We start from the raw sequence: 56,504 nt of genomic DNA on the forward strand, positions 1-56,504 counted from the left end.
GTGTCAGTGGAACTTTGGCAGCAGTGCGTGGAGCTTCTGCGCGATGAACTGCCTGCCCAGCAATTCAACACCTGGATCCGTCCGCTACAGGTCGAAGCCGAAGGCGACGAGTTGCGCGTCTACGCGCCTAACCGTTTCGTGCTTGATTGGGTTAATGAAAAGTACCTGAGCCGACTGCTCGAACTGTTGGGTGAGCACGGCAACGGCATTGCGCCTGCCCTTTCCTTATTAATAGGTAGCCGCCGTAGTTCGGCACCCCGTGCTGCGCCCAATGCGCCGTTGGCTGCTGCGGTGGCAGCGTCGCAAGCACAGGCTGCACAAGCGGCGGTGGTCAATGAGCCCGTTGCTGCACCGACTGCCGCGGTGGCTCCGGTCGCAGCGGAACCAGAGCAAGCGCCTTCGCGTGACAGCTTTGACGCCATGGGGGAGTCCAATACTGCTCCAGCACCGAGTGGCCGTACCGAACAGCGTACTGTTCAGGTTGAAGGTGCGCTCAAGCACACCAGCTACCTGAACCGCACCTTCACGTTCGAAAACTTTGTCGAAGGTAAGTCCAACCAGCTGGCGCGAGCTGCTGCCTGGCAGGTTGCCGACAACCCTAAGCATGGTTACAACCCGCTGTTCCTTTATGGCGGTGTAGGCCTTGGTAAAACGCACTTGATGCATGCTGTGGGTAACCACCTGCTCAAGAAGAACCCGAATGCCAAAGTGGTCTACCTGCATTCGGAGCGTTTCGTTGCCGACATGGTCAAGGCGTTGCAGCTCAATGCCATCAACGAGTTCAAGCGCTTCTACCGTTCGGTGGATGCGCTGCTGATCGATGACATTCAATTCTTCGCCCGCAAAGAGCGTTCCCAGGAAGAGTTTTTCCACACCTTCAACGCCCTGCTCGAAGGCGGCCAGCAAGTCATTCTGACCAGCGACCGCTATCCGAAAGAGATCGAAGGCCTGGAAGAACGGCTGAAGTCGCGCTTTGGCTGGGGCCTGACCGTTGCGGTCGAGCCACCGGAACTGGAAACCCGCGTCGCGATTCTGATGAAGAAGGCCGACCAGGCTAAAGTAGAGCTGCCCCATGATGCCGCCTTCTTTATTGCCCAACGTATTCGCTCCAACGTCCGTGAACTTGAAGGCGCATTGAAGCGTGTAATCGCCCATTCGCACTTCATGGGCCGTGACATCACCATCGAGCTGATTCGCGAATCGCTCAAGGATCTTCTGGCACTGCAGGACAAGCTGGTGAGTGTGGATAACATTCAGCGCACCGTTGCCGAGTACTACAAGATCAAGATCTCTGATCTGTTGTCCAAGCGCCGCTCACGTTCGGTCGCTCGGCCACGTCAGGTAGCCATGGCACTGTCCAAGGAACTGACCAACCACAGCCTGCCGGAAATCGGCGATGTGTTTGGCGGCCGCGATCACACCACGGTGTTGCATGCGTGCCGCAAGATCAACGAGCTCAAGGAATCCGACGCGGATATCCGCGAGGACTACAAGAACCTGCTGCGGACTCTGACGACGTGATTGGCGTCAGCGCAGCTTATTAAGGCAAGGGACTAGACCATGCATTTCACCATTCAACGCGAAGCCCTGTTGAAACCCCTGCAACTGGTCGCAGGCGTCGTCGAGCGCCGCCAGACCTTGCCGGTATTGTCCAACGTAATGCTGGTTGTTCAGGGTCAGCAGCTTTCACTGACCGGTACTGACCTGGAAGTGGAACTGGTTGGCCGTGTTCAACTGGAAGAGCCTGCCGAGCCGGGCGAGATCACCGTACCTGCACGCAAGCTGATGGATATCTGCAAAAGCTTGCCAAACGACGCGCTGATCGACATCAAGCTCGATGAGCAAAAGATCGTCGTCAAGGCTGGGCGTAGCCGTTTCACCCTGTCGACCCTGCCGGCCAACGACTTCCCGACCGTTGAAGAAGGCCCGGGCTCGCTGACCTGCAACCTTGAGCAAAGCCGTCTGCGCCGCCTGATCGAGCGCACCAGCTTCGCCATGGCCCAGCAAGATGTGCGTTACTACCTCAACGGTATGCTGCTGGAAGTCTCCAGCAACACCCTGCGTGCCGTGGCTACCGACGGTCACCGTCTGGCCATGTGCTCGATGAGTGCCGACATTGGTCAGGCCGACCGTCACCAGGTCATCGTGCCGCGCAAGGGCATCCTTGAGCTGGCGCGTCTGTTGACCGAGCCTGATGGCATGGTCAGCATCGTGCTGGGACAACACCACATCCGCGCCACTACCGGTGAATTCACCTTCACCTCGAAGCTGGTCGATGGCAAGTTCCCGGACTACGAGCGCGTGCTGCCTAAAGGTGGTGACAAGCTGGTAGTCGGTGATCGTCAGGCACTGCGCGAAGCGTTCAGCCGTACGGCGATTCTGTCCAACGAGAAGTACCGCGGTATTCGTCTGCAGCTGGCCAATGCTCAGCTGAAAATCCAGGCAAACAACCCGGAGCAGGAAGAAGCGGAAGAAGAAATCAGCGTCGACTACAACGGTAGCTCGCTGGAAATCGGCTTCAACGTCAGCTATTTGCTCGACGTGCTGGGCGTTATGACCACTGAGCAAGTTCGTCTGATTCTGTCGGATTCCAACAGCAGTGCGCTGCTGCAGGAAGCTGACAACGACGACTCCGCTTATGTTGTCATGCCGATGCGCCTGTAACGTGTTCAGCAGACGCTAGATGTCCCTCAGTCGCGTTTCAGTCACCGCGGTGCGTAACCTGCACCCGGTGACCTTCTCTCCCTCTCCCCGCATCAATATCCTGTACGGCGCCAACGGCAGCGGCAAAACCAGTGTGCTGGAAGCCGTGCACCTGTTGGGGCTGGCTCGCTCCTTCCGCAGTACCCGCCTGACACCGGTCATTCAGTATGAGCAACTGGCGTGTACCGTATTCGGTCAGGTCGAACTGAGTGAAGGTGGCAGCAGTAACCTGGGGATATCGCGGGATCGGCAAGGTGAGTTCACCATCCGCATCGACGGGCAGAATGCTCGCAGTGCTGCGCAACTGGCAGAGATTCTGCCGCTGCAGTTGATCAACCCGGACAGCTTTCGCCTGCTTGAAGGCGCCCCGAAAATTCGCCGTCAGTTCCTCGATTGGGGCGTGTTCCACGTGGAACCGCGCTTCATGGCTACCTGGCAACGCCTGCAGAAGGCTTTGCGGCAGCGGAACTCATGGTTGCGGCATGGTACACTTGACGCTGTTTCGCAAGCGGCCTGGGACCGGGAACTGTGCCTGGCCAGCGCTGAAATAGATGAATACCGCCGAAATTACATCAAGGCCTTGAAGCCAGTCTTTGAGCGAACCCTGAGCGATTTGGTCGAGCTTGAAGGGCTAACCCTGAGCTATTACCGAGGCTGGGATAAGGATAGAGAACTCAGTGAAGTACTCGCCTCTTCCTTGCAACGAGATCAGCACATGGGCCATACCCAGGCCGGACCTCAACGTGCTGATTTACGCCTGAGACTCGGTGCACATAACGCGGCCGATATCTTGTCTCGAGGCCAGCAGAAGCTTGTGGTCTGCGCATTGCGTATCGCTCAGGGGCACCTGGTTAGCCAGGCTCGACGCGGCCAATGTATTTATCTGGTGGATGACTTGCCGTCCGAGTTGGACGAGCAGCATCGCCGCGCACTGTGTCGCTTGCTGGAAGACTTACGCTGCCAGGTGTTTATCACCTGTGTAGATCACGAATTATTGAGGGAAGGCTGGCAGACGGAAACGCCAGTTGCTTTGTTCCACGTGGAACAGGGCCGTATCACCCAGACCCACGACCATCGGGAGTGAAGGCATGAGCGAAAATCAAACGTACGACTCCTCCAGCATTAAGGTGCTGAAAGGGCTAGATGCCGTGCGCAAGCGTCCCGGTATGTACATTGGCGACACCGATGATGGTAGCGGCCTGCACCACATGGTGTTCGAGGTGCTCGATAACTCGATCGACGAAGCACTCGCCGGCCACTGTGATGACATTACCGTAATCATTCACCCGGACGAATCCATCAGCGTTCGCGACAACGGTCGCGGCATTCCTGTCGACGTGCACAAAGAGGAAGGCGTATCTGCCGCCGAGGTCATCATGACCGTTCTGCACGCTGGCGGTAAGTTTGACGACAACTCCTACAAAGTATCCGGTGGTCTCCACGGTGTAGGTGTGTCTGTGGTTAACGCCCTGTCCGAAGAACTGATCCTGACCGTTCGCCGCAGCGGCAAGATCTGGGAACAGACTTACGTTCATGGCGTTCCCAAAGCGCCGATGGCCATCGTGGGTGACAGTGAAACCACGGGTACCCAAATCCATTTCAAACCGTCGGCCGAAACCTTCAAGAACATCCACTTCAGCTGGGACATTCTGGCCAAGCGGATTCGTGAACTGTCTTTCCTTAACTCGGGCGTCGGCATCCTGCTGAAGGACGAGCGCTCGGGCAAAGAAGAGTACTTCAAGTACGAGGGCGGTCTGCGTGCGTTCGTTGAGTTCCTGAACACCAACAAGACCCCGGTCAACCAGGTGTTCCACTTCAGCGTTCAGCGTGAAGACGGCGTGGGCGTGGAAATCGCCCTGCAGTGGAACGACAGCTTCAACGAGAACCTGTTGTGCTTCACCAACAACATCCCGCAGCGCGACGGTGGTACCCACCTGGTCGGTTTCCGTTCGGCATTGACCCGGAACCTGAACAACTACATTGAGCAGGAAGGTCTGGCCAAGAAGAACAAGGTTGCGACCACCGGTGACGATGCCCGTGAAGGTCTGACCGCGATTATTTCGGTCAAGGTACCGGATCCTAAGTTCAGCTCGCAGACCAAAGACAAACTGGTTTCCTCGGAAGTGAAAACCGCCGTGGAACAGGAGATGGGCAAGTACTTCTCCGACTTCCTGCTGGAAAACCCGAACGAAGCCAAAGCCGTTGTCGGCAAAATGATCGACGCTGCGCGCGCCCGTGAAGCTGCACGTAAAGCGCGGGAAATGACCCGTCGTAAAGGTGCGCTGGATATCGCCGGCCTGCCAGGCAAACTGGCCGACTGCCAAGAGAAAGACCCTGCCCTCTCTGAACTGTACCTGGTGGAGGGTGACTCCGCAGGTGGTTCGGCCAAGCAAGGTCGTAACCGTAAGACCCAGGCCATCCTGCCGCTCAAGGGTAAGATCCTCAACGTCGAGAAAGCACGTTTCGACAAGATGATCTCGTCCCAGGAAGTGGGCACCCTGATCACCGCGCTGGGCTGTGGTATCGGTCGCGAAGAGTACAACATCGACAAGCTGCGTTATCACAACATCATCATCATGACCGATGCTGACGTTGACGGTTCGCACATCCGTACCCTGCTGCTGACCTTCTTCTTCCGTCAGTTGCCAGAGCTGGTCGAGCGTGGCTACATCTACATCGCTCAGCCGCCGCTGTACAAGGTCAAGAAAGGTAAGCAAGAGCAGTACATCAAAGACGACGAGGCCATGGAAGAGTACATGACCCAGTCGGCGTTGGAAGATGCCAGCCTGCACCTGGACGAATCGGCACCGCCTGTTTCCGGCGTTGAGCTGGAGCGCTTGGTTAACGAATTCCGTACAGTGATGAAGACCCTCAAGCGTCTGTCGCGTCTGTACCCTCAAGAGCTGACCGAGCACTTCGTCTACCTGCCACCGGTTTCTCTGGAGCAGTTGGGCGACCATGCTGCCATGCAGCAGTGGTTGGGCAAGTTCGAAGAGCGTCTGCGCATCAGCGAGAAGTCGGGCCTGCTGTACAAGGCCAGCCTGCGTGAAGACAAAGAGCGTAATGTCTGGCTGCCGGAAGTGGAAATCACCTCCCATGGCCTGGCCAGCTACGTCACCTTCAACCGTGACTTCTTCGGCAGTAACGACTACCGCACCGTCACCGCCCTGGGCGCACAACTGAGCACTCTGCTCGGCGAAGGTGCCTACGTGCAACGTGGTGAGCGCAAGAAGGCTGTCACTGAGTTCAAGGAAGCCCTCGACTGGTTGATGACCGAAAGCACCAAGCGTCACACCATCCAGCGCTATAAAGGTCTGGGTGAAATGAACCCTGATCAGCTGTGGGAAACCACCATGGACCCAACCGTGCGCCGTATGCTTAAGGTCACCATTGAAGACGCGATCGCTGCCGATCAGATCTTCAATACCTTGATGGGCGATGCGGTTGAGCCACGTCGTGAGTTCATTGAGAGCAACGCGCTGGCGGTGTCTAACCTGGACTTCTGATCCGCTTGTAGGGGTGCAGAAAAGGTGACCGGATTGTCATAAAGATGACCGGCCGCCTCTGACTCCCACCGTGACCCAGTTACCACGAAGCCCGCGAAAGCGGGCTTTTTGCGTCAAAGCAGGTGAGCGAAGGTGCAACCAAACTCAATGCAGGATTGCCATGGGAAGCCTTCAGCTATGAGTAGTTTTCCCCGGACATTAGTGACGCGGAGCGTGGGAACGCGTCCCCACAAACCTCTGCGTCGGCACAGTACCACGGCGCAATTGCCATCACCTTGGCCATCCGAATACAATCGCGATTAATTCTTATCCGCATCGTTTTTTTGTAAAAGGAAGATCCGGGTGTCCCGCGCCTCGCTGCACGATGAAATGCACTGCCTCTATCGCGATCACGCCGGCTGGCTGCAAGGCTGGCTGCGCAAACGCTTGGGTGATCGGCAGCGTGCGGAGGACATTTCTCATGACACCTTCGTCCGCCTGATCGCCTCCACCGTGGCTTGTCCATTGCGCGAGCCGCGCAGCTTTCTGGCGACCGTGGCCAAGCGGGTGATGGTCGATCATCTGCGTCGGCGTAGCCTGGAGCAGGCCTATCTGGAGGCCCTGGCGCAGGAGCCGGAACTGCAGGTGTGCTCGCCGGAAAAGCGCCTGCTGATGCTGGAAACCCTGCTGCAACTCGACGCCATGCTCGATGGCCTCGGCCTCAAGGTGCGCCAGGCGTTTCTGTTCGCGCAACTGGAAGGCCTGAGCTATGCCGAGATCGCCCGGCGTCTGGATGTTTCCGTCAGTTCGGTGACCAAGTACATGGCCAAGGCCACCGAACAGTGCCTGCTGTTCGCCCTGGATGCCGAAGGATGAACAATCCCGCCGAACAGCGCCTGGCGCTGCGTGATGCGGCCCAATGGCACGCGCGCCTCGGCGCCGCGCCGGATTGCCGGAGCACCCAGCAGCAATGGCAGCTCTGGCACCAACAGAACGCTTTGCACCAATGGGCCTGGCAGCGCCTGGAAAACCTACAGGCTGAACTCCACGGTTTGCCGGGGCCGTTGGCGCGTCGCGCCATGGGCGGGAGCGTGCAGGCGACTCGGCGCACGCTACTCAAGGGGCTAGTACTCGGCCTGGGCGTTTCCGGCCTGGCCTGGACGGGCTATCGGCAGACGCCGATCTGGCTTGCCGATCAACGCACCGCCACCGGCGAGCGACGCAGCCTGACCCTGCCGGACGGCACCCGGCTGACCCTCAATACCGCCAGCGCGGTGGATATCCGTTTCGACGCCGAACAGCGGCTGATCATCCTGCGTGCCGGTGAAATCCTCATCGAGACGGCCAAGGACTCGCGCCCGTTCAAGGTGCGCAGCGCCCATGGCGAGATGCGCTCGTTGGGCACGCGTTTTAACGTGCGTCAGTATGAAGATCGCACCTCACTCAGTGTGCTGGAGCATGCCGTTGCCGTGCGTAACGCCCCGGGCCGTGAAGAAGTCCGTGTCGAGAGCGGCATGGGGCTCGACTTCGCCGCTGGCGCATTGGCCGCCCCGCACCCTATCGATACCAATCTGAGCGCCTGGAGCCAAGGGCGCCTGGTGATCGATGACTGGCGCCTGGATCGCACCCTGGCCGAATTGCAGCGCTACCGTCCTGGTGTTATCACGTGTGCCGATGAGATCGCCGGCCTGCGTCTGGCCGGCGCCTACCCGCTGGACGATACCGACCGCGCCTTGACCGTCATCGCCCAGGCGCTGCCGGTGCGCATCGAAACCCGTACCCGCTACTGGGTGAGCATCAAAGCGCGCAAGTGAAAATATTTTTCATTATCGATTGTCGGTTTTCCAATCTCGCTCGACCTCTCCTGCAAACCGCCTTACCGGCATTTGAAGGAGCCCTCATGTCGCATATCCACCAGCACACAAGAAAGCCTCTGGCCATCGCCATCCTCGGCACCACCCTGGCCCTGCACGCTGGCTTTATCCAGCCGCTGTTGAGCGACGCCAGCAAGGTCCATGCTGAAGAGGCGGTAAAGGCCTACGCCATCGCTGCTGGCACCCTGGGCTCGGTGCTCAGCCGTTTCGCCAACGAGGCGGGTGTCGTGCTGTCGTTCGATGCCGCGTTGACTAATGGCATGAGCAGTCAGGGTCTGCAGGGCAACTACAGCGTGGAGCAGGGGTTCGCGCATTTGCTCATGGGCAGTGGCTTGCAAGTGGTGCCAAGTGCAGGCGGCAACTACAGTCTTCAACCCGTTGGTGATGCGCTCACTCTCGCCCCCAGCACCGTTTCCGCTCCGGCGAACTTTGAAAGCGCCTGGGGTCCGGTAGACGGCTACATTGCCCGCCGAACCGCCACGGGAACCAAGACAGACACTTCAATGCTGGAAGCCCCCCAGGCCATCTCGGTGGTGACCCGCGAGCAAATGGAGGATATGGGTGTACAGCGCCTTGACCAGGCGCTGCGCTACACCTCGGGTGTTCGCTCCGACGGCGGCGGCGCCAGCAACGCCGCCGACAACATCTTCCTGCGTGGCTATGCCATCTCGCTCACATACCGCGATGGTCTGCGTCTGCGACCACTGGGCTTCTTCGGCATGTTCAGCGAAGAGCCGTACGGCATCGAGCGCATCGAAGTGCTCAAGGGCCCGAGCTCTGTCCTCTACGGCCAGGCGGAGCCGGGCGGCATGATCAACTCGATTTCCAAGCGCCCCACCGACTATGACCGTGGCGAGATCGGTGTTTCCGTGGGTAATGGCCACCGTCGCCAGGCCAAGTTCGACGTGAGCGGCGCGCTGAACGACGAAAAGACCCTGATGTACCGCCTGGTCGGCTTAGGCCGTGAGGCCGATGGCCTGTACGACCACACCGATGACGATCGCGGTTACATCGCACCCAGCTTCACCTGGCGCCCCGGCGACCAGACCCACCTGACCGTATTGGCGTCGTACCAGAAGAACAAGGGTCTGGCCCCAACCACCATTCCCTGGGCCGCCGTCAACGGCTCCAGCCCCTACGGCAAGGTACCCATGGGCCGCTTCGTCGGCGAGCCGGACTTCGACTTCGAGGAAGTTGAAAGCACCTCGCTTGGCTACGAGTTCAGCCATGAGTTCAACGATACCTGGGCCGTGCGCCAGAATGTGCGCTGGGCCGATTTCGACAATCAGGAGAATTATCTGGCACGTTCCTTCGGTGCCAGTGCGACCGGTCTGATCACCGGCCCCGACGGGGTTCCCGGCGCCTCAATCAACCGCGAGTGGCAGATCCGCCACGCCTACGGCAGCCACTTGGCACTGGACAACCAGTTGCAGGCCAGCTTCGATACAGGCCCGATTGCTCACACCGCGCTGTTTGGTATCGATTACAGCTGGAGCAAGTCGGTGCGAAACGAGCGCTGGGGCCGTGCCACACCGATCAACGTGTTCGATCCGTCCTACGGGAGCCCGGTTGACACCTCGGTTAACACCAGTTGGGTCAACAACCTGCAGCGCACCACCCAGATTGGCTACTACTTTCAGGATCAGCTCAAATGGGATCGCTGGGTGCTGACCGTGGGCGGCCGCGAGGATCGCGCACGCATCCGCACCGAAAATCGCTTCACCGACAGCGAAACGGCCGATCAGGACTGGCATGACTTCACTGGCCGTGCAGGCCTGGTTTACCTGTTCGACAGTGGCTTTGCGCCGTACGTCAGCTACAGCGAGTCGTTCAACCCGGTCGTCGGCTCCACCGGCCCAGCCCGTGGCAGCAAGCCTTTCGAGCCAGAAACCGCCAAGCAGTATGAAGTGGGCGTGCGCTACCAACCGCCAGGCACGGATACCCAGATCACCTTGTCGGCGTACGACCTGACCAAACAAAACACGGTCACTACCGATCCGAACGACCTGTTCAACAGCATCCAGACCGGCGAGATTCGCTCGAAAGGGATAGAGCTGGAAGCCATCACCACCGTGATGGACGACCTGAAACTGATCGGATCGCTGTCCTACAGCGACGTAAAAGTGACCAAGAGCAACGACGGCAACGAAGACAAGCGCCCATACAAGGTTCCTGCCAAACTGGCCTCGCTGTGGGCTGACTACGCCATCCCGTTCGACCCGCTGCAGGGCCTGAGCGTCGGTCTTGGCGTGCGCTACACCGGCTGGACCTTTGGCGACAGCATGAACACCTTCAAGGTACCGTCCTACACCCTGTATGACGCCGCCGTGCGTTACGAGCTTGGCAATCTCGACCCGAGCCTGCGTGGGGCCCAAGCCTCCATCAACGTCAATAACCTGACCAACAAGTACTACGTCGCCACATGCTTCTTCTACCAAGCGTGCAACCTGGGCGAAGAACGCAGCGTAGTCGCCGAACTTTCCTATAAGTGGTAAATCCCCTCTGTCACCAATCCCCTGCCTGACGCAGGGGGCTTCTTGCCCGTTGATCGTTCCCAAAATCGAAACTGGTCAGCAGCGAAAGATCGTTTTCGATCCTCACAATGGCTCCATCTGTTTGTTCCACGTGGAACCCAATATTGTGAGAACTCCCAGTTAAGGACTCGCAGAAAAGATGACTTCCCCCCCGTTTTGTTAGGGCCTTCGAATCATCTATCTGGTGACCCCACATCAGCGACTCTAGGCGTCACCCATAAAAAAGCCCGCTAACGCGGGCTTTTTCATTGTAGGAGCGGGCTTGCCCCGCGATACGGTGTGGCTGACACACCGCAATCGCGGGGCAAGCCCGCTCCTACTCTTCTTTCACTTCGTTCCAACTGCTGTCGGGGTCGAAACGCTTAATGGCAGCTGCTTGTTTGGTGCTATCTGGGCCGAGGTCTTTCTCGAACAGTTCGCCGTCGTGGCTGATCATGAAACTCATCACGCCAGTGTCCCCATACTTCGTCGGCCAGGCGATTACGGCAAAGCCGCGAGTCATGTGGCCGCCGATTTTGTAGTCATAGGCGCCGCCGGGTGCCGAGGGGCCTTGGGCGGTGAGGATGCGGTAGTGATAGCCGTGCCAGTCATCACCCACTGCGGCATCGCCAAACAGTGGCCCGAGTGGGCTTTCCTCGATGCCCTCCTTCTCAGGCCAGTACAGACCGTCGAACTGCCCGTCGCTACTGATGAATTTTTGCGCGTATTCGAGGACACCATCGCCATTACGATCAACCTCGGCGTAATCCATCTGCGCGTCGTGGTAGGCACGCACTGATTGAATGGTCGCCAGTTCGTTGCGTCCGATCCGGCGCAGGCGGATTTCCGCAGCGCCGGCTTTGGTGTCGAATGTCCAACCGCCAGCAACCTGCTTGATGGGCATCGGGAATACCCAGGGCGTGTTGCCGACGACCAGATGTGCCAGCTTCGGGTTATCGGACTGAATCTGATGTTTTTCCTTGTAGAGGGAAAGGAAGGCTTTGACGTCTGCACGGTCAACGCTTTTGCTGGGGATGTAACTTCTCCAGTCTTTGCCGAGCAGGTTGGCCAATTGTTGCTCATCGGCTTTCTCGTTACTGAGCGCCTGCACCAGCGCTTCGCTGGCAGCCTCCGGGGTTGGAAAGTGTTTTTGCGCGTAGCTGCCGGACGTCCAGAGCAGGAGCAGAACCAGCACAAATCGACTTGCAGTATTCATGACTGACTCTCCTCTCAACGACGACGGGCGCCACCGCCGGATTGCGCCCGCACGGGTCGTTGCACCTGGTGGCCCGTTCGCGCCGCAGAAGGTCGGTTGATGCTCTGGTGACTGACCTGGCCACGGTTGCTCGCGATGCGGGACTGCGAAGGATTGCGTACACCGGCCAACGCATTGTTGCGCGGTGCCTGAATGCTGGCATGTTGCTGGCGGACTTGTTGGCGTGCTTGCTGGTTGCGCACCGACGGCTGATGCTGGCGACTTTGCTGGGATACCTGAGCACGCTGGCGCACCTGACCGTCATTTTTCAATTGGCGCTCGGCAACCTGGGCACGCTCACGTGCGCCGCCGCCGGACTGCTCAATGCCGTGCTTCTGCAGGGTTTGCTGGGCGCGCTCACGGTCGGCACTTTGCACACGTTGGCGCGCTTCGAGGTTGCTGCTTGCCGGTGATTCGATGCCCCGCTGCGTCAGGCTTTCACGGGCGCGCGCGCGTTCTGCGACACGGTCCGGGGTGTCGCCGCGGTATGCAGTGCGCTGTTCGCTACCGGGCAGGCGTCGATCGAATTGGGCGCGGCTGGCCTGGTCGCGGTACGGTACGCCGTCGCGATACACCGGGTTGTGGCGCCAGGTGTTCTGGTTGGCATTGATCCTGCGATTGTCGTTGATATTGTTGTAGCGATTTACATTGATATCGACGTCATGATCATCCCAGTCGCAATCCCCCCACAGCGAGTTGACGATCGCCACGCCAGCACCGAAAGCCAGGCCGGTGGCCAACGCCGTGCCGATGGCATAGCCCGGTGACGGCGGGTAATACGCAGGTGGCGAGGACGGATAGGGCCAACTGCCGTACGCCACTTGCGGGTTGTAGCTCGGCACGTAGACGACCTGCGGGTTGGTCGGCTGGATCACGATGGTTTGTGCTGGCGCAGGCGCTTGTACCACCGTGGTGGTATTGGCTGCGGGGGCGCTTGCCGGCTGCACGATGACGGTCTGCTTATCATTGGATTCCAGGTTACCCGCAGCTTTGGCTTTTGCGCGCAAGCGCTGCACTGAATTCATCACCGCGTCGGGTTGGGCGAGAAACGCATCACCCACGCGCTGCACCCAGGCCGGATCCTGGCCAAGCGTATCGAGCACCTGCGGAAAGGCCACCAACGACTGCACGCTTGGGTCCCAAGGTTGGTCGGCGACCTGTTTGACGGCGGCATCACCGCTGACCTTCGGGTGTGCCTTGGACCAGGCCACCGCGTCGGCAACATTGCCCGGATAGGTGGTGGCCATCAGCACCTGCGCCAGCAAAGCGTCCGGATACAACGCCAAGGGCGCCATCATCTGATCAAGCTGCTCGGCGCTGAACACCGCCTCACTTGGCGCTGCAGGCGCAGCTGGAGCCGGCGCTGGAGCGGGTGCAGCCGGTGCGGCTGGGGCTTCGGTTGTGGCGGCTGGGGGCGGCGGGGCCGCTTTCTTGGATTGCGCATCTTCATCGGAACAACCCGAGAGCGCGAGCAGGGCGACGGTGAGCAGAATCGCCCGGTAAAAGCAGGCAAACATGACGATGCTCCTCTGGGAGAAATGTCAGGATCGAACGTCGGCACCCTGACACCCAATGGGCCACCGACTCAGCAAGCAACGCTCGGAAGACCCTGCGCCGCGAGTGAGCAGTATCAGCGTAGAAGAAAAAATGCCTTGCCGGCTGACTGCGATCAGTTCCCGCCTATGTTTCACGTGGAACCTATTGACGGAGCTCCCGGGTCATCTGTGGGATCAAAGCCCCAGTTCGCGTAGGCGGCGATAAAGCGTTCGCTCACTCATGCCAAGGTGCTGTGCCAGTGCACTGCGCGGACCGTCGAAGTTCTGCAGAGCCTGGGCCAACTGTCCGAGGTTATCCCTGTTGCGCCGCCGCCCGGAAGCCGATGACTCCCCTGCCCCATTTCTCAGTTCTGCAGGCAGATGCTCGGCACGGATGACGCCGTCGTCGGCGAACAATCGGGCTCGCTCAAGGATGTTGCGCAGCTCGCGGATGTTGCCGGGAAAGCTGTGCAGCCCGAGCAGTGTCAGTACTTCACGATCGACCTTGGGGGCTGACTTTCCGGCCAACCGTTGCAACAAGCTGTCGATCAGCAGCGGCAAATCATCGACCCGCTCGCGCAGAGACGGTAAGCGAATCGGGAAGCCGCTGATGCGGTAATAGAGGTCTTCACGAAAGGTGCCTGCCGCGACCATTTCCTTGAGGGGTTTATGCGTGGCTGAGACCAAGCGGAAATCTGAGTGGACAGTACGCAGGCTGCCGACGGGGCGAAAGCTGCCCGACTCGATCAGGCGTAGCAGTTTCACCTGCATCGCCAGTGGGACTTCGCCGATCTCATCGAGAAACAAGGTACCGCCGTGGGCGGCTTCGGCGAGGCCGATCTTGCGTTGCAGTGCCCCGGTGAAGGCGCCTTTCTCGTAACCGAACAGCTCACTCTCGAACAGCGACTCCGTTAGCCCTGTGCAGTCGACGACTACAAGCGGGCCATTGGCGCGAGGGCTACCCAGGTGTAAGGCACGGGCGAAGAGTTCTTTCCCAGTGCCCGACTCACCCTGTAGTAGCACCGGGATCTGTGCTGGCGCTGCTCGTTGCAGTCCGGACAACGACTCTTTGAACGCTGCAGAGCGTCCTACCAAGCCTTGCTGTTGTGGTTGGGCTGACGCCACTGCGATGCTGGTAAGGCGCTCGACAAAGGCCACCACTTCACCCTGCTGATCCAGAATCGGGCGCAGCTCAACATCAACGTGTTCAGGTCCGCGTGGTGTGTGATGAACATGCAGCACCCGCTCGGGGGTGCGGCTGTCCCAGGCCTTGCGCATCGGACACAATTCACCGGCCTGATCGCAGGGCACCGCGTAGTGGTGGGAAACCCGATGACATTTACCACCGAGCGGTGGCTGTCCTTCTACCCCGAACTGGCGTTGGTAGGCCGCGTTCGCAGCGAGGATGTTGTAGTCGGTGTCGAGCACGATGGTGGGTTGCGCGTCGTGTTCGAGGTAGGACACCAGCGCCTGGATGGCGGGTTCGGGAATATTTGGCGAAGAATAAGACATAAGGCACCAGGGGAAGCACCTGAGCAGCTTAACTGAAGGCGAGAGGACTGCCAAAAACTGCCAGGGACTGCCATGGTCTGACAGACAGTGCGGCAGTTTTAGGCAGGGGCAGCGTTTCGCAGTCAGTAAACACGGCATTTCAGGGCAGGAATTCGCTGCAGGGTCGATGGCACGCATCTTGATAAAAGCCTGACCAATGCGCACAAGGCTCGATGCCTGGGCACAAGGAACCATCTGGAGAGCGGTAATGATCATCGGCGGCAATTTGTATGTGGAAGCGCTGTTCGACAGTGTGACTTCAACCATCAGCTATCTGGTGATGGACCGTGGCAGCGGCCACTGTGCACTGATCGACAGCGTGCTCGACTACGATCCCAAATCAGGACGCACCAACAGCGCATCGGCAGATCAGTTGGTCACTAGGGTCAACGAGCTGGGTGGCAAGGTGCAGTGGATTCTGGAAACCCATGTGCATGCTGATCACTTGTCGGCGGCGGCCTACCTCAAGCAGGCCCTTGGTGGCCAAATCGCAATCGGCAGCCAGATCACCCAGGTGCAGAAAGTCTTCGGCGCCCTATTCAATGCCGACAGTGGCTTTGCCCGCGATGGCAGCCAGTTCGATGTGCTGTTCGAGGATGAACAGCCCTTCACCATCGGCAACTTGCAGGCCCGTGCCCTGCACACGCCGGGGCACACTCCAGCGTGCATGACCTACGTGGTGGAAGTCGGTGAGCACAGCATCGCCTTTGTCGGCGACACCTTGTTCATGCCGGACTACGGCACGGCCCGTTGCGATTTCCCAGGCGCCAGCGCCCGCACCTTGTATCGCTCGATCCAGCGCATCCTTGCCCTCCCCGCTGATACCCGGTTGTTCATGTGCCATGACTACCTGCCCGGTGGCCGCGAGCTGCGCTACATGACCAGCGTGGCGGAGCAGCGCGCCAACAATATTCATGTGCGCGAAGGCATCAGCGAGGACAGCTTTGTTGCCATGCGCGAAGCCCGCGATGCCACCCTCGACATGCCGGTGCTGATTTTGCCGTCAGTGCAGATCAACATGCGCAGCGGCCAGCTCCCCGAGCCTGAAGACAACGGCGTGCGTTACCTGAAAATTCCACTCAACGCACTCTGAGCTCCACCCAGAATTATTATTAAAGGAATACCTTGCCATGCCTGCTCACGCCACATCGCCGCAAGGCGATCATCACAAGATCCTGATTGTCGGCGCGGGGGCTGCCGGTATCGCTGTGGCTTCAAGCCTGATGCGTCGCGACCCGTCACTGGACATTGCCCTGATCGATCCGGCCGACACCCATTACTATCAACCCGGCTGGACCATGGTCGGCGCGGGCGTCTTCAATGCGCCGAGCACAGCCAGAAGCATGGCCTCGACCATTCCGCGCGGCGTTCACTGGATCAAGGCTCGGGTCGAACGCTTTGATCCTCATGCACAAGCGCTGACGCTGGATGACGGACGTGTGCTCAGCTATGAGCAGTTGGTGGTGTGCCCGGGGCTCAAGCTCGACTGGACTGCCATTGAAGGTCTGAGCGAAACCCTCGGGCGCAATGGCGTGACCTCCAACTATCGCTATGACCTGGCCCCTTACACCTGGCAGCTGGTGCAGAACCTGCGTAAAGGCCGTGCAGTGTTTTGCCAGCCGCCGATGCCGATCAAATGTGCCGGTGCGCCGCAGAAGGCGCTGTACCTGTCATGTGATCACTGGTTGCGTCAGGGGCGTCTGGGCAAGATCCAGGCGCAGTTCTTCAATGCGGGTGCCGTGCTGTTCGGGGTGGCGGACTATGTCCCGGCGCTGATGGAATACATTGATAAATATGCGGTGGACCTGCGCTATGCCCATCGCCTGGTTGCCGTCGATGGCCCTGGCAAGCAAGCCACCTTCGTGCGAACCCTGGCAGACGGCAGCACTGAAACGCTGACTCAATCTTTCGATATGCTGCATGTCGTCCCACCGCAAGTGCCTGCCGATTTCATCCGTAATAGCCCGCTGGCAGACACCGCTGGCTGGATTGATGTTGATCCGGCGACGCTTCGACATCGTCAGTTCGCCAACATCCATGCCCTGGGTGACGGTATCAATACCACCAATGCCAAAACTGCCGCGGCGGCGCGCAAGCAGGCACCGGTGGTGGCCAACAACGTGTTGGTTGCGCTGGGCCGATTGCCGAAGCCGGTGCACTACGATGGTTATGGCTCCTGCCCGTTGACCGTCGAGCGCGGCAAGATCGTGCTTGCCGAGTTCAGCTACGGCGGTAAGCTGGCACCGAGCTTTCCGCGCTGGTTGCTCGATGGCCGTCGCCCTACGCGTCTGGCCTGGTTGCTCAAAGCGCAGATCCTGCCGCCGTTGTACTGGCGCTGCATGCTCAAAGGACGTGAATGGTTGGCTAAACCTCAGCCGGCAGCGGTCGAGGCGCAGCAGTGATCGAACAACCCTTTCTCGCTGCTGGATTGGGCGCAATCATTGGTGCAGTGCTGGCGTTGACTGGTGCGGGTGGCGGCATTCTTGCGGTTCCGCTGCTGGTTTTCGGCCTGGGCTTGTCGATGGTCGAAGCGGCGCCGGTCGGCCTACTTGCCGTGGGCATGGCCGCTGCGGTTGGCGCGGTGTTGGGGTTGCGCCAGGGCGTGGTGCGCTATCGAGCGGCGGCGTTTGTGGCGCTGATCGGTATCGCTACTGCTCCACTAGGCCTGACGCTGGCGCATCAACTGCCCAATGCGCCATTGGCCTTGGCCTTCGCAGTGGTGCTGGTGTATGCCTGCGCTCGCATGCTGCTCAAGGCGCATCGGGAGCTGCGTGGCGAGCCGCCGCTGGGTAAGCGCATGGTCATGCCGTGTGTGCTCAATCCTTTGCAAGGACGCCTGCGCTGGACGTTGCCTTGTGCGCGGGCGTTGGCCTTCACCGGTGCCTTGTCCGGGCTGCTCTCCGGTTTGCTGGGCGTGGGCGGCGGCTTTGTGATCATCCCGGCGCTCAGCCGTTATACCAACCTGGACATGAAAAGCATTGTTGCCACGTCACTGGCGGTGATTGCCCTGGTGTCCACCGGTAGTGTGGTCAGCGCCAGCGTCGGAGGCGTGATGCACTGGAGTGTGGGCGCACCCTTTGCTGGCGGTGCGGTGGTAGGGCTATTGGTCGCCCGGCAATTTGCCGGGCGCTTGGCTGGCCCGCGCCTGCAGCAGCTGTTCGCCGTCGTTGGCATCTGTGCGGCAGTGCTGCTAACCATTAAAACCCTGAGCGCTTGAGCTTTACTCCGCCAGCAAGGCGCCCTGCTCTTGCGCGCACAAGGCCAGGAGAAAGTCCCAGACCACCCGCAAGCGCACTGACTTGTGCAGTTCGCGGCGGGTGCAGATCCAGTAGCTGCGCTGGATGGTTTCACTGGGCAGCACGCGTACCAGCGCCGGGTCGTGGCGGGCCATGTAGTTGGGTAGCACGGCAATGCCCAGCCCCGCGCGGGCGGCCTGTTGCTGGGCAATCACACTGGTGCTGCGAAACACCACGTTGGGCGCCCGGCAAAAGCTGTTGAGAAACAACAGTTCCTGGCTGAACAGCAGGTCGTCGACGTAGCCGATCCAGCTGTGCCGGGCGAGGTCTTCGCGACACTCCAGTGCTGGCGCCTTGGCCAGGTATTCGGGGCTGGCATACAGCGCCAAGCGGTAATCGGTGAGCTTGCGGGTGATCAGTAAATCAGCGTTGGGCCGTTCCAGGTGGATGCTGATTTCTGCCTCACGGTTGAGGATGCTGACGAAGCGCGGCACAGCGACCAGCTCCACCTCCAACCCCGGGTAGCGTTCGAACAGGCTGCTCATGCGCGGAGTGAAGAACATGATGCCAATACCTTCGGTAACGCCTAGCCGGATCTTGCCTAACGGGGTGATGGCCTGGGTGATTTCTTCCTGGGCCAGTAGGGCGACGTTTTCCATGGCTTCAGCATGTTTGAGCAGCGCCTGGCCAGAGGGCGTCAGCTCGTAGCCTTGGGCATGCTGGACGAACAAGGCGGTGCCCAGGCTCTGCTCGATATTGTCGATATGCCGGGCCACGGTGCTATGGGTGGTGTTCAGGCGCTTGGCCGCTGTCAGCAAGCGTCCACTGCGCTGCAACTCGAGAAAAAACCGCAGATCATTCCAGTCGAACATGCTTATCCTTGTGAATCAGGTGTTCACAGACGTTGTGTTAAAACGCACAGCACTTGAGTGAAATCTAACGTTTTCATCTCGAAATTAATCAATAACATGGAGCAGGACAAGAATAATAATCAGGCGCGAGGTTGCCCATGCCATCAGCCGATCCTGTCTACGACTTTGTGGTTGTCGGTGCCGGCCCTGCCGGGTGCCTGCTGGCCAATCGTTTGTCTGCCGACCCCGGCTGTCGAGTCTTGTTGCTTGAAGCGGGCGGTAAAGACAACTACCCCTGGATTCACATCCCGGTGGGTTACCTGTATTGCATTGGTAATCCGCGCACCGACTGGTGCTTCAAGACTGAAACTCAACCTGGCCTGAACGGGCGCGCCTTGGGTTATCCACGGGGCAAAGTGCTGGGTGGCTGCTCTTCGATCAACGGCATGATCTACATGCGCGGCCAGGCCAGTGACTATGACCGCTGGGCCGAGCAAGGTAACGCCGGTTGGGCCTGGAAAGACGTACTGCCGCTGTTCAAGGCCAGCGAACATCACTTCGCCGGTGCCAGCGATGTGCATGGCAATCAAGGCGAGTGGCGGGTCGAACAGCAACGTTATTCCTGGCCGATCCTCGATGCTTTTCGTGACGCGGCCGCCCAGAGCGGTATCGACAGCGTCGCTGATTTCAACGGTGGGGATAACCAGGGCTGTGGATACTTTCAGGTCAACCAGCGTTCCGGGGTTCGCTGGAATTCGGCCAAGGCCTTTCTTCGCCCGGTGCGTAACCGTCCCAACCTCACGGTGCTGACCGATGTATTGGTCGATCAGGTGATCCTCGACGGCGGTCGCGCCAGTGCGGTGAACGCGCGCTGGCAAGGTACATGGCAGCAATTCAGGGCCCGCCGCGAAATCATCCTCTGCGCAGGTTCGGTGGGTTCACCCGGCATCCTGCAACGCTCGGGAATCGGTCCGCGTGGTTTGCTTGAAGGCCTGGGGATAACTGTTCGGCATGAACTACCAGGCGTGGGTGGCAACCTGCAGGATCACCTGCAACTGCGGCTGATTTATCAAGTCAGCGGCGCACGCACCCTTAACCAGGTGGCTAACAGCGTGTGGGGCAAGCTGGGCATGGGCCTGCGCTACCTGTACGACCGCAGCGGCCCGCTGGCCATGGCGCCGAGCCAGTTAGGCGCGTTTGTCCGCTCCGGGCCGGAACAGGCCTCCGCCAACCTGCAATACCATGTGCAGCCGCTGTCACTGGAGCGCTTCGGCGAGCCACTCCATCGCTTCCCAGCCTTTACCGCATCGGTGTGCAACCTGCGCCCAGCCAGTCGCGGACGCATCGATATCCGTTCGGCCAACCCGGCTGACGCGCCGCTGATTGATCCCAACTACCTGAGCGACCCGGAAGATCTGCGGGTTGCCGCCCAGGCCATTCGTCTTACTCGCAAAATCGTTCAGGCCCCTGCCCTCGCGGCCTTCAACCCGCGTGAATACCTGCCGGGGGCTGCGCTGCAAAGCGAAGAACAATTGCATGAAGCTGCCGGCCAGATCGGCACCACGATTTTCCATCCGGTGGGTACCTGCCGCATGGGCAGTGGGCCGCTGGCGGTGGTCGACGAGCAGCTGCGCGTGCATGGCATACCGGGGCTGCGCATCGCTGATGCGTCGATCATGCCGCAGATTGTCTCCGGCAATACCTGCTCACCTACCTTGATGATTGCCGAAAAGGCGGCACAACTGATCACCCGGGGAATGTTATCCACAGCTCGGACCGAAGAAGAAAGCGCAATACCGACGCCCTGACCAGGGTGCGTGCAGTAACGACGCCGGAGGCAGTCTGCCGGCGTCGACAGTGGAACAACAAGAATAATCACTGGGGCCTTGAGGCCGAGGACAGCAACGATGTCGGATTACATTCAGGAACAAGGCGCGGCGACGGCCAGCAACAGTCGCCGTGAAGAGCGCAAGATCATTTTTGCGTCGTCCCTCGGGACAGTGTTCGAGTGGTACGACTTTTTTCTCTACGGGGCACTGGCGGCGGTCATCAGTAAGCAGTTCTTTGCCGGGGTCAACGACACCACGGCGTTTATCTTTGCCTTGATGGCCTTTGCTGCAGGCTTTCTGGTGCGACCGTTCGGGGCCCTGGTGTTCGGTCGACTGGGCGATATGATCGGCCGCAAGTACACCTTTCTGGTGACCATCGTGCTCATGGGCCTGTCTACCTTCGCCGTCGGCCTGCTACCGACCTACGCCAGCATCGGCATCGCCGCACCGATCATCCTGGTGATCCTGCGTATGCTCCAGGGCCTGGCGCTTGGCGGTGAATACGGTGGTGCAGCCACCTATGTGGCTGAGCATGCGCCACCGGGCAAACGTGGTTTCCATACTGGCTTCATCCAGTCCACGGCGACTTTGGGCTTGCTGTTGTCACTGCTGGTAGTGCTGGCCAGCCGCTACATCAGTGGCGATCAGTTTGAAGTGTGGGGCTGGCGCCTGCCGTTCCTGCTGTCGATCGTGCTGCTGGGGATCTCTACCTGGATCCGTATGAGCATGCACGAGTCGCCTGCCTTCGTGAAAATGAAGGCCCAGGGCAAGGCCAGTAAAGCGCCGATCCGTGAGTCGTTTGGCTCCTGGGCCAACCTCAAGGTTGTGCTCACCGCGCTGTTCAGTATCAACGCCGGGCAAGCGGTTACCTTCTACACCGCACAGTTCTATGTGCTGTTCTTCCTTACCCAAATGCTCAAGATGGATCCGGCGCAGGCCAATACCTTGCTGATTATCAGCGTGGTGATTGGTGCACCGTTCTTTGTGTTCTTCGGTTGGCTGTCGGACCGTGTCGGGCGCAAGCCGATCCTGATGCTTGGCCTGCTGTTGGCCACCCTGCTCTACTTCCCATTGTTCAAAGCCTTGAGCCATTACGCCAACCCGCAAATCGACGCTGCCAGCCGCCAGGCACCGATTGTGGTGATGGCCGATCCACAAAGCTGCACCTTCCAGTTCGACCCGGTGGGTAAAGCGCGCTTCGACAGTCCGTGCGACAAGGTCAAAACCTTCCTGGTCAAGCAAGGCCTGCCGTACAGCTCTGAATCGGTCGCTGCGGGTAGTGAAGTAGTGGTCACCGTTGGTGATCAGCGCATCAGCGGGTTTGATGAAGTGGCCCTGCGAGCCGCCATCGAAAAAGCCGGATACCCCGCCAAGGCCGACCCTGCCAGCGTGAACCAGACCATGGTGGTGGTGCTGATTGTGGCGATGATCCTGATCGCGACGATGACCTACGGCCCGCTGGCAGCGGTGATGGTCGAGCTGTTCCCGACCCGTATCCGCTACACCTCGATGTCGTTGCCGTATCACATCGGTAATGGCTGGTTCGGCGGATTCCTGCCGACGGTGTCGTTTGCCCTGGTGGTGTACACCGGCGATATCTTCTATGGCCTGTGGTATCCGGTGTTGATCACCGGGATCAGCCTGGTGGTGGGGCTGTTCTGCCTGAAAGAAACCCGCGATGTAGATATCGACAAGGTGTAAACACCTCTCTGTAGGAGCGGGCTTGCCCCGCGATTGCGGTGTGTCAGGTACATCGCATCGCGGGGCAAGCCCGCTCCCACAGGTGGGGCAAGACAGTTACCCCAGACACAGGCGTTTTTTTATTCCGGAAAAAACTTATGCACGATTTTCAGAAAACAGTCATACAGAAAAATAAGTAATCAAATTAAAGACTTAGCTATTTTTCAGGCGAAAAATCCAAATACTGTACACACGTTATCCACAGATCGTCAGGCAACCCCATGAGCGGCGTTTGGCGCCTGTGCAGGCAATGAACCCATGTCGCGCTGGGTTTGCTCGTTCCAGGCCGCTGCGCGGTCGTTGAGCTCGGCAATGGCACGTGGGCCGGTGCCTTCAGCGTACATGGGTGCACCGATCACCACTTCGATGGTACCGGCACGTTTGCCCCAACCCTCTTTAGGCCAGAACTTGCCAGCGTTGTGGGCAATCGGCAGTACCGGCAGGCCGGCGTTCACCGCCAAGGCAGTACCACCGCGGGAAAATTTGCCAATCTGGCCGAATGGCACCCGCGTACCTTCCGGGAAAATCAGTACCCAGACGCCATCTTTGAGTAGCTTGTCGCCTTCGCTGGCGACCTGCTTGAGTGCAGCCTTGGGGTTGTCACGATCAATTGCGATCGGCCGTAGCATGGCCATCGCCCAGCCGAAGAACGGCACGAACAGCAGTTCGCGTTTGAGCACCTGGCTCAACGGCGAAAAATAGGCGGAAAGAAAAAACGTTTCCCAGGTGCTCTGGTGATTGGAAAGAATCACGCAGGGTTGTTTCGGGACGTTCTCAGCCCCGGTCACCTTGACCTTGATGTTCAGAAAGACCCGCGCCAGCACCAGTGCAAAGCGGCACCAGTAGACATTGATGAAACGGTAACGGGCGCTGAATGGCAGAAACGGCGCGATAAAAAAGCTCAGGGTGCACCACAGCAACGAGCTGGTACCCAACAGCAGGTAAAAAAGAAAAATTCTGATCGCCTGCAGGATCGACATAGCGGCATGTACCGTTGCGGGCTTGCCCGCCTAGTAAAAGTGCGCCTGGTTCGCAGACGCCCTATTTGTGGATAAGTTCTCTGGCGATGGCTGCCAGATCATCGAAAATCAATGTTCCTTGTGGAATTCCCTTGCTCAGGGTTTTCTCGCCTTTCCCGGTTTTTACCAGAATTGGTTGAGCATCGACGGTCAATGCGGCTTCCAGGTCACCCTTACTGTCGCCAACGAACCACAGCCCAGCCAGTTCTACCTGGTAATGCGCGGCGATAGTTCGCAGCATGCCTGGCTTGGGCTTGCGGCATTCGCAGCCTTCATCCGGGCCGTGAGGGCAATAAACGATCAGGCCAACCTCGCCGCCCTGCTCGGCCACCAGCCTGCGCAGGCGCGCATGCATGGCTTCGAGGGTGGCAAGGTCGTAGTAACCGCGAGCAATGCCGGACTGGTTGGTGGCAACGGCCACCGTCCAGCCCGCTTTGCTCAACTGCGCGATGGCCTCAATCGAACCGGGAATGGGTATCCATTCCTCCAGCGACTTGATGTAAGCGTCGGAATCCTGGTTGATCACCCCGTCCCGATCGAGAATCAGCAGCTTCAAGGCTTACCCCAGCAACGAAATGTCGGCAACGCCCAGGAACAGACCGCGCAGGCGGCTGAGCAAGGCATAGCGGTTAGCCCGCACATTGGCGTCGTCGGCGTTGACCATCACCGCTTCGAAGAAGGCGTCGACTGGCTCACGCAGCGCGGCCAGACGTGCCAGCGACTCGCTGTACTGACGTGCCGCAGCCATAGGCTGTACAGCCTGGTCGGCTTGCTGGATCGCCGAGTACAGGGAGAACTCGTTGGCGTTGTCGAAGTACTTCGGCTCGACTGTGGTCGCAACCGCGCCTTCAGCTTTGCTCAGCAGGTTCGATACACGCTTGTTCACCGCAGCCAGGGCGGCGGCTTCAGGCAGCTGACGGAAGGCCTGCACCGCCTGTACACGTTGATCGAAGTCCAGGGCGGAGCCTGGCTTCAGGGCACGTACCGAGAGGTAGGTGGCAACGTCGATGCCTTCGTCTTCGTAGCGCGCGCGAAGGCGGTCGAAGATGAACTCCAGCACCTGATCGGCCAGGCCGGCAGCCTTGACCTTGTGACCGAACTGGGCGACGGCGAACGCCACGGCGTCATTCAGGTCCAGGTCCAGCTGCTTCTCGATGAGGATACGCAGCACACCCAGTGCGGCACGGCGCAGGGCATACGGGTCTTTGCTACCGGTTGGCAGCATGCCGATACCGAAGATACCGACCAGGGTGTCGAGCTTGTCGGCGATGGCCACGGCCGCGCCGGTCAGGGTCGACGGCAGTTCGGCACCTGCACCGCGCGGCATGTACTGCTCGTTCAGGGCCAGGGCGACGTCTTCTGGCTCACCGTCGTTGAGCGCGTAGTAGTAACCTGCGACGCCTTGCATCTCAGGGAACTCACCGACCATCTCGGTGGCCAGGTCGCACTTGGACAGCAGGCCAGCACGGGCTGCACGCTGAGCATCACCACCGATGTGCGGGGCGATGAAGGCCGCCAGTTTGGCAACGCGCTCGGCTTTGTCGAACACGCTGCCCAGCTGGGCTTGGAACACGACGTTCTGCAGGCGCTGGTTGAAGCTTTCCAGCGATTGCTTCTTGTCTTGCTTGAAGAAGAACTCGGCGTCGGTCAGACGTGGACGTACGACCTTCTCGTTGCCTTCGACGATTTGCTTCGGATCGCGGCTTTCGACGTTGGCCACGGTGATGAAGCGCGGCAGCAACTTGCCGTCAACGTCCAGCAGGCAGAAGTACTTCTGGTTGTCCTGCATGGTGGTGATCAGCGCTTCTTGCGGCACGTCGAGGAAGCGTTCTTCGAACGAGCAGACCAGCGGCACTGGCCACTCGACCAGCGCGGTCACTTCATCGAGCAGCGCAGGTGGCACGATCGCGGTGCCTTCCTGCTGCATGGCCAGCTCGGCGGTACGCTTGCTGATGATCTCGCGACGTTCGGCGAAATCGGCCAGCACGAAGGCTTTGCGCAGGTCTTCCAGGTAGTTGGCCGGGGCGCTGATACGCACGTCTTCCGGGTGGTGGAAGCGGTGACCACGGGAGTCACGGCCAGCCTTCTGGGCGAGGATGGTGCAATCGACGACAGTGTCGCCCAGCAGCATTACCAGCCATTGGGTCGGACGCACGAACTCTTCTTTGCGCGCACCCCAACGCATGCGTTTCGGAATCGGCAAGTCGTTCAGCGAATCTTCAACGATGGTCGGCAGCAGGCTGGCGGTGGCCTTGCCTGGAATGTGCTGGGAGAAGCGCAGTTTGGCGCCGCTCTGATCGATTTCCGACAGCTCTACACCGCACTTCTTGGCGAAGCCGAGGGCTGCCTGGGTTGGGTTGCCTTCAGCGTCGAAGGCCGCCTGGCGGGGCGGGCCATCGACGTTGATGCTGCGGTCTGGCTGCTGGGTGTCGAGGTTACGAACCAGCACCGCCAGACGGCGTGGTGCAGCGTACACCTGCTTGTCGGTGTAGTTCAGGCCTGCAGCCTGCAGGCCTTTTTCGATACCGGCGAGAAACGCATCAGCCAGGGCGCTCAGGGCCTTTGGTGGCAGTTCTTCGGTGCCCAGTTCAACCAGGAAATCTTGAGCACTCATTGTGCAGCCTCCAGCTTGGCCAATGCTTCATCACGCAATTCAGGGGACGCCATCGGGAAGCCCAGCTTGGCGCGGGCTTGCAGGTAGCTTTGCGCCACGGCCCGGGCCAGGGTACGTACGCGCAGGATGTAACGCTGACGCTCGGTTACCGAGATGGCGCGGCGGGCGTCGAGCAGGTTGAAGGTGTGCGAGGCCTTGAGGACCATTTCGTAGGTCGGCAGCGGCAGCTCCAGCTCGATCAGGCGATTGGCTTCGCTTTCGTAGAAATCGAACAGTTCGAACAGCTTCTCGACGTTGGCGTGCTCGAAGTTGTAGGTCGACTGCTCCACTTCGTTCTGGTGGAACACATCGCCGTAGGTCACCTTGCCGAACGGACCGTCGGTCCAGACCAGGTCGTAGACCGAGTCAACGCCCTGCAGGTACATGGCCAGACGCTCCAGGCCATAGGTGATTTCACCGGTGACCGGCATGCACTCGATGCCACCCACTTGCTGGAAGTAGGTGAACTGGGTGACTTCCATGCCGTTGAGCCAGATTTCCCAACCCAGACCCCAGGCGCCGAGGGTCGGCGATTCCCAGTTGTCTTCGACGAAACGGATGTCGTGCACCAGTGGGTCGAGGCCGATGGCCTTCAGCGAGCCCAGGTACAGTTCCTGGAAGTTCGCCGGGTTTGGCTTGAGCACCACTTGGAACTGGTAGTAGTGCTGCAGGCGGTTAGGGTTTTCGCCATAGCGACCGTCGGCCGGGCGACGGCTCGGTTGCACGTAGGCGGCGTTCCAGGTTTCCGGGCCGACGGCGCGCAGGAACGTGGCGGTATGGAAAGTGCCGGCGCCTACTTCCATATCGTAGGGCTGAAGCACCACACAACCTTGCTCGGCCCAGTAATTCTGCAGGGCGAGGATCAAGTCTTGGAAGGTACGCACTGCTGGCGTAGGCTGGCTCACGAAATTCACCTGTTTCTAGGGCTGCGAATATAAAGAGCGGGAGTATAACCCGATTCGCCAAAGCCTCTACCCTTGGAGCCTTATGCCACGTTGCTTTTGGTGTACCGACGATCCGCTTTACCAGGCTTACCACGATCAGGAATGGGGCACGCCGCAGCGCGACCCGGGCCAGTTGTTCGAGATGTTGCTGCTCGAAGGCTTTCAGGCCGGGTTGTCGTGGATCACGGTGTTGAAAAAGCGCGAGCGCTATCGTCAGGTGATGTACAGCTTCGATCCGCTGAAGCTGGCGCAGATGAGTGATGAGCGTATCGAGGAGCTGATGCTCGATGCCGGCATCATCCGCAACCGTCTCAAGCTCAAGGCTGCGCGGCGCAATGCGTTGGCCTGGCTGGCTGTGGATAACCCGGCCGAATGGTTGTGGTCGTTCGTCGGCGGTGAGCCGAAGATCAACCATTTCACCCAGCGCAGTGAAGTGCCAGCGGTTACCGATGAAGCCAAGGCCATGAGCAAAGCGTTGCAGAAAGCCGGCTTTACCTTTGTTGGCCCGACCATTTGTTACGCGTTCATGCAGGCTACCGGTATGGTCATGGACCACACCACCGACTGTGATCGCTACGCCGCGCTGGTGCGCTGAAGGGGTACAATGCACGGCTTGCAGATATAAGGAATCGGCCTGTGGAAAAATTCAAAGGCGCCGTGATGGTCGGGGTGCTGCGACTGTTCGCCAAGTTGCCCTGGAGCGCGGTGCAGCGCGTTGGCGCCGGCATTGGCTGGCTGATGTGGAAAATCCCCAACGGCTCGCGCAACGTGGTGCGTATCAACCTGGCCAAGTGCTTCCCGGAAATGGACCCGGTCGAGCGCGAGCAACTGGTGGGTCGCACGCTGCGGGACATCGGTAAATCCTTTGTCGAAAGCGCCTGTGCCTGGATCTGGCCACCGCAGCGCTCGCTGGAATTGGTCAAGGAAGTGCACGGCCTGGAAGTGCTTGAACAGGCGCTGGCCTCGGGCAAGGGCGTGGTGGGTATCACCAGCCACCTGGGTAACTGGGAGGTGCTCAACCACTTCTACTGCAACCAGTGCAAACCGATCATTTTCTATCGCCCGCCAAAATTGAAAGCTGTGGATGATCTGCTGCGTGAACAGCGCGTGCAGATGGGCAACCGCGTAGCGCCTTCAACCAAGGAAGGCATTCTCAGCGTGATCAAGGAAGTGCGCCGCGGCGGCCAGGTGGGCATTCCTGCCGACCCGGAGCCGGCCGAGTCTGCCGGGGTGTTCGTACCGTTTCTTGGCACTCAGGCGCTGACCAGTAAGTTCGTGCCGAACATGCTGGCCGGTGGCAAGGCCGTCGGTGTGTTCCTGCATGCGCTGCGCTTGCCGGATGGTTCGGGCTTCAAGGTGTTCCTGGAGGCCGCGCCACCAGAGATGTACAGCGAGGACGTCACCGTCTCGGCCGCAGCGATGAGCAAAGTGGTGGAGCGCTATGTGCGCGAGTACCCGAGCCAGTACATGTGGAGCATGAAGCGCTTCAAGAAGCGTCCACCGGGCGAGGCGCGCTGGTATTGATAGATCGGGGGCAAGCCCGCTCCTACTGTGGGAGCGGGCTTGCCCCGCGATGCGTCTAACCGGCTTTATCCAGCTTCTTGAGAAACACCGTCATCTCTTTCTCGGCCTGCTTGTCGCCATGCGCCTTGGCAGCTTCCAGTCCCTGTTCCCAGGCCTGACGCGCCGCCGCTTTATCGCCCTGCAGCTGATGCGCTTTGCCTAACAGCTTCCAGGCCGCCGAATACTTCGGATCAAACTCGACGCAGCGTTGCAGGTGCACGGCCGCTTCTTCACCTTTGCCTTCATCCAGCCAGGCCTTGCCCAGGCCGAAGCGCAGCAGGGCGTTGTCCACACCCTTGGCCAGCATCTTTTCCAGTGATTCGCGCATTGCTGCTCCCTCTTAGAAGAAGCTCAACCCTACATGGAATAGCTTCTCGACGTCACGGATGTACTTTTTATCCACAACGAAGAGGATCACATGGTCACCGGCTTCAATCACCGTGTCGTCGTGGGCAATCAGCACTTCTTCATCGCGAATGATCGCACCGATGGTGGTGCCGGGCGGCAAGGCGATGTCTTCGATGGCTTTGCCGATCACTTTGCTCGACTTCGAGTCGCCATGGGCAATGGCTTCGATGGCCTCGGCTGCACCACGGCGCAGCGAGTGGACGCTGACAATGTCGCCACGGCGTACGTGGGCCAGCAGTGTGCCGATGGTGGCCAACTGCGGGCTGATGGCGATGTCGATATCGCCGCCCTGAACCAGATCGACATAGGCCGGGTTGTTGATGATGGTCATCACCTTGCGCGCGCCCAGGCGCTTGGCCAGCAACGAGGACATGATGTTGGCTTCGTCGTCGTTGGTCAGGGCCAGGAAGATATCGGCTTCGGCGATGTTCTCTTCGAGCATCAGGTCGCGGTCCGAGGCGCTGCCTTGCAGTACCACGGTGCTGTCCAGGGTGTCGGAAAGGTAACGGCAGCGTGCCGGGTTCATCTCGATGATCTTCACCTGGTAGCGGCTTTCGATCGCTTCGGCCAGGCGTTCGCCAATCTGCCCGCCGCCAGCGATGACCACGCGCTTGTTGGTTTCATCGATGCGCCGCAGCTCGCCCATTACGGCGCGAATATGGGCCTTGGCGGCAATGAAGAACACTTCATCGTCGGCTTCGATCACCGTATCGCCCTGCGGCAGAATCGGCCGGTCGCGGCGGAAAATCGCGGCGACGCGGGTGTCGACGTTGGGCATGTGCTCGCGGATCTGGCGCAGTTGCTGACCGACCAGTGGGCCGCCGTAATAGGCTTTGACTGCTACCAACTGGGCTTTGCCTTCGGCGAAGTCGATCACCTGCAGGGCGCCAGGGTGTTCGATCAGGCGCTTGATGTAGTGCGTGACAACCTGCTCGGGGCTGATCAGTACATCGACCGGGATGGCGTCATTGTCGAACAGACCGGCGCGAGTCAGGTAGGCCGATTCGCGTACGCGGGCAATCTTGGTCGGGGTGTGGAACAGGGTATAGGCGACCTGGCAGGCGACCATATTGGTTTCATCGCTGTTGGTCACCGCTACCAGCATGTCAGCATCGTCAGCGCCGGCCTGGCGCAGCACGGTCGGGAACGAGGCGCGGCCCTGGACGGTACGGATATCCAGACGGTCGCCGAGATCGCGCAGACGATCGCCATCGGTATCCACCACGGTAATGTCGTTGGCTTCGCTGGCCAGGTGCTCGGCCAGCGTACCGCCAACCTGCCCTGCACCGAGGATGATGATCTTCATCCGCTCTTCCCTTCTCTTGTTATCCGCGTGTGGCGGCGATTTTGATCAGCTTGGCATAGTAGAAGCCGTCGTGTCCGCCTTCCTGGGCCAGCAACTGGCGGCCGTGTGGCTGGCGCACACCGGCCTGGGTGGCCAGGTCCAGCTCGCGGGCACCTGGGGTGCGGGCGAGGAAGGCTTCGATGACTTCGGTGTTTTCCGTTGGCAGCGTCGAGCAGGTGGCGTACAGCAGAATGCCGCCGACTTCGAGGGTCGGCCACAGGGCATCGAGCAGCTCGCCCTGCAAGGCTGCCAGGGCCGCGATATCGTCCGCCTGACGGGTCAATTTGATGTCGGGATGACGGCGAATCACACCGGTGGCCGAGCACGGCGCATCGAGCAGGATGCGCTGGAAGCCTTTGCCGTCCCACCAACTGGCAGTGTCGCGGGCATCGCAGGCAATCAACTGGGCATCAAGGCCGAGGCGGTCGAGGTTCTCGCGCACCCGCGTCAGGCGCTTGGCCTCAAGGTCGATAGCCACCACGGCGTCCAGTTTGGCCTCGGCTTCGAGCACATGGCAGGTCTTGCCGCCGGGTGCGCAGCAGGCATCGAGCACCCGCTGGCCGGGCGCGAGATCAAGCAGGTCGGCGGCCAGTTGCGCCGCTTCATCCTGGACGCTGATCCAGCCCTGATCGAAACCGGGCAGGCTGCGCACATCGCAGGCCTGGGCCAGCAGGATGCCATCGGCACTGAATTGGCAGGCGCTGGCTTCAATACCCGCGTCGTGCAACAGCTGCAGATAAGTCTCACGGTTGTGATGGCGGCGGTTGACCCGCAGGATCATCGGCGGATGGGCATTGTTGGCGGCGCAGATGGCTTCCCATTGTTCCGGCCAGAATGCCTTCAGCGACTTTTGCAGCCAGCGCGGATGGGCGGTGCGCACCACCGGATCACGCTCCAGCTCGGCAAGGATGTCACTGCTCTCGCGTTGCGCGCGGCGCAGCACGGCATTGAGCAGGGCCTTGGCCCAAGGCTTTTTCAGCTTGTCGGCGCACCCCACGGTTTCGCCGATGGCGGCATGGGCAGGGATGCGGGTGTAGAGCAGCTGGTACAAGCCCACCAGCATCAGCGCTTCGACATCGGCATCGGCTTTCTTGAACGGCTTTTGCAGCAAGCGCTCGGCCAGTGCCGAGAGCCGCGGCTGCCAGCGCGCAGTGCCAAAGGCCAGGTCTTGAGTCAGGCCACGGTCACGCACCTCGACCTTGTCCAGTTGCGCGGGCAGCGAGCTGTTCAAAGACGCTTTACCGCTGAGTACTGCCGCCAGGGCGCGGGCGGCTGCCAAACGTGGATTCATTGACCCAGCACCGTACCGACGGCGAATTTCTCGCGACGGCTGTTGAACAAGTCACTGAAGCTCAGCGCCTTGCCGCCGGGCAATTGCAGGCGGGTCAGGCACAAGGCCTGTTCACCGCAGGCGACGATCAGGCCGTCTTTGCTAGCGCCGATAATTTCACCCGGTGCGCCGGTGCCTGTGGATAAGCTCGCGGCGAGCACTTTCAGCGCTTCACCGTTAAGGCTGCTGTGGCAAATCGGCCACGGGTTGAAGGCGCGAATCAGACGCTCCAGTTCAACAGCCGGGCGGCTCCAGTCCAGGCGTGCTTCGTCTTTGTTCAGCTTGTGTGCATAAGTGGCCAGGCTGTCGTCCTGGATCTCACCTTGCAGCGTGCCAGCAGCCAGGCCGGCCACCGCTTCGATCACCGCTGGCGGGCCCATTTCGGCGAGACGGTCGTGCAGGCTGCCACCGGTATCGCTGGCGCTGATCGGGGTGATGACCTTGAGCAACATCGGGCCAGTGTCGAGCCCGGCCTCCATGCGCATGACGGTAACGCCGCTTTCACTGTCGCCCGCCTCTACCGCGCGCTGGATCGGCGCAGCTCCGCGCCAGCGTGGCAGCAGGGAGGCGTGGCTGTTGATGCAACCCAGACGCGGGATATCCAGCACCGCTTGCGGCAGGATCAGGCCGTAGGCAACCACCACCATCAGGTCGGGTTTGAGGGCGGCAAGTTCAGCTTGAGCCTCGGCATTGCGCAGCGTTGGCGGTTGCAGGACAGCAATGCCGTTATCCACAGCCAGCTGCTTGACCGCACTGGGCATCAGCTTTTGCCCGCGCCCGGCCGGACGGTCCGGTTGGGTGTAGACGGCCACCACTTCATAAGGGCTGTCGATCAGGGCCTTGAGGTGTTCGGCGGCAAACTCTGGGGTGCCTGCAAAGACAATGCGCATGGCGTTCTCGCTTAACTCGCTGAAAAAGAAAAAGGCTTGCCGGAGCAAGCCTTTGGAAAGAGGAGATCAAGCTTGCTGGCGATGCTGCTTTTCCAGCTTCTTCTTGATCCGGTCACGTTTGAGCGTCGACAGGTAATCGACGAACAACTTGCCGTTGAGGTGATCACATTCGTGCTGAATGCATACCGCTAACAGGCCTTCGGCGATTTCTTCGAAGGGCTTGCCGTCACGGTCGAGCGCTTTGATCTTCACCCGCACCGGGCGGTCGACGTTCTCGTAGAAACCGGGCACCGACAAGCAGCCTTCCTGATACTGATCCATTTCGTCGGTCAGCATCTCAAGCTCAGGGTTGATGAAGACCCGTGGCTCGCTGCGGTCTTCGCTCAAATCCATGACCACGATGCGCTTGTGCACGTTGATCTGGGTGGCGGCCAGGCCGATACCCGGGGCTTCGTACATGGTTTCAAACATGTCATCGATCAGTTGACGAACGCCGTCATCAACTTCGGCCACCGGTTTGGCGATGGTGCGAAGGCGCGGGTCCGGGAATTCGAGGATGTTCAGAATGGCCATAAGCGTATGAGCTGCACTGTGCGATGAGTTACAAACATGAGTACACATAATAAAGGGATTCGACGCATTCGGCACCTGGCAAAGGTCAGCTAAGGTTTCAGACAGCCGCTGATTTGGCTGCCAAGGGAAATCTTTCAACCGGTTGTCAAAGCATTATCAACAGAGTTATCCACAGGTTGTGCAGCGTGTGGGCAACGCCTTCGATCAAGGATGATCGTCATGTCTCAAACCGCTTACCGAGGTGGTTCGCCCGCCGAACTTGAGGCGCGATTGCGCCTGCATCAAATCCCAGGGCTTGGCCCGCAGCGATTTCACTTGCTGCTCCAGGCTTTTGGCAGCGCATCAGCAGCATTGAGCGCGACGGCCACTGCCTGGGCCGCGTTGGGGCTACCCAGCGAGAGTGCCCACGCCCGTCGCAGCGTTGAAGTGCGCGATGGTGCAGCGGTTGGATTGGCCTGGCTAGAGCGTCGCGACCAGCATTTGCTGATGTGGGACGACCCCGCTTACCCCGCCTTGCTGGCGGAGATTCCTAACGCACCACCGCTATTGTTCGTGGCCGGTGACCCTGCCCTGCTGGAGAAACCACAGCTGGCGATTGTTGGCAGTCGCCGTGCATCGCGCCCGGCACTGGACACCGCTGCGGCGTTTTCACGAAGTCTGGCCCAGAGCGGGTTTGTGGTGACCAGCGGTCTGGCGTTGGGGGTAGACGGTGCCGCTCATCAGGCAGCGCTGGACGTCGGCGGCCACACCATCGGGGTGCTGGGCACCGGCTTGCAGAAACTTTATCCACAACGCCACCGGACGCTGGCGGCTGCGATGGTCGAACACGGTAGCGCCGTGGTTTCCGAGTTTCCCCTGGATGCTGGCGCGGTAGCGGGCAATTTTCCCCGGCGCAATCGCATCATCAGTGGCCTGTCGCTGGGGGTACTGGTGGTGGAAGCAAGCCTGGCCAGTGGTTCGCTGATTACTGCACGCCTGGCCGCCGAGCAAGGGCGCGAGGTGTATGCCATTCCGGGTTCCATTCATCACCCCGGCTCCAAAGGCTGTCACCAACTGATTCGTGACGGCGCGCTGCTGGTGGAGTGCATCGATCAGATCATCGAAACCCTGCAGGGCTGGCAGCGTTTGCCGCCCGCGCCTTCCGGCCAGTTGGCTCAACCGCGCCATGTGCTGGAAGATCTATTACTGGCAGCCCCGCAAACCAGCGAGGCACTGGCGATCAGTAGCGGCTGGCCTTTACCTCGGGTGCTAGCCGCGTTGACCGAGCTTGAAGTGGACGGACGGGTTTGTAATGAAGCTGGGCGTTGGTTTGCCCGGCCGGCCTAAGTACACTGCTCGTCAGCCTTTATGCGGAGTGATAGCAATGGTGAGCAGTTGGCGTGTGCAACAAGCCGCGCGTGAAATTCGGGCCGGTGCGGTGATTGCCTATCCAACCGAGGCCGTGTGGGGCCTGGGCTGTGATCCCTGGAACGAAGAAGCGGTGGATCGTCTGCTGGCGATCAAATCGCGCTCGGTCGACAAGGGACTGATCCTGATCGCCGACAATATCCGCCAGTTCGACTTTTTGTTCGAAGATTTCCCCGAAGTCTGGCTTGATCGGATGAGCAGCACCTGGCCTGGCCCGAACACCTGGCTGGTGCCACACCAGAATATGCTGCCGGAATGGATTACCGGTGTTCACGACACCGTCGCCCTGCGTGTCAGTGATCATCCGCAGGTGCGTGAGCTGTGTTCGCTGGTCGGGCCGCTGGTGTCGACTTCGGCCAACCCTCAGGGGCGCCCTGCGGCCAAGACCCGCTTGCGGGTAGAGCAGTACTTCCGCGGGCAGTTGGACCTGGTGCTGGGGGGCGCCTTGGGCGGGCGGCGTAATCCGAGTGTGATTCGTGATCTGGCTAGCGGGGATGTGGTTCGGCCGGGTTGAATATCAATCGCGGGGCAAGCCCGCTCCCACCACTGTGGGAGTGGGCTTGCCCCGCGAAGCGATTAAGGCAACAACACCGTAGACCCAACGGTGCGCCGCGCCGACAACTCAGTCTGCGCCTTGGCCGCTTCGCTCAGCGGATAGCGCTGCTGAATATCCACCGTCAGCTTGCCGCTGGAGATCATCGCGAACAGGTCGTCAGCCATGGCCTGGGTGTTTTCGGCAGTGTTGGCGTAGCTGGCCAGGGTCGGGCGGGTGACATACAGCGAACCCTTCTGCGCCAGAATCCCCAAGTTGACCCCGCTGACCGCCCCTGAGGCGTTGCCGAAGCTGACCATCAGGCCGCGCGGTGCCAGGCAGTCCAGCGATGTCAGCCAGGTGTCCTGGCCAACGCCGTCATACACCACCGGGCATTTCTTGCCATCAGTCAGCTCTAGTACGCGCTGCGCGACATCCTCATGGCTGTAATCGATGGTCGCCCAAGCGCCCAGCGCCTTGGCGTGCTCGGCTTTTTCAGCAGAGCTGACCGTACCGATCAATTTGGCGCCCAAGGCCTTGGCCCACTGGCAGGCCAATGAGCCAACACCTCCGGCGGCAGCATGGAACAGAATGGTATCGCCCGCCTGTACCGGGTAGGTTTGCTTGAACAGGTATTGCACGGTCAAACCCTTGAGCATGACGGCTGCAGCCTGTTCGAAGCTGATGCTGTCAGGCAGTTTGACCAAGTTGGCTTCAGGCAGCACATGCACTTCGCTGTAAGCCCCCAGAGGGCCTCCGCCATAGGCTACCCGGTCGCCGACTTTCAGGCGTGTCACCTGCTCGCCGACCGCTTCCACGACCCCCGCACCTTCGGTGCCCAGCCCTGATGGCAGTGACGGCGGTGCGTACAGCCCGTTACGGAAGTAGGTGTCGATAAAGTTCAGGCCGATAGCCTGGTTACGCACACGGACCTGCTGCGGGCCGGGGGCGGCAGGCTCGAAATCGACCAGTTGCAGGACTTCAGGGCCTCCATGCTGGCTGAACTGAATACGCTTGGCCATCTGCACTCTCCGTCGGTTGTGGAAAACCCCTATCGGACGCCTTTGCTTGATCGCCGTCAACTGCGGCCGGTGGGTTGCCGGTGGTATGCTACGCGCCGAATTTGCTCATGCCCGCTTCCAGGTGACCTGATGACTAGCCGCACCGAGGCCGTGAAAGCCTACCTGCTCGACTTGCAAGACCGTATTTGCGCCGCTCTCGAAACCGAAGACGGCGGTGCTCGCTTTGTTGAAGACGCCTGGACGCGCGAAGCCGGCGGTGGCGGGCGCACGCGGGTAATTGGTGAAGGCAAGGTCATCGAAAAAGGCGGCGTGAACTTCTCCCACGTCTTTGGCAGCGGCCTGCCGCCTTCGGCCAGCGCCCATCGGCCCGAACTGGCCGGACGAGGCTTCGAGGCCCTGGGCGTATCGTTGGTGATTCATCCGCATAACCCGCATGTGCCAACTTCGCATGCCAATGTGCGTTTCTTCATTGCCGAGAAGGAAGGTGAAGAAGCGGTGTGGTGGTTCGGCGGCGGTTTCGACCTGACCCCTTACTACGGTAACGAAGAAGACTGCCTGCACTGGCACCAGGTGGCCGAGCGCGCCTGCGCGCCGTTCGGTGCGGATGTCTACCCGCGCTACAAAGCCTGGTGCGACCGCTACTTCCACCTCAAGCACCGCGGCGAACCGCGTGGTATTGGCGGCCTGTTCTTCGATGACCTGAACGAATGGGACTTCGACACCTGCTTCGCCTTCATGCGCGCTATTGGCGATGCCTATGTCGAGGCTTACCTGCCGATCATCCAGCGGCGCAAGCATCAGCCTTACACCGCCGAACAACGCGAGTTCCAGGAGTATCGCCGCGGCCGCTATGTCGAGTTCAACCTGGTGTACGACCGAGGCACCCTGTTCGGTTTGCAATCGGGCGGGCGTACCGAATCGATTCTGATGTCACTGCCACCGCAAGTGCGTTGGGGGTACGATTGGAAAGCCGTGCCAGGCAGCGAAGAAGCGCGCCTGACCGAGTATTTCCTGCAGGACCGTGACTGGATTGGCGAAGCCAAGGCAGCGCACTGAGTCACTGTGGATAACTTCCGGCCCTGCCCGACTTTGACCCAGGAACCGTGTAAATGGACCAGTACGTTGTATTTGGCAACCCGATCGGCCACAGCAAATCGCCGCTGATTCACCGGCTGTTTGCCGACCAGACCGGCCAGCAGCTTGAATACAGCACCTTGCTGGCGCCGCTGGACGATTTCAGCATGTGTGCCCAGGGTTTCTTCAAGCAGGGCTTGGGTGCCAATGTCACGGTACCGTTCAAAGAAGAGGCCTATCGCCTGGTCGACAGCCTGACACCACGGGCGCAACGTGCGGGCGCGGTCAATACCCTGAGCAAGCTGGCTGATGGCAGTTTGCAGGGCGACAACACCGACGGTGCGGGCCTGGTGCGTGATTTGACGGTCAATGCCGGTGTGCAACTGACCGGCAAGCGCATTCTTCTGCTTGGCGCCGGTGGTGCCGTGCGTGGGGTATTGGAACCATTGCTGGCGCACAACCCGGCCTCGCTGGTGATTGCCAACCGCACCGTGGAAAAGGCCGAGCAACTGGCCCGTGAATTCGCCGACCTGGGGCCTGTGGCAGCCAGCGGTTTCAGCTGGCTGCAAGAACCGGTCGACCTGATCATCAACGCGACTTCCGCAAGCCTTGCCGGTGAGCTGCCACCGATTTCTGCCAGCCTGATCGAAGCGGGCAAGACCGTTTGCTACGACATGATGTACGGCAAAGAGCCGACCCCCTTCTGCCGCTGGGCCAGTGAACACAAGGCTGGCAAGGTGCTGGATGGGCTGGGCATGCTTGCCGAGCAGGCCGCTGAGGCGTTCTTTATCTGGCGTGGTGTTCGTCCGGATACGGCTCCGGTGCTGGATGAATTACGACGGCAGTTGGCTCGAAGTTAAGGGCACATCGCGGGGCAAGCCCGCTCCTACCGGTAGGAGCGGGCTTGCCCCGCGACAGCGCTATTCCTCGAAACGAATCGGGCAATGTTCCACCCCTTCCAGCTTATGTAACTCCTCAACAACCTGAGGCCGCGCCCGGTGCAGCGTCAGGCTGCCGCCTGCACGACGCAGACGGCGGGCTTCACGGTGAAGCATGTCGACCCCGGAATAGTCGATGAAGTTGATCTGCCGCGCATCGATGATCACCTCCGGCCCCTGACAGCGCTGCAGGCGCACCTGCAAGTAATGGCTGGCACCAAAGAAGATCGACCCTCCCACACGCAGCACATCGGCATTGCCTTCACGTGACTGCTGAATGCGCGGCCGCGAAGTGCGCTTGAGGTAGAAGAACAGCGAAGCCAGCACCCCGGCGTAAATCGCGGTTTGCAGTTCCAACAGCAAGGTTGCGGTGGCGGTCAGGCTCATGACCAGAAACTCTGAACGGCTGACCCGGAACAGCGCTTTGATGGCCCGATGGTCGACCAAGCCCCAGCAGATCAGCAGAATGCTCCCCGCCATCGCCGGAATCGGAATGTGCGCGATCAGCCCTGCACCGGCCACCGCGAACACGGCCACCCACAACGCCGAGAACACCCCGGCCAGGGGTGACTGGGCGCCAGCGTCATAGCTGAGCCCGGAGCGGGTGAAAGAGCCTGAAGACAGGTAACCGGAAAACAAACTGCCAACCATATTCGACAGACCCTGACCGCGGATTTCCTGGTTGGCGTCGATCAATTGCTCTGAGCGCGACGACAATGAACGGGCAATCGACAGGCTAGTGACCAGCCCGAGCATGCCCACCGCTACAGCGCTGGGCAGCAGGCGCAGGATCAGCTCAAGGTCCAGCAAGGGCACTGGGCTGAACGGCGGTAATTGGCCGATGAAACCCGGAACCAGGCGCACATGGCCGAACACGCCGGGCAGCAGCCACACCAGCAGGCTGGCAATGACCAGGGTTATCAACAGGCTGGGCCAGCGTGGACGCAGCAGTTTGATCGTTACACCGGTTATCAGCGTGCCTAAGCCCAGCGTCAGGGACGGCCAGTCCACTTCACTTACGTGCTCCAGCAAGCTTTCCAGGGTATTCAGCGCTGTAGCCTGACTGGGCAAATCCAGCCCCAACAAATTAGGCAGTTGACCGAGAGCGATCACCACGGCGGCGCCGAGAGTGAAGCCCAGCACAACGGATTGAGAGACGAAATTCACCAGCGCGCCAAAACGCAGCATGCCCAGCAACCACTGAAACACCCCGGCCAGGAATGTCAGTAACAGGATCAGGCTGATGTAGTCGTCGCTACCACTGACGGCCAGTGGGCTGACACTGGCATACAGCACAATGGAAATCGCAGCCGTCGGCCCGCACACCAGGTGCCAGGACGAGCCCCAAAGGCAGGCGATGATCACCGGTACGATCGCCGCATACAGGCCGTACTCGGCGGGAAGGCCGGCGATCAGGGCGTAGGCGATTGACTGTGGTAGCGCCAGAATCGCGCCACTCAACCCCACCAGCACATCGCGGCGCACGCTGCCGCGCGTTTGCGCGGGCAGCCAGGTCAGAAAGGGCAGCAGATGGTGGCGATCAGGCCGGGCCATGGGCAGTCTCTATCGCGAACAAGGGCCGCTCAGGGTGCGATGTCTGGCGCTTGGACGCAAGTCGCGTCAAAGCATCAGGTTCAAATGGCTAAGGCGGAAGATAATGAATTTTGCAGTTTAATTTAGACATATGTTGTCTGTTTTTTCAGAAACTTCCTACAAGTAATAAACATTATCCGCCTTTAGACTGACCACTCTTACCACAAGGAGTGCGTTGCATGGCCAATCACAGTTACATGACCATTACCGGAAAGAAGCAAGGTTTGATTTCCGCTGGTTGCTCAAGCCAGCAATCAATAGGGAATAAATGCCAAGCGGGCCACGAAGATGAAATCATGGTGCTGGCTTACACTCATAATATGGCAGGTGGCAATGACGGCAGCACGTCAGGTGGTCGTGGCCAACATATGCCGGTCGTTATTACCAAAAACATTGATAAGTCCACGCCTTTGCTAGCCAGCGCTTTGCAGGAAGGCGAAGAAATCGAATGTAAAATAAATTTCTATCGCAGCACACCTGCGGGTGGTCACGAAAGATATTTTACTGTGTCGTTATCGGGTGGGCGGATTGCCAATTTAAGCGTTCAGGTGCCCCATGCCATTCACATGGGGGATGCGCAGCCACAAGAGCTTCTGGCCATTAGGTACCGGGATATCAGCTGGGTACACCACCCGGCAAGCACAAGTGCCTATGCTTTTTGGGGTGGCGAAGGTGAATGAGCAATCATGCGATATCAATGATGTCGCCAAAGCTGGCTCTGACTTGGTTGCACTGGGCTGCACCATTAGCGCGACTAACTTCTATGATGGGATGATTCAGCTTGAGTTCGGTGCCGTCGTATCCAATTATGTTAATGAAATAATAAATGATGTTAACGACGGTATAAAAAGCGCTTGGGAGGGTGTGCAGGAGATAAAGGCAGAGTATGCCGAGCTGGCTTCCAAGGCGAGTTTTTATGCTCAAAACGGAATTGGGGTCGTAGCGGGTGTGATGCAGATTAAAGTTGGAATTAAGACTTCCGGGTCTGCATACGGTTTGGGAGTTCCAGTAGGCGCGCTTTTCGTCGCACACGGTGTTAATAATATTTATGAAGGTGGGATGAATATATATAACGGCCCGGCAGGAAAAGCGGCACAGGGTCCAACCAGACGTGCCTATCAAGCCCTTTTTAAAGATGAATACTCAGGGAACATGGCGTATGGTGTGGTCGACTTGGCTCTGTCGGCTAGAGGTATGATGCAGCCCATACGAAAGACGAATTCAGTGCAGCTTTTTAGGAGGGATCCAGTTAATTACGAGCCTGCGTATCAACAAGTCGGTAAGTTGGCCTTATTTTTTGAGGCCTTAGTGAATTCAATTACGATTAACTCTATGGTATCAGCGGAAAATCCGGAAGTTAAAAGTAAATAATCCCATGGCGAGATTAGCTTTCACTCGAAGGGCTCTGTAGAGATGTATACAGTTAGATATTTAGTAAGCTTGGGTTTGACTATTGCAGGTTGCTCTATATTTTACACGGCTGTTGTTATGTGGTGCGTGACAGAAATATTTCCGCTAGAAAAAAAGTCATATTGGATTGCATACGGATTTATTTATGTTTTTATCACCGCTGCTGGCTTAAGGTTTTACATCCCCAGGTTACGCGATACATGGTGGTAAAGTGATTTGATCCTCGATCATAAGTAAAATTGTGAGCAGTCCGATATCCTACGTATCGCCAAACTGTTTGGTGTGACGATGGCTACCATGTATTTCGTAGCATGGGGATGTAAATTTTTAAACCGACAATGGAAATAATAACAAACAAAATTCCCCCTGTAATCCAGTATGTGGTTTCTTCGAGGGGGTATAGTTTTCTTATGCCAATCATGATAAGTCCTGTGTAAAAAAATGCGCAGATAATAATGGTTGGCACTGTTCTTATTAAATATCTAAGCGTGTACATTTCTACAAATCCATTTAGATGTGAATGCATAAAAAACACTAGATCTAGCTAGGGGTAAATGCAATAAAAGGATAGTCAGTAAATTGTTGCGGCTTCAATCAAAAGCATAAGCTGCACAGGTGGTGATGTCTGGTTTGGCAGAGCAAGTCGCGCATTGGAGTTAGCCAGCGTATAGTCGTGGAAGATAACTTGGCGTCCGAGCTTGGACCAGCAGCATTCAGGAGTCAGTGTGCAGAGGATCAAAGGCTATCACGCCCATGTTTACTACGACGCCAGCACCCTGGAGCAGGCGCGGCAGTTATGTGAAGAGGCGGCCAAGCTGTTTGGCGTGAGCATGGGCCGTATGCACCAGAAGCCGGTCGGGCCGCATCCAGACTGGAGTTGTCAGCTGGCGTTCGGGCCAGAAGTGGTAGGTGTGGTGCTGCCCTGGCTGGCGTTGTATCGCCATGGGCTGGTGGTGTTTCTGCATCCGCTGACTGGGGATGAACTGGCGGACCATCGCGATCATGCGATCTGGATGGGGGCGATCAGGCCTTTGGATTTGTCGATTTTTGAATAATTGATCGCGGGGCAAGCCCGCTCCTACAGGAGCGGGCTTGCCCCGCGATGTATCACGCTGTACGTGCGCCCCGCACACCCTGGGCCAGTGCCGAACACAGCTCCAGCACATCACCCACGGCCTGCTCAGTCGATTTCGCCTGGGCAATTTTGTCGACCAGCGCCGAACCTACCACTACCCCGTCAGACAGCTTGGCAATCGCTGCCGCCTGCTCTGGTGTGCGAATACCGAAGCCAACGCTGATAGGCAGGTCAGTGTGCCGACGCAGGCGAGCAATAGCGCTGCTGACCTGTTCAGTCGTAGCCGAACCAGCACCGGTGACACCCGCCACCGAGACGTAGTAGACGAAACCGGAGCTGCGCTCCAGTACGCGCGGCAGGCGCACGTCGTCGGTGGTCGGGGTGGTCAGGCGGATGAAGTCGATTCCGGCAGCCTGTGCTGGGGTCGCCAGTTCTGCGTCATGCTCAGGCGGCAGATCAACAATGATCAGGCCGTCGACACCGGCTTCCTTAGCCTGGGCAACGAAGGCTTCGACGCCAAAGCGATGGATCGGGTTGTAGTAGCCCATCAGCACAATCGGTGTGCTCTGGTTCTCGACGCGGAACTCGCGAACCATCTGCAGGGTTTTCGCCAGGGTCTGGCCGGCATCCAGGGCGCGCAGGGTCGCCAGTTGGATAGCCACACCATCGGCCATCGGGTCGGTGAACGGCATGCCCAGTTCGATGACGTCGGCGCCAGCTGCTGGCAGGCCTTTGAGAATCGCCAGCGAGGCATCGTAGCCCGGGTCGCCAGCAGTGATGAAGGTGACCAGCGCAGAGCGGCTTTCGGCCTTCAGTTCGGCGAAGCGTTGTTCAAGACGGCTCATGCCTGTTTCTCCTGGGCGGCCATATGGCTCATCACGGTTTGCATGTCTTTGTCGCCACGCCCGGAAAGGCACACCACCATCAGGTGATCCTTAGGCAGCGTTGGGGCGCGTTTGATCGCTTCGGCCAGCGCGTGGGAGGTTTCCAGGGCCGGGATAATGCCTTCCAGACGGCAGGTGGTGTGGAACGCAGCCAGGGCTTCTTCGTCGTTGATGCTGACGTACTCGACGCGTTTCACTTCATGCAACCAGGCATGCTCAGGGCCGATGCCGGGGTAGTCCAGGCCTGCGGAAATCGAGTGGGCGTCGGTGATCTGGCCGTCGGCATCCTGCAGCAGGTAGGTGCGGTTGCCGTGCAGTACGCCCGGCATGCCACCGGTGAGGCTGGCGGCGTGCTTGTCGGTATCGACACCATGACCACCGGCTTCAACGCCGATGATCTGTACGCTGGTGTCGTCGAGGAAGTCATGGAACAGACCCATGGCATTCGAGCCGCCGCCGACACAGGCGATCAGGCTGTCGGGCAGACGCCCTTCTTTCTCTTGCAACTGGGCGCGGGTTTCTTTGCCGATGATCGACTGGAAGTCGCGGACCATCGCCGGATACGGGTGTGGGCCAGCCACGGTGCCGATCAGGTAGAAGGTGTCATCGACGTTGGTGACCCAGTCGCGCAGCGCTTCGTTCATGGCGTCTTTGAGCGTGCCGGTACCGGAGGTCACCGGCACGATCTCGGCGCCGAGCAGCTTCATGCGGAACACGTTGGCTTGCTGGCGCTCGATGTCGGTGGCACCCATGTAGATCACGCATGGCAGGCCAAAGCGTGCTGCAACAGTGGCAGTGGCGACACCGTGCATACCGGCGCCGGTTTCGGCGATCAGGCGCTTTTTGCCCATGCGCTTGGCCAGCAGCACCTGACCGATGCAGTTGTTCACCTTGTGCGCGCCGGTGTGGTTGAGTTCTTCACGTTTGAAGAAGATTTTCGCGCCGCCGCAGTGTTCGGTCAGGCGTTCAGCGAAGTACAGCGGGTTCGGGCGGCCGATGTAGTCGCGCTGGAAGTACGCCAGTTGCTCAAGAAACTCCGGGTCGGCCTTGGCCGCTTCGTATTCGCGGGCCAGGTCGAGCACCAGCGGCATCAGGGTTTCAGCCACGTAGCGGCCGCCGAATGCGCCAAACAGGCCATTGGCATCGGGGCCGGCGCGGAAGTTGGTCTGGGTCATGGGTCGCTCCAGGGCGTAGTGAAAACGAAGAATGGCTTTACTGTACCCACGACAGGCCCAACTGAAAACCGATAAGATTGCCTAAACATGTCAGGAAAACTCACACGTCATGCGTAACGACCTGCCTCCCCTCAATGCCCTGCGCGCCTTCGAAGCCACGGCGCGGCTTAATAGCGTCAGCCAGGCCGCCGAGCAGTTGCACGTTACGCACGGTGCGGTAAGCCGGCAGTTGAAGGTGTTGGAGGAGCATCTGGGTGTCAGCCTTTTCGTCAAAGACGGGCGCGGCATTAAACTCACAGATGCAGGCCAGCGCCTACGCGATGCCAGCTTTGACGCCTTTGACCGCTTGCGCAGCGTATGTGCCGAGTTGAGCCACAGCAATGCCGATGCACCGTTCGTGCTGGGTTGTTCGGGTAGCTTGTTGGCGCGTTGGTTCATTCCGCGCTTGGGGCGGCTGAAGGCCGACTTGCCGGAATTGCGTTTGCATCTGTCTGCCGGTGAAGGGGATCTCGACCCGCGGCGGCCGGGGCTTGATGCCCTGTTGGTATTCGCCGAGCCGCCATGGCCGAGCGATATGCAGGTTCACGTGCTGGCCCAGGAGTGCATCGGCCCGGTCCTCAGCCCACATTTCGCCGGATTCTCGCGCTTGCAGAACGCACCTGCGCAAGCCTTGCTGGCGGAAACGCTGCTGCAGACCACTTCGCGGCCGCAGGCCTGGCCGAATTGGGCGCAGCAGCAAGGCATCGATCCTGAGGCGCTGCGCTACGGCCAGGATTTCGAGCATCTGTATTACTTGTTGGAAGCGGCGGTCGCCGGGCTTGGGGTGGCAATCGCTCCGCAGCCGCTGGTCGCTGATGACCTGCGCGCCGGGCGTCTGGCCGCACCCTGGGGCTTTTGTCAGACGCAGGCCGCCTTGGCGCTGTGGGTGCCGCGACGCGCCGCAGATGGGCGCGCCGAGCAACTGGCCGGGTGGTTGCGCGCCGAGTTGGCGCGTCAGGCCGATTAATTACTGCGTTTGCACATCAAGTACGCGGCGAGCAGGCCCAGGGCGCCAATCGTCACCCCTGCAGTGGTCCAAGGGTGCTGCTGGGCATAGTCGCGGGTGGCCACACCGGTCTCGCGGGTTTTGGTTTTCACTTCATCATAGGCATCGCTGAGCAGGCTGCGCGAGTGGCGCAAAGCGTTTTCGGCGTTGCCCTTGAGCGTTTTCAGGGTGTTGCGCGACTCATCCGAGGCGTCGTTCTTGAGGCTTTCCAACGATTTGAGCAGGCTTTCGATCTCCGCTTCCATGCTTTGCAGCGACGCTTTACGCAACGAGTGGTTGGCCATGGTGGCTCTCCTTCGTGGTGTGAGTGAGCTGTTGAGGTTGGGACTTCAGTGTAGAGCGAAAGTGCCGTGCGACTTTTCCGAGCTGGTGTCTGGCCACGGATAAAACCCGCCGACGCTGCTAGGCTCAGTGTTCACCTTCGAAAAGGAGACTGATCATGTCGGATCATCACACCTACAAGAAAATTGAACTCGTCGGCTCGTCACCCACCAGCATCGAAGACGCCATCAACAATGCCCTGGCCGAAGCCGGCAAAAGCATCAAGCACCTTGAGTGGTTTGAAGTGGTCGAAACGCGTGGGCACATCAAAGACAACAAGGCCGCGCACTTTCAGGTAACGCTGAAGGTCGGATTCCGGATTGCCAATAGCTGAAAGCATGTCACTGGCTTGTGCGGGTCAATTGAGTTACACAGTCTTGAGGCGACCGGATAAGTTCCGGCGCCATCCTCCACTTTGATCTGAACAAGGAAAGCGATCGATGAAGAAGTTGGTAGTAGCACTGGGTTTGATGATGCTGGCGGGTACTGCGCTCGCAGCGGGCAAACCGTGCGAAGAATTGAAGAGCGAAATAGCCGCCAAGCTGGACGCCAAGGGTGTCAGCGGTTACTCGCTGGAAATCATCGACAAAGGTGCGGCCTCGGGCGGCAAGGTCGTCGGGACCTGCGAAGGCGGCACCAAGGAAATCGTCTACAAGCGCGGTTGACGCTGATCGCGGGGCAAGCTCCCACAGAACACACCGTGTGGGAGCGGGCTTGCCCCGCGACAACTCACCTACTCGCTGCGCATGACCTGCGCCAGCAACTCATACGAGCGAATCCGGTCGGCGTGTTCATACAGGTCGCAGGTAAAGATCAGCTCATCAGCTTGAGTCTGCTCCAGCAATACCTCGAGCTTGGCGCGGATTTTCTCCGGCCCGCCGACCATCGCCAGCCCCAGGAAGCTGCCCACCGCCTCGCGCTCATGCGGTAACCACAGGCCGTCCATGCTCTCGACCGGTGGCCGCTGTACCAGGCTTTGGCCACGCATCAAGGCCAGAATGCGCTGGTACACCGAGGTCGCCAGGTAGTTGGCGCGTTCGTCGCTGTCGGCCGCAACCAGCGGCACACCGAGCATCACATAGGGTGTGTCGAGCACTGCCGAGGGCTGGAAGTGGTCGCGGTAAATGCGGATGGCTTCGTGCATATAGCGCGGTGCGAAATGTGAGGCGAAGGCATACGGCAAGCCGCGCATTCCCGCCAACTGCGCGCTGAACAGGCTGGAACCGAGCAACCAGATCGGCACCTCGGTGCCATAACCTGGCACAGCGATGACCTTTTGGTCCGCCGTTCTTGGGCCGAGGTAACGCACCAGTTCTTCGACATCGTCGGGGAAGTCGTCAGCGCTGCCAGAACGTTCGCGGCGCAGCGCCCGTGCGGTCATTTGATCGGAGCCGGGCGCGCGGCCCAGGCCCAGATCGATACGACCGGGATAGAGACTTTCCAGGGTGCCAAACTGCTCGGCAATCACTAACGGAGCATGGTTGGGCAGCATGACGCCACCGGCACCGACGCGGATGGTCGACGTGCCACCTGCCAGGTAGCTGAGCAGAACCGCTGTGGCCGAGCTGGCAATGCCGTCCATGTTGTGGTGTTCAGCAACCCAGAAGCGGTTGTAGCCGAATTTCTCTACGTGCTGTGCCAGGTCCAGCGAATTGCGCAGGGATTGTGCCGGGCTGCCGTCTGCGCGCACTGGCACCAGGTCGAGGGTGGAGAATTTAGTGTCCGCGAGTCGCTTCATGGGCTATTGAGCCTCCAGGCAGTCATTTGGCCGACATTACGCGTAGGCCTTTTCAACTCTGTATGGGCACTTCCTGAGGATTCAATGCCTGCGGTGCAATCGCGCTGAAGCAAGGGAGGCAGAACCGTGATCGGTGCTTGTGGTCAAATGGGTGTCGGCACACTCGCTGCCGTCACAAGGAGTTGTCCCCATGATCCGTGTTGCAATCGCTGTGCTGGCTTCGCTGCTGGCAACCTCTGCACTGGCTGCGCCGAAGAATTGTGAAGAGCTCAAGGCTGAGATCGAAGCGAAGATCCAGGCCAACAACGTCAGCTCCTACACCCTGGAAATCGTCAAGAACGAAGAGGTCCACGACCAGAACATGGTGGTCGGCAGTTGCGAGGGTGGCACCAAGAAGATCATTTATCAGAAAAATGATCGCTAAGCGTCAGGGAATGCAGAAGATGTCGTTGGCTTCTTCGGCAAGCACCTTGCGTTGTGCGTCGTACAGGTAGGCACTGGGTCGCATGGCGGGTGCCCGCGCCTCCAGGCGATAACGCTGACCGGCTTCGAAGTGGTCGTAGCGCACTTTCAGGTAGCAGGTGCGCTCTACGGGGTTCATAGAGAAACCACCGGAATACACCTCGAAATCGAAACGTACTGTCAGCTCGTGTTTGCCTGGTGTGACCTGAAAGAAGCGCCCATCGTTGAGGCGCTCACCATCCAGGCGGTCGGCCATCAGCGTTTTACCAGGCGTCATGGTGTACAGATCGACCCAGGCTTGCTTGCTGTCAACTGGCGGCAAGGGGCTGGCGCACGCCCCCAGGGTACTGAGGGCAATCAGCATCATTGGCTGGCGCATGGCAAACTCCCGGCATGCAAGCTTCAAAGCATAAGCATAGCGCCATTCACCTTATCAGGTGCGTTGGCAGCCCGCCGGTAGCCCTTTGCTGATCAGATTGCGCTGCTCGTCATACAGCTTTGCCCAAGGGCGAAAGCCGATGCTGCCTGCTTCCAGTTGATAGCGTTGCCCGGCAGTGAAATCCTTGAATTTCACATTCAGCTGGCAATCGCGCCACAGCGGTTCGCTGACCGGGCCGATGTTGCTCGGCGTCACTGGGAACAGGTAGCGTACGGTCAGCTCGTGGCTGCCTGGGGGCACTTCAAAATAGCGCTTGTCGGCCCAATCACGATCATCCACCTGCACGGCATGCAAGGTATCGTCCTGGCCGGGCGCGAGGTCAATCCAGGCCTGGTTGGGGTCGGGTTGAGGCAGCAGCAGCCCGGCGCAGCCGGACAGAAGCAGAAGACTACTGATGACAAGCAGTGTACGCATGGCAAAACTCCAACCGGGCAGGATAGTCTTGAAGCTGAAGAGTTCTTGAGCGGAAAACGGGACGCGAATGCTTCGACTATTTCTTTTATTGCGCTCAAGTCTTGGGGCACTCGACCATTTTTTTCGCTACTTGGTTCCCTTGCTGGCGCTCGGGCTGCTCAACGGTTGTTCCAGCGTCAGTTATTACGGGCAATTGGCGAGCGGTCAATGGCAGCTGCTGCAGGCCCGTATGTCCGTGGCAGAGCTGGTCACAGCGCCAGACACACCGGAAAAGCTGCGCCAGCAATTGCTTCAGGCCGAACAGGCCCGCGCCTTTGCCAGTGCGCAACTGAGGCTGCCGGATAACCGCAGCTACCGGGTGTATGCCGACATTGGCCGGCCGTTTGTGGTGTGGAATGTGTTTGCGACCCCCGAGCTGTCCCTCGAACCCGAAACCCATTGCTTCCCGATAGCCGGCTGCGTTGCTTACCGCGGTTACTACAGCCAGGGCGCGGCGCGCGGCGCTGCGGCGTTGCAGAAGCAACAAGGGCTGGATGTCTATGTGGGCGGGGTCGAGGCCTATTCGACCCTGGGGTGGTTCGATGACCCGATTCTTAGCTCCATGTTGGGTTGGGGTGACGAGCGTCTGGCCGCCGTGATTTTCCACGAGCTGGCGCACCAGCAGGTGTACGTACAGGACGACACGGCTTTCAATGAGTCGTTCGCCACCTTCGTTGAACAGGAAGGGGCGCGGCAGTGGCGCGCCGCGCGTGGCCTGCCGCAGCAGACTCAGGACGACAACCAGCAGCGTGAGCAATTCATCGCCTTGGTGTTGGCCAGCCGGGAACGGCTGAAAACACTGTATGCGGCGCCGCTGAGCGTGCCAGCCAAGCGCGCTGGCAAGCAGGCTGAGTTTGAACGCCTGCGTCGCGAGTACCGGGCACTGCGCGATAGCCAGTGGGGCGGTAAAGGGCGCTTCGATGCCTGGATCAATGCACCGATGAACAATGCCAAACTGTTACCGTTTGGACTGTATGACCAGTGGGTACCGGCGTTTGCCGCGTTGTTTGCCGAAGTCGGCGGCGATTGGCAGGTGTTTTATGCGCGGGTTGCGGCGATGGGTAAGTTGGCGCCTGTGGAGCGGCAGCAGGCTCTGAATAGCATCGCGGGGCAAGCCCCCTCCCACACCGCTCGGTAGGAGCGGGCTTGCCCCGCGATCAGACCATCAACCGCGCAGAAACGCCTGATGCAGCTCACCCAAGGTCGCAAAGTGGTAAGCCGGCTGCTCTGCACTGAGTTCCTCGTGGCTGCCAAACCCGTAACCCACGGCCACCGCTTCAAGGCCATTGCTGCGCGCGCCGATCAGGTCGTGTTTACGGTCGCCGATCATCAGCGTTTGCGCTGGGTCCAGCGACTCTTCGGCCAGCAGGTGAGCAATCAGCTCGACCTTGTTGGTGCGGGTGCCGTCCAGCTCACTGCCGTAGATCACCTTGAAGTGATGGTCGAACTGGAAGTGCCGGGCAATTTCCCGCGCGTACACCCAAGGTTTGGAGGTGGCGATGTACAGCGTCCTGCCCTGCCCGTTCAGGGCTTCGAGCAGTGGCTTGACGCCGTCGAACACCAGGTTTTCGTAAAGACCGGTGACCTTGAAGCGCTCGCGGTAGAAGTTCACCGCGTCCCAGGCCTTGGCCTCGTCGAAGCCGTAGAACTGCATGAAGGCCTGCAGTAAGGGCGGGCCGATGAAGTGCTCAAGGCGGGCCAGGTCCGGCTCGTCGATGCCGAGCTTGGCCAGGGCATACTGGATCGAACGGGTAATACCCTGGCGCGGGTCGGTCAGGGTGCCGTCAAGGTCGAAGAGGATGTTTTGCTGATGCATGACTGTCTCGATAAGGGCTGTAAACCGGTTTACTCAGGCAGGTGGTAGCCTTCGGCCAGATGCTGGTCTTTGAGCTTCACGTAGTTGCTGGCGCTATAGGGAAAGAATGCGCGCTCTTTCTCGGTCAGGGCACGGGCTTGTTTGACCGGGCTGCCGACATACAGAAAACCACTTTCCAGGCGTTTGCCCGGCGGCACCAGGCTGCCAGCACCGATGATCACTTCGTCTTCGACCACCGCGCCGTCCATGATGGTGGTGCCCATGCCAACCAGAATCCGGTTGCCCAGCGTGCAGCCGTGAAGCATGACTTTGTGTCCAATGGTTACCTCATCGCCGATCAACAGCGGAAAACCGTCCGGGTTGAATGGCCCGGCGTGGGTAATGTGCAGCACGCTGCCGTCTTGCACGCTGGTGCGCGCACCGATGCGAATACGGTGCATATCGCCGCGGATCACCGTCAATGGCCAAACCGAGCTGTCGTCTCCGATCTCGACGTCTCCCAAAACCACGGCGCTGCAGTCCACGAAGGCGCGTTCGCCCAAGCGGGGTGTATGGTTCTGGAAACTGCGGATGGCCATGATAGGAGTTCTCTTTGGTATTGATAGGGCTGCGGTCGGCGTCGATTGTAATTAAGATGGTCCAGTGTTTCTTCTGCCAAGGTGTTTAACCGTGAGTGCGACCAACCCGCTCCTGCAGTCTTATGACTTGCCGCCCTTCTCGGCGATCCGTGCCGAGCATGTGCAGCCGGCGATTGAACAGATCCTGGCCGACAACCGTACCGCTATTGCCGACATTCTCAAGCGCCAGGGTCAGCAGCCAAGCTGGGCCGGCCTGGTTCTGGCGATGGACGAACTCAATGATCGCCTGGGCGCAGCCTGGAGCCCGGTCAGTCACCTCAACGCCGTGTGCAACAGCGCCGAGCTGCGCGAAGCCTACGAGGCCTGCCTGCCGGCGTTGAGCGCTTATGCGACCGAACTGGGTCAGAACCGCGAGCTGTTCCAGGCCTATGAAGCGCTGATTGCCAGCCCTGAAGCGGCGGGTTTCGACGTCGCGCAAAAGACTATTCTTGAACACGCCCTGCGTGACTTCCGTCTGTCGGGTATCGACCTGCCTGCCGAAAAGCAGCAGCGTTATGCAGAAGTGCAGAGCAAGCTCAGCGAGTTGGGCAGCCGTTTCTCCAACCAACTGCTCGATGCCACTCAAGCCTGGACCAAACAGGTCACCGACGAGGCCGCGCTGGCAGGCCTGACCGATTCGGCCAAGGCGCAAATGGCTGCTGCGGCCCAGGCCAAGGGCCTCGACGGCTGGCTGATCAGCCTGGAGTTCCCGAGCTACTACGCGGTGATGACCTACGCCGAAGATCGCGCCCTGCGTGAAGAGATCTACGCCGCTTACTGCACCCGCGCTTCCGATCAGGGGCCGAATGCCGGCCAGTTCGACAACGGCCCGGTGATGCGCGAAATCCTCGACCTGCGTCAGGAACTGGCCACGCTGCTCGGTTATGCCAACTACGCCGAGCTGAGCCTGGCAACCAAAATGGCCGAGTCCAGCGATCAGGTCCTGAGCTTCCTGCGTGACCTGGCCAAACGTAGCAAGCCGTTCGCTGCCCAGGATCTGGCCCAGCTCAAGGCCTATGCCGCCGAGCAAGGTTGCCCAGACCTGCAAAGCTGGGACAGTGGTTTCTTCGGTGAAAAACTCCGCGAGCAACGCTACAGCGTTTCGCAGGAAACCCTGCGTGCCTACTTCCCGATCGACAAAGTGCTGTCAGGGCTGTTCGCCATCGTCCAGCGCCTGTATGGCATCGAGATTGCTGAGCTCAAGGGCTTCGACACCTGGCATCCGGATGTGCGCCTGTTCGAAATCAAAGAACACGGCCAACACGTCGGTCGCTTCTTCTTCGACCTGTATGCGCGTGCCAACAAGCGTGGCGGCGCCTGGATGGACGGTGCTCGCGACCGTCGCCGCGCCGCTGACGGCAAGCTGCAGAGCCCGGTGGCCAACCTGGTGTGTAACTTCACCCCGGCCGCACCCGGCAAGCCTGCGCTGCTGACTCACGACGAAGTCACCACCCTGTTCCACGAGTTTGGTCATGGCCTGCATCACCTGCTGACCCGTATCGAGCATGCAGGTGTTTCCGGAATCAACGGTGTGGCCTGGGACGCTGTCGAGCTGCCAAGTCAGTTCATGGAAAACTGGTGCTGGGAGCCTGAAGGTCTGGCGCTGATTTCCGCGCATTACGAAACCGGCGCGGCCCTGCCCCAGGACCTGCTGGAAAAAATGCTGGCAGCGAAGAACTTCCAGTCCGGGCTGATGATGGTCCGCCAGTTGGAGTTCTCCCTGTTCGACTTCGAATTGCATGCCAGCCATGGCGATGGCCGCAGCGTGCTGGAAGTGCTTGAAGGCATTCGCGATGAGGTTTCGGTGATGCGCCCACCGGCGTACAACCGTTTCCCCAACAGCTTTGCGCACATCTTTGCCGGCGGTTACGCCGCCGGTTACTACAGCTACAAGTGGGCTGAAGTGCTCTCGGCTGACGCGTTCTCGCGTTTTGAGGAAGAAGGTGTGCTGAACGCTGAAACCGGTCGTGCCTTCCGCGAAGCCATTCTGGCCCGCGGCGGTTCCCAGGAGCCGATGCTGCTGTTCGTCGACTTCCGTGGCCGTGAGCCGTCAATCGATGCACTCTTGCGTCACTGTGGTTTGAGTGAGGAAGTGGCGGCATGAGCGATGCGCCCGTGATCAAAACGAAAAAACGCTTTATCGCCGGGGCGGTCTGCCCGGCGTGCAGCGAGCCGGACAAGCTGATGATGTGGAGCGAAGACAGCGTTCCGCACCGTGAGTGCGTGGCGTGCGGGTTTTCCGACACCCTCAATGAACAGGGGTTGTCGGTGCCCAAAGAGCTGGGTACCCGGGTCAACAAGGTGGAAGTCAAACCGGCTGAGGCAAAGGTGCAGACGGTACAGTTCTTCCCCAATCCGAAGCTTAAAAAGCCTGTCGAGTAAGGCGGGTGTGGCACCCGATACAATTACGTTTCGGGTGCCACATAGTTAACACCCGTCATTGAGTGCGGCGTTCCAGAGTGATGAGATTATTCACGTCACTCTGGAATCAGCATGCACAGCGATAACCCCTTCCTGCAAAACGACCAGCCGCTCGATTATGCGGCGGTCCGCCTTGAGCATCTGCGCGCAGCGGTCGAGCAGATCATCAGTGATAACCGTATCGCCCTGGACGTCATCATCGAGCAGCAACGTACCTTGCCAACCTGGGACGACCTGGTGCTGGCGGTGGATGCGTTGGATGCGCGTCTGAACAACACCCTCTATAGCATCGCGCCGTTGCTTTCACTCGAAGGTGACTGGCAAGAGGATGCGAATGAGTGTTGGGATCTGGCCCAGGCCTATTTCCTGCAGAACCTGCAAAACGCCGAGTTGTTGAGCCTGTACGAGCGCCTGGCGGCCAGCACCTATGGCATGAATCTGGATCGGCAGCGCAAAGCGGCGTTGCAACGAACCCTTAAAGCCATGCGCCTGTCGGGGGTTCACCTGACGGACATTCAGCGCGAGCAGCTACAGGCGCTGGAGCAGCGAATCAGCGACCTGCAGAACGCGTTTTTCGACAACGTGGTGCGCTCTGGCGAGGCCTGGAATGTGCACATCATGGATGAGCAGCGCCTGCGTGGCATACCGGCACTCAATCGGGGGGCGATGGCGGCGGCGGCACACACCAAAGCGTTGAGCGGATGGCTGATCACCCTAGAAGAAGCGCCGTGCCTGGCGGTAATTGAGCATGCCCAAGACCGCGATTTGCGTGAGCAAGTGTACCGGGCGTGGATGACACGCGCGGTCAGCCAGGAACCCGGTGAGGACAACGGTGAAATCTTTCAGGATCTGGCTGATGCCCGGCAGGAAAAGGCTCGTTTGCTTGGGTTCGATCGCTTTCCACTGTTCAATTTGCAACGCAAAGGCGGTGTTTCTCAGGATCAGGTGATACGCTTTCTCCAGCAACTGAGTCGGCAGGCAAAGCCGAGCTTTGAACAGGAACGTAAACGCCTGCAGGACTTTGCCCAGCAGCAGGGTCTGCCGCAGGTCCAGCCCTGGGACGTCGCTTATCTGCGCAAGCAGGCTCGACAAATGCCTTTGAGCCTGTCCGAAGACGAGGTGCACGCTTGTTTCTCGCTGGATACCGTAATCAAGGCCCTGGTCGATCTGGCCAAGCAGCTGTTTGGTGTTGTACTGCGCGAGACACCTACTGCCAGCTGGCACCCAAGTGTGCGCACGTTCGAGGTCGAGCAGGACAATGCGTTACAGGGACATCTGCACATCGATGCCATCGCCAGGGACGGCAAACATGCGGAAGGCGCCTGGACCTACTACCTGAGTAACCGCCATATTGACGCTGAAGGCCGCTACCACGGCAGCGCGGTGGCGATGTTTGCCAGTGTGGCCGCCGGACAGGGCAATGTTCCACCACTGTTGAGCCATCTGGACCTGCGCAAGGTGTTTCATGAGTTTGGCCACTGTCTGCATCACCTGTTGGTACGTACCAACAATTACCACCTGTCGGATGTACAGAACCTGGGCCCTGGTGGCTTTGAGGTAGCCGGCAAATTGCTTGAGCGTTGGTGCTGGTCGGCGCAGTACCTGGCGAGCATTTCTTCGCACTACCTGACTGGGGCGCCACTGAGCGCTCCGGCACTGCAGACGTTCCTCGAACAACTTCAGGCGCAAGAGCAGTCGAAGCTGGCGGTGGAGCTGGCAAAAGCGTTGTTTGATATGGACCTGCACAACGCCCCGGATGATGGGCGCAACGTGCAACAGCGGGTCGAAGACAGTTTCAGCGCCGCCGGGGCCTGGCCGCTGGCTGACTTCGAGAGGCCGTTGCATGCGTTCGATCATCTGGTGACAGGCTACGAAGCGGGTTATTTCGGCTACCTGTGGGCCGATGTGCATGCCTTTGACCTGTTCAGCCGTTTTGAGCAGGAAGGCTTGCTCAATCGGGCAACCGGGCGCGAGTTGCATGAGCTTGTGTTTATGCCTGGCGCTTCGCAGCCCATTCAGGTAGGGGTCGAAAGCTTTCTCAAGCGCCCGCTGAGTGCTGCGCCATTTCTTCGCTGGCATGGATTGAGCGCGTCCTGAGGTTTGCTGCCCAGCGGTGCTGGATCAACTGAGCACCCTGTTGTACTGTATAAAAAAACAGTGAAAGGGTGCGCCATGCATACTCCAGCGCCGCTGCGTGGTCGCGGCACCACCAGCAATCCTCATAATCGTTTCGCCCCGAACCGCTCGGTGGTAGAAGACGACGGCTGGTATCAGGAAGTGCCGCTGACCCAAGGCACCGAAGTGCGCAGTGAAACGGCCAAGAGCATCATTACCCGCAACAACTCGCCTGACCTACCCTTCGACCGCTCGATCAATCCTTATCGCGGCTGCGAACATGGCTGCATTTACTGCTACGCACGCCCCAGCCACGCCTATTGGGACTTGTCCCCGGGGCTGGATTTCGAAACCAAGCTGATCGCCAAAACCAACGCCGCCGAGGTGCTTGAGCAGCAACTGAGCAAGCCGGGCTACGTCTGTGCACCGATCAACCTCGGCTCCAACACCGATCCTTACCAGCCCATCGAGCGCGAACAGCAACTGACCCGACGCTTGCTGGAAGTGCTGCTGCGATATCGCCATCCGGTCACTATCGTAACCAAAGGCTCTCTGATCCTTCGCGACCTTGATCTGCTTACCGAGCTTGCTCAGCAGCGGCTGGTGTCAGTGATGATCAGCCTGACCACGCTCGACGACGAACTCAAGCGCACACTGGAACCACGGGCGG

General features: G+C 59.7%; 53 protein-coding genes (1 of these 53 running past the window's edge). 30 read left to right on the top strand and 23 right to left on the bottom strand.

Annotated elements, in window-relative coordinates:
• The 7 genes from dnaA (at position 1) to ACP6KB_RS00035 (ending at position 10,557) form a co-directional block, all read left to right on the top strand.
• Complete coding sequence (gene dnaA, locus ACP6KB_RS00005; protein ID WP_442111073.1) at positions 1-1,521, top strand: chromosomal replication initiator protein DnaA; 1,521 nt, start codon at positions 1-3, stop codon at positions 1,519-1,521.
• Between the two features lie 39 nt (positions 1,522-1,560).
• Positions 1,561-2,664, top strand: a complete 1,104-nt coding sequence (dnaN, locus tag ACP6KB_RS00010) for a DNA polymerase III subunit beta (RefSeq protein WP_442111075.1) — start codon at positions 1,561-1,563, stop codon at positions 2,662-2,664.
• A 19-nt stretch (positions 2,665-2,683) separates the two neighbouring features.
• Positions 2,684-3,787 (top strand): DNA replication/repair protein RecF, encoded by a 1,104-nt coding sequence (recF, locus tag ACP6KB_RS00015; protein WP_157190617.1) that lies wholly within the window; start codon positions 2,684-2,686, stop codon positions 3,785-3,787.
• Positions 3,788-3,791: 4 nt separating this feature from the next.
• Positions 3,792-6,209, top strand: coding sequence for a DNA topoisomerase (ATP-hydrolyzing) subunit B (gyrB, locus tag ACP6KB_RS00020; protein WP_442111077.1), 2,418 nt, complete (start codon positions 3,792-3,794; stop codon positions 6,207-6,209).
• A 369-nt stretch (positions 6,210-6,578) separates the two neighbouring features.
• Positions 6,579-7,064: a sigma-70 family RNA polymerase sigma factor gene (locus ACP6KB_RS00025; RefSeq protein ID WP_442114395.1), complete on the top strand. Its 486-nt coding sequence runs from the start codon at positions 6,579-6,581 to the stop codon at positions 7,062-7,064.
• Positions 7,061-8,002, top strand: a complete 942-nt coding sequence (locus tag ACP6KB_RS00030; RefSeq protein WP_442111079.1) for a FecR domain-containing protein — start codon at positions 7,061-7,063, stop codon at positions 8,000-8,002. Before ACP6KB_RS00025 ends, ACP6KB_RS00030 begins: the two co-directional genes overlap by 4 nt.
• An 86-nt stretch (positions 8,003-8,088) precedes the next feature.
• Complete coding sequence (locus ACP6KB_RS00035; RefSeq protein WP_442111081.1) at positions 8,089-10,557, top strand: TonB-dependent siderophore receptor; 2,469 nt, start codon at positions 8,089-8,091, stop codon at positions 10,555-10,557.
• Positions 10,558-10,912: 355 nt separating this feature from the next.
• Here the strand turns inward: ACP6KB_RS00035 and ACP6KB_RS00040 are convergent, their stop codons facing one another.
• The 3 genes from ACP6KB_RS00040 to ACP6KB_RS00050 all read right to left on the bottom strand — a co-directional run bounded on the left by ACP6KB_RS00040 (position 10,913) and on the right by ACP6KB_RS00050 (position 14,856).
• Positions 10,913-11,791, bottom strand: a complete 879-nt coding sequence (locus tag ACP6KB_RS00040) for a DUF2950 domain-containing protein (protein WP_442111083.1) — start codon at positions 11,789-11,791, stop codon at positions 10,913-10,915.
• A gap of 14 nt (positions 11,792-11,805) precedes the next feature.
• Positions 11,806-13,347 (bottom strand): DUF3300 domain-containing protein, encoded by a 1,542-nt coding sequence (locus ACP6KB_RS00045; protein ID WP_442111085.1) that lies wholly within the window; start codon positions 13,345-13,347, stop codon positions 11,806-11,808.
• Between the two features lie 213 nt (positions 13,348-13,560).
• Complete coding sequence (locus ACP6KB_RS00050) at positions 13,561-14,856, bottom strand: sigma-54 interaction domain-containing protein (RefSeq protein WP_442114396.1); 1,296 nt, start codon at positions 14,854-14,856, stop codon at positions 13,561-13,563.
• A gap of 268 nt (positions 14,857-15,124) precedes the next feature.
• On the opposite strand from ACP6KB_RS00050, the gene ACP6KB_RS00055 reads away from it, so the two are divergent.
• From ACP6KB_RS00055 to ACP6KB_RS00065, 3 genes are read left to right on the top strand one after another with little or no spacing between them, the layout of a single operon-like run.
• The gene (locus tag ACP6KB_RS00055; protein WP_442111087.1) at positions 15,125-16,009 is read left to right on the top strand and encodes an MBL fold metallo-hydrolase; all 885 of its coding nucleotides are present in this window, start codon (positions 15,125-15,127) and stop codon (positions 16,007-16,009) included.
• 37 nt (positions 16,010-16,046) lie between these two features.
• Positions 16,047-17,318 (top strand): NAD(P)/FAD-dependent oxidoreductase, encoded by a 1,272-nt coding sequence (locus ACP6KB_RS00060; protein WP_442111089.1) that lies wholly within the window; start codon positions 16,047-16,049, stop codon positions 17,316-17,318.
• Complete coding sequence (locus ACP6KB_RS00065; RefSeq protein WP_442111091.1) at positions 17,315-18,133, top strand: sulfite exporter TauE/SafE family protein; 819 nt, start codon at positions 17,315-17,317, stop codon at positions 18,131-18,133. Before ACP6KB_RS00060 ends, ACP6KB_RS00065 begins: the two co-directional genes overlap by 4 nt.
• A gap of 3 nt (positions 18,134-18,136) precedes the next feature.
• Here ACP6KB_RS00065 and ACP6KB_RS00070 read toward each other — a convergent pair whose 3' ends face one another.
• Positions 18,137-19,024, bottom strand: a complete 888-nt coding sequence (locus ACP6KB_RS00070; protein WP_442111093.1) for a LysR family transcriptional regulator — start codon at positions 19,022-19,024, stop codon at positions 18,137-18,139.
• Between the two features lie 137 nt (positions 19,025-19,161).
• On the opposite strand from ACP6KB_RS00070, the gene ACP6KB_RS00075 reads away from it, so the two are divergent.
• A complete protein-coding gene (locus ACP6KB_RS00075) occupies positions 19,162-20,811 on the top strand; it encodes a GMC family oxidoreductase (protein ID WP_442111095.1) in 1,650 nt (549 codons plus the stop codon).
• 99 nt (positions 20,812-20,910) lie between these two features.
• Positions 20,911-22,533 carry an MFS transporter gene (locus ACP6KB_RS00080; protein WP_442111097.1) on the top strand — a complete coding sequence of 541 codons (1,623 nt, stop codon included), beginning with the start codon at positions 20,911-20,913 and terminating at the stop codon, positions 22,531-22,533.
• A 248-nt stretch (positions 22,534-22,781) separates the two neighbouring features.
• On the opposite strand, the gene ACP6KB_RS00085 is transcribed toward ACP6KB_RS00080, so the two are convergent.
• From ACP6KB_RS00085 to glyQ, 4 genes are all read right to left on the bottom strand, one after another.
• Complete coding sequence (locus ACP6KB_RS00085; protein ID WP_442111099.1) at positions 22,782-23,552, bottom strand: lysophospholipid acyltransferase family protein; 771 nt, start codon at positions 23,550-23,552, stop codon at positions 22,782-22,784.
• Between the two features lie 61 nt (positions 23,553-23,613).
• A complete protein-coding gene (gene gmhB / locus ACP6KB_RS00090; RefSeq protein WP_442111101.1) occupies positions 23,614-24,147 on the bottom strand; it encodes a D-glycero-beta-D-manno-heptose 1,7-bisphosphate 7-phosphatase in 534 nt (177 codons plus the stop codon).
• 3 nt (positions 24,148-24,150) lie between these two features.
• Positions 24,151-26,205, bottom strand: coding sequence for a glycine--tRNA ligase subunit beta (gene glyS / locus ACP6KB_RS00095; RefSeq protein ID WP_442111103.1), 2,055 nt, complete (start codon positions 26,203-26,205; stop codon positions 24,151-24,153).
• Positions 26,202-27,149, bottom strand: a complete 948-nt coding sequence (glyQ, locus tag ACP6KB_RS00100) for a glycine--tRNA ligase subunit alpha (RefSeq protein WP_116551285.1) — start codon at positions 27,147-27,149, stop codon at positions 26,202-26,204. Before glyQ ends, glyS begins: the two co-directional genes overlap by 4 nt.
• A gap of 82 nt (positions 27,150-27,231) precedes the next feature.
• On the opposite strand from glyQ, the gene ACP6KB_RS00105 reads away from it, so the two are divergent.
• Complete coding sequence (locus ACP6KB_RS00105; RefSeq protein ID WP_442111105.1) at positions 27,232-27,783, top strand: DNA-3-methyladenine glycosylase I; 552 nt, start codon at positions 27,232-27,234, stop codon at positions 27,781-27,783.
• A 41-nt stretch (positions 27,784-27,824) separates the two neighbouring features.
• A complete protein-coding gene (locus ACP6KB_RS00110) occupies positions 27,825-28,712 on the top strand; it encodes a lysophospholipid acyltransferase (RefSeq protein ID WP_442111107.1) in 888 nt (295 codons plus the stop codon).
• 55 nt (positions 28,713-28,767) lie between these two features.
• Here the strand turns inward: ACP6KB_RS00110 and ACP6KB_RS00115 are convergent, their stop codons facing one another.
• From ACP6KB_RS00115 to def, 5 genes are all read right to left on the bottom strand, one after another.
• Positions 28,768-29,079 carry a tetratricopeptide repeat protein gene (locus tag ACP6KB_RS00115; protein ID WP_442111109.1) on the bottom strand — a complete coding sequence of 104 codons (312 nt, stop codon included), beginning with the start codon at positions 29,077-29,079 and terminating at the stop codon, positions 28,768-28,770.
• 12 nt (positions 29,080-29,091) lie between these two features.
• The gene (gene trkA / locus ACP6KB_RS00120) at positions 29,092-30,465 is read right to left on the bottom strand and encodes a Trk system potassium transporter TrkA (RefSeq protein ID WP_128322041.1); all 1,374 of its coding nucleotides are present in this window, start codon (positions 30,463-30,465) and stop codon (positions 29,092-29,094) included.
• 19 nt (positions 30,466-30,484) lie between these two features.
• Positions 30,485-31,795 carry a 16S rRNA (cytosine(967)-C(5))-methyltransferase RsmB gene (rsmB, locus tag ACP6KB_RS00125; RefSeq protein WP_442111111.1) on the bottom strand — a complete coding sequence of 437 codons (1,311 nt, stop codon included), beginning with the start codon at positions 31,793-31,795 and terminating at the stop codon, positions 30,485-30,487.
• Positions 31,792-32,724: a methionyl-tRNA formyltransferase gene (gene fmt, locus ACP6KB_RS00130; RefSeq protein WP_442111113.1), complete on the bottom strand. Its 933-nt coding sequence runs from the start codon at positions 32,722-32,724 to the stop codon at positions 31,792-31,794. Before fmt ends, rsmB begins: the two co-directional genes overlap by 4 nt.
• A gap of 66 nt (positions 32,725-32,790) precedes the next feature.
• Positions 32,791-33,297 carry a peptide deformylase gene (def, locus tag ACP6KB_RS00135; RefSeq protein ID WP_442111115.1) on the bottom strand — a complete coding sequence of 169 codons (507 nt, stop codon included), beginning with the start codon at positions 33,295-33,297 and terminating at the stop codon, positions 32,791-32,793.
• A 219-nt stretch (positions 33,298-33,516) separates the two neighbouring features.
• Between def and dprA the strand changes: the two genes are divergently transcribed.
• Positions 33,517-34,623 (top strand): DNA-processing protein DprA, encoded by a 1,107-nt coding sequence (dprA, locus tag ACP6KB_RS00140; RefSeq protein ID WP_442111117.1) that lies wholly within the window; start codon positions 33,517-33,519, stop codon positions 34,621-34,623.
• A 37-nt stretch (positions 34,624-34,660) separates the two neighbouring features.
• Positions 34,661-35,218, top strand: coding sequence for an L-threonylcarbamoyladenylate synthase (locus ACP6KB_RS00145; RefSeq protein WP_442111119.1), 558 nt, complete (start codon positions 34,661-34,663; stop codon positions 35,216-35,218).
• A 62-nt stretch (positions 35,219-35,280) separates the two neighbouring features.
• On the opposite strand, the gene ACP6KB_RS00150 is transcribed toward ACP6KB_RS00145, so the two are convergent.
• Positions 35,281-36,258 (bottom strand): NADPH:quinone reductase, encoded by a 978-nt coding sequence (locus ACP6KB_RS00150; protein WP_442111121.1) that lies wholly within the window; start codon positions 36,256-36,258, stop codon positions 35,281-35,283.
• Positions 36,259-36,387: 129 nt separating this feature from the next.
• Here ACP6KB_RS00150 and hemF point away from each other — a divergent pair, with 129 nt between their 5' ends.
• Together hemF and aroE are read left to right on the top strand one after the other, a co-directional pair.
• Positions 36,388-37,314, top strand: coding sequence for an oxygen-dependent coproporphyrinogen oxidase (gene hemF / locus ACP6KB_RS00155; protein ID WP_442111123.1), 927 nt, complete (start codon positions 36,388-36,390; stop codon positions 37,312-37,314).
• A 53-nt stretch (positions 37,315-37,367) separates the two neighbouring features.
• Positions 37,368-38,192, top strand: coding sequence for a shikimate dehydrogenase (gene aroE, locus ACP6KB_RS00160; protein ID WP_442111125.1), 825 nt, complete (start codon positions 37,368-37,370; stop codon positions 38,190-38,192).
• A gap of 60 nt (positions 38,193-38,252) precedes the next feature.
• Here the strand turns inward: aroE and ACP6KB_RS00165 are convergent, their stop codons facing one another.
• On the bottom strand, positions 38,253-39,824 hold the full coding sequence (locus tag ACP6KB_RS00165; protein ID WP_442111127.1) for a SulP family inorganic anion transporter: 1,572 nt from the start codon (positions 39,822-39,824) through the stop codon (positions 38,253-38,255).
• Between the two features lie 218 nt (positions 39,825-40,042).
• On the opposite strand from ACP6KB_RS00165, the gene ACP6KB_RS00170 reads away from it, so the two are divergent.
• From ACP6KB_RS00170 to ACP6KB_RS00180, 3 genes are all read left to right on the top strand, one after another.
• Complete coding sequence (locus tag ACP6KB_RS00170) at positions 40,043-40,543, top strand: Hcp family type VI secretion system effector (protein ID WP_442111129.1); 501 nt, start codon at positions 40,043-40,045, stop codon at positions 40,541-40,543.
• Complete coding sequence (locus ACP6KB_RS00175) at positions 40,536-41,234, top strand: DUF4225 domain-containing protein (protein WP_442111131.1); 699 nt, start codon at positions 40,536-40,538, stop codon at positions 41,232-41,234. Before ACP6KB_RS00170 ends, ACP6KB_RS00175 begins: the two co-directional genes overlap by 8 nt.
• Positions 41,235-41,998: 764 nt before the next feature.
• Positions 41,999-42,328, top strand: a complete 330-nt coding sequence (locus ACP6KB_RS00180; RefSeq protein WP_442111133.1) for a DOPA 4,5-dioxygenase family protein — start codon at positions 41,999-42,001, stop codon at positions 42,326-42,328.
• A gap of 52 nt (positions 42,329-42,380) precedes the next feature.
• Here the strand turns inward: ACP6KB_RS00180 and trpA are convergent, their stop codons facing one another.
• Together trpA and trpB are read right to left on the bottom strand one after the other, a co-directional pair.
• On the bottom strand, positions 42,381-43,193 hold the full coding sequence (gene trpA / locus ACP6KB_RS00185; protein WP_442111135.1) for a tryptophan synthase subunit alpha: 813 nt from the start codon (positions 43,191-43,193) through the stop codon (positions 42,381-42,383).
• Positions 43,190-44,407, bottom strand: a complete 1,218-nt coding sequence (gene trpB / locus ACP6KB_RS00190) for a tryptophan synthase subunit beta (RefSeq protein WP_442111137.1) — start codon at positions 44,405-44,407, stop codon at positions 43,190-43,192. The genes trpA and trpB overlap by 4 nt, the downstream gene beginning before the upstream one ends.
• A 109-nt stretch (positions 44,408-44,516) precedes the next feature.
• On the opposite strand from trpB, the gene ACP6KB_RS00195 reads away from it, so the two are divergent.
• A complete protein-coding gene (locus ACP6KB_RS00195) occupies positions 44,517-45,413 on the top strand; it encodes a LysR family transcriptional regulator (RefSeq protein WP_442111139.1) in 897 nt (298 codons plus the stop codon).
• On the opposite strand, the gene ACP6KB_RS00200 is transcribed toward ACP6KB_RS00195, so the two are convergent.
• A complete protein-coding gene (locus ACP6KB_RS00200; protein WP_442111141.1) occupies positions 45,410-45,736 on the bottom strand; it encodes a DUF883 family protein in 327 nt (108 codons plus the stop codon). The two genes, ACP6KB_RS00195 and ACP6KB_RS00200, sit on opposite strands and share 4 nt — an antisense overlap.
• Before the next feature lie 155 nt (positions 45,737-45,891).
• On the opposite strand from ACP6KB_RS00200, the gene ACP6KB_RS00205 reads away from it, so the two are divergent.
• Both ACP6KB_RS00205 and ACP6KB_RS00210 read left to right on the top strand, forming a co-directional pair.
• On the top strand, positions 45,892-46,107 hold the full coding sequence (locus ACP6KB_RS00205) for a dodecin (RefSeq protein ID WP_442111143.1): 216 nt from the start codon (positions 45,892-45,894) through the stop codon (positions 46,105-46,107).
• Positions 46,108-46,213: 106 nt separating this feature from the next.
• Entirely contained in the window at positions 46,214-46,438 is a 225-nt protein-coding gene (locus tag ACP6KB_RS00210; RefSeq protein WP_442111144.1) for a DUF1161 domain-containing protein, read from the top strand.
• A gap of 68 nt (positions 46,439-46,506) precedes the next feature.
• On the opposite strand, the gene ACP6KB_RS00215 is transcribed toward ACP6KB_RS00210, so the two are convergent.
• Entirely contained in the window at positions 46,507-47,511 is a 1,005-nt protein-coding gene (locus tag ACP6KB_RS00215) for an LLM class flavin-dependent oxidoreductase (RefSeq protein ID WP_442111146.1), read from the bottom strand.
• A 190-nt stretch (positions 47,512-47,701) separates the two neighbouring features.
• Here ACP6KB_RS00215 and ACP6KB_RS00220 point away from each other — a divergent pair, with 190 nt between their 5' ends.
• Complete coding sequence (locus tag ACP6KB_RS00220; protein WP_442111148.1) at positions 47,702-47,935, top strand: DUF1161 domain-containing protein; 234 nt, start codon at positions 47,702-47,704, stop codon at positions 47,933-47,935.
• Positions 47,936-47,938: 3 nt separating this feature from the next.
• Here the strand turns inward: ACP6KB_RS00220 and ACP6KB_RS00225 are convergent, their stop codons facing one another.
• A complete protein-coding gene (locus tag ACP6KB_RS00225; RefSeq protein ID WP_442111150.1) occupies positions 47,939-48,352 on the bottom strand; it encodes a PA0061/PA0062 family lipoprotein in 414 nt (137 codons plus the stop codon).
• A 54-nt stretch (positions 48,353-48,406) separates the two neighbouring features.
• A complete protein-coding gene (locus tag ACP6KB_RS00230) occupies positions 48,407-48,826 on the bottom strand; it encodes a PA0061/PA0062 family lipoprotein (protein WP_442111152.1) in 420 nt (139 codons plus the stop codon).
• A gap of 67 nt (positions 48,827-48,893) precedes the next feature.
• On the opposite strand from ACP6KB_RS00230, the gene ACP6KB_RS00235 reads away from it, so the two are divergent.
• Positions 48,894-50,003, top strand: coding sequence for an aminopeptidase (locus tag ACP6KB_RS00235; protein ID WP_442111154.1), 1,110 nt, complete (start codon positions 48,894-48,896; stop codon positions 50,001-50,003).
• 27 nt (positions 50,004-50,030) lie between these two features.
• Here ACP6KB_RS00235 and ACP6KB_RS00240 read toward each other — a convergent pair whose 3' ends face one another.
• Complete coding sequence (locus ACP6KB_RS00240) at positions 50,031-50,681, bottom strand: HAD family hydrolase (protein WP_442111156.1); 651 nt, start codon at positions 50,679-50,681, stop codon at positions 50,031-50,033.
• A gap of 29 nt (positions 50,682-50,710) precedes the next feature.
• Positions 50,711-51,259, bottom strand: coding sequence for a gamma carbonic anhydrase family protein (locus ACP6KB_RS00245; RefSeq protein ID WP_442111158.1), 549 nt, complete (start codon positions 51,257-51,259; stop codon positions 50,711-50,713).
• A gap of 91 nt (positions 51,260-51,350) precedes the next feature.
• Here ACP6KB_RS00245 and prlC point away from each other — a divergent pair, with 91 nt between their 5' ends.
• The 4 genes from prlC to ACP6KB_RS00265 form a co-directional block, all read left to right on the top strand.
• Complete coding sequence (gene prlC, locus ACP6KB_RS00250) at positions 51,351-53,402, top strand: oligopeptidase A (RefSeq protein WP_442111160.1); 2,052 nt, start codon at positions 51,351-51,353, stop codon at positions 53,400-53,402.
• Complete coding sequence (locus ACP6KB_RS00255) at positions 53,399-53,680, top strand: YheV family putative zinc ribbon protein (protein WP_442111162.1); 282 nt, start codon at positions 53,399-53,401, stop codon at positions 53,678-53,680. The genes prlC and ACP6KB_RS00255 overlap by 4 nt, the downstream gene beginning before the upstream one ends.
• Positions 53,681-53,791: 111 nt before the next feature.
• Positions 53,792-55,816, top strand: coding sequence for a M3 family metallopeptidase (locus ACP6KB_RS00260; RefSeq protein WP_442111164.1), 2,025 nt, complete (start codon positions 53,792-53,794; stop codon positions 55,814-55,816).
• 75 nt (positions 55,817-55,891) lie between these two features.
• Positions 55,892-56,504, top strand: partial view of a PA0069 family radical SAM protein gene (locus ACP6KB_RS00265; protein WP_442111166.1) — the 5' portion only. The gene runs 446 nt beyond the window's last position; the window shows 613 of its 1,059 coding nt (coding positions 1-613); its start codon is at positions 55,892-55,894; its stop codon lies off the right edge, out of view.

The sequence above is a fragment of the Pseudomonas sp. NUPR-001 genome, assembly GCF_052147955.1.
In the GTDB taxonomy this organism is placed as follows: Bacteria; Pseudomonadota; Gammaproteobacteria; order Pseudomonadales; family Pseudomonadaceae; genus Aquipseudomonas.

Excerpts from the sequence above, each read along its gene's own strand:
- dnaN (WP_442111075.1), top strand. The coding sequence starts at position 1,561 with ATGCATTTCACCATTCAACGCGAAGCCCTGTTGAAACCCCTGCAACTG.
- recF (WP_157190617.1), top strand. The coding sequence starts at position 2,684 with ATGTCCCTCAGTCGCGTTTCAGTCACCGCGGTGCGTAACCTGCACCCG.
- gyrB (WP_442111077.1), top strand. The coding sequence starts at position 3,792 with ATGAGCGAAAATCAAACGTACGACTCCTCCAGCATTAAGGTGCTGAAA.
- ACP6KB_RS00025 (WP_442114395.1), top strand. The coding sequence starts at position 6,579 with ATGCACTGCCTCTATCGCGATCACGCCGGCTGGCTGCAAGGCTGGCTG.
- ACP6KB_RS00030 (WP_442111079.1), top strand. The coding sequence starts at position 7,061 with ATGAACAATCCCGCCGAACAGCGCCTGGCGCTGCGTGATGCGGCCCAA.
- ACP6KB_RS00035 (WP_442111081.1), top strand. The coding sequence starts at position 8,089 with ATGTCGCATATCCACCAGCACACAAGAAAGCCTCTGGCCATCGCCATC.
- ACP6KB_RS00040 (WP_442111083.1), bottom strand. The coding sequence starts at position 11,791 with ATGAATACTGCAAGTCGATTTGTGCTGGTTCTGCTCCTGCTCTGGACG.
- ACP6KB_RS00045 (WP_442111085.1), bottom strand. The coding sequence starts at position 13,347 with ATGTTTGCCTGCTTTTACCGGGCGATTCTGCTCACCGTCGCCCTGCTC.
- ACP6KB_RS00055 (WP_442111087.1), top strand. The coding sequence starts at position 15,125 with ATGATCATCGGCGGCAATTTGTATGTGGAAGCGCTGTTCGACAGTGTG.
- ACP6KB_RS00060 (WP_442111089.1), top strand. The coding sequence starts at position 16,047 with ATGCCTGCTCACGCCACATCGCCGCAAGGCGATCATCACAAGATCCTG.
- ACP6KB_RS00070 (WP_442111093.1), bottom strand. The coding sequence starts at position 19,024 with ATGTTCGACTGGAATGATCTGCGGTTTTTTCTCGAGTTGCAGCGCAGT.
- ACP6KB_RS00075 (WP_442111095.1), top strand. The coding sequence starts at position 19,162 with ATGCCATCAGCCGATCCTGTCTACGACTTTGTGGTTGTCGGTGCCGGC.
- ACP6KB_RS00080 (WP_442111097.1), top strand. The coding sequence starts at position 20,911 with ATGTCGGATTACATTCAGGAACAAGGCGCGGCGACGGCCAGCAACAGT.
- ACP6KB_RS00085 (WP_442111099.1), bottom strand. The coding sequence starts at position 23,552 with ATGTCGATCCTGCAGGCGATCAGAATTTTTCTTTTTTACCTGCTGTTG.
- glyS (WP_442111103.1), bottom strand. The coding sequence starts at position 26,205 with ATGAGTGCTCAAGATTTCCTGGTTGAACTGGGCACCGAAGAACTGCCA.
- ACP6KB_RS00105 (WP_442111105.1), top strand. The coding sequence starts at position 27,232 with ATGCCACGTTGCTTTTGGTGTACCGACGATCCGCTTTACCAGGCTTAC.
- ACP6KB_RS00115 (WP_442111109.1), bottom strand. The coding sequence starts at position 29,079 with ATGCGCGAATCACTGGAAAAGATGCTGGCCAAGGGTGTGGACAACGCC.
- trkA (WP_128322041.1), bottom strand. The coding sequence starts at position 30,465 with ATGAAGATCATCATCCTCGGTGCAGGGCAGGTTGGCGGTACGCTGGCC.
- rsmB (WP_442111111.1), bottom strand. The coding sequence starts at position 31,795 with ATGAATCCACGTTTGGCAGCCGCCCGCGCCCTGGCGGCAGTACTCAGC.
- fmt (WP_442111113.1), bottom strand. The coding sequence starts at position 32,724 with ATGCGCATTGTCTTTGCAGGCACCCCAGAGTTTGCCGCCGAACACCTC.
- def (WP_442111115.1), bottom strand. The coding sequence starts at position 33,297 with ATGGCCATTCTGAACATCCTCGAATTCCCGGACCCGCGCCTTCGCACC.
- dprA (WP_442111117.1), top strand. The coding sequence starts at position 33,517 with ATGTCTCAAACCGCTTACCGAGGTGGTTCGCCCGCCGAACTTGAGGCG.
- ACP6KB_RS00145 (WP_442111119.1), top strand. The coding sequence starts at position 34,661 with ATGGTGAGCAGTTGGCGTGTGCAACAAGCCGCGCGTGAAATTCGGGCC.
- ACP6KB_RS00150 (WP_442111121.1), bottom strand. The coding sequence starts at position 36,258 with ATGGCCAAGCGTATTCAGTTCAGCCAGCATGGAGGCCCTGAAGTCCTG.
- hemF (WP_442111123.1), top strand. The coding sequence starts at position 36,388 with ATGACTAGCCGCACCGAGGCCGTGAAAGCCTACCTGCTCGACTTGCAA.
- aroE (WP_442111125.1), top strand. The coding sequence starts at position 37,368 with ATGGACCAGTACGTTGTATTTGGCAACCCGATCGGCCACAGCAAATCG.
- ACP6KB_RS00165 (WP_442111127.1), bottom strand. The coding sequence starts at position 39,824 with ATGGCCCGGCCTGATCGCCACCATCTGCTGCCCTTTCTGACCTGGCTG.
- ACP6KB_RS00170 (WP_442111129.1), top strand. The coding sequence starts at position 40,043 with ATGGCCAATCACAGTTACATGACCATTACCGGAAAGAAGCAAGGTTTG.
- trpA (WP_442111135.1), bottom strand. The coding sequence starts at position 43,193 with ATGAGCCGTCTTGAACAACGCTTCGCCGAACTGAAGGCCGAAAGCCGC.
- trpB (WP_442111137.1), bottom strand. The coding sequence starts at position 44,407 with ATGACCCAGACCAACTTCCGCGCCGGCCCCGATGCCAATGGCCTGTTT.
- ACP6KB_RS00195 (WP_442111139.1), top strand. The coding sequence starts at position 44,517 with ATGCGTAACGACCTGCCTCCCCTCAATGCCCTGCGCGCCTTCGAAGCC.
- ACP6KB_RS00200 (WP_442111141.1), bottom strand. The coding sequence starts at position 45,736 with ATGGCCAACCACTCGTTGCGTAAAGCGTCGCTGCAAAGCATGGAAGCG.
- ACP6KB_RS00205 (WP_442111143.1), top strand. The coding sequence starts at position 45,892 with ATGTCGGATCATCACACCTACAAGAAAATTGAACTCGTCGGCTCGTCA.
- ACP6KB_RS00210 (WP_442111144.1), top strand. The coding sequence starts at position 46,214 with ATGAAGAAGTTGGTAGTAGCACTGGGTTTGATGATGCTGGCGGGTACT.
- ACP6KB_RS00215 (WP_442111146.1), bottom strand. The coding sequence starts at position 47,511 with ATGAAGCGACTCGCGGACACTAAATTCTCCACCCTCGACCTGGTGCCA.
- ACP6KB_RS00220 (WP_442111148.1), top strand. The coding sequence starts at position 47,702 with ATGATCCGTGTTGCAATCGCTGTGCTGGCTTCGCTGCTGGCAACCTCT.
- ACP6KB_RS00225 (WP_442111150.1), bottom strand. The coding sequence starts at position 48,352 with ATGCGCCAGCCAATGATGCTGATTGCCCTCAGTACCCTGGGGGCGTGC.
- ACP6KB_RS00230 (WP_442111152.1), bottom strand. The coding sequence starts at position 48,826 with ATGCGTACACTGCTTGTCATCAGTAGTCTTCTGCTTCTGTCCGGCTGC.
- ACP6KB_RS00235 (WP_442111154.1), top strand. The coding sequence starts at position 48,894 with ATGCTTCGACTATTTCTTTTATTGCGCTCAAGTCTTGGGGCACTCGAC.
- ACP6KB_RS00240 (WP_442111156.1), bottom strand. The coding sequence starts at position 50,681 with ATGCATCAGCAAAACATCCTCTTCGACCTTGACGGCACCCTGACCGAC.
- ACP6KB_RS00245 (WP_442111158.1), bottom strand. The coding sequence starts at position 51,259 with ATGGCCATCCGCAGTTTCCAGAACCATACACCCCGCTTGGGCGAACGC.
- ACP6KB_RS00255 (WP_442111162.1), top strand. The coding sequence starts at position 53,399 with ATGAGCGATGCGCCCGTGATCAAAACGAAAAAACGCTTTATCGCCGGG.
- ACP6KB_RS00260 (WP_442111164.1), top strand. The coding sequence starts at position 53,792 with ATGCACAGCGATAACCCCTTCCTGCAAAACGACCAGCCGCTCGATTAT.